The organism is Shimia aestuarii, from assembly GCF_022814865.1.
GTDB lineage: Bacteria > Pseudomonadota > Alphaproteobacteria > Rhodobacterales > Rhodobacteraceae > Shimia > Shimia aestuarii_A.
In genome coordinates, this window is sequence record NZ_JAKVRD010000024.1 from 1 (window position 1) to 54,633 (window position 54,633).

59 protein-coding genes and 1 pseudogene (1 of these 60 only partly in view) are annotated in these 54,633 nt (G+C 63.6%); 31 read left to right on the forward strand and 29 right to left on the reverse strand.

Features of this window, described 5'->3' with window-relative positions; all coding sequences use genetic code 11:
• Positions 1–41: 41 nt before the first annotated feature.
• Positions 42–155 (forward strand): hypothetical protein, encoded by a 114-nt coding sequence (locus MK745_RS17300; RefSeq protein WP_243614546.1) that lies wholly within the window; start codon positions 42–44, stop codon positions 153–155.
• Here the strand turns inward: MK745_RS17300 and MK745_RS17305 are convergent.
• Together MK745_RS17305 and MK745_RS17310 are read right to left on the reverse strand one after the other, a co-directional pair.
• Positions 122–808, reverse strand: a pseudogene (locus tag MK745_RS17305) (cell division protein FtsX); the annotation flags it as partial. The gene MK745_RS17300 and the pseudogene MK745_RS17305 sit on opposite strands and share 34 nt — an antisense overlap.
• On the reverse strand, positions 805–1,482 hold the full coding sequence (locus MK745_RS17310; protein WP_243614485.1) for a cell division ATP-binding protein FtsE: 678 nt from the start codon (positions 1,480–1,482) through the stop codon (positions 805–807). The pseudogene MK745_RS17305 and the gene MK745_RS17310, both read right to left, overlap by 4 nt.
• 143 nt (positions 1,483–1,625) lie before the next feature.
• Here MK745_RS17310 and MK745_RS17315 point away from each other — a divergent pair, with 143 nt between their 5' ends.
• From MK745_RS17315 to MK745_RS17325, 3 genes are all read left to right on the forward strand, one after another.
• On the forward strand, positions 1,626–2,741 hold the full coding sequence (locus tag MK745_RS17315; RefSeq protein ID WP_243614486.1) for a zinc-ribbon domain-containing protein: 1,116 nt from the start codon (positions 1,626–1,628) through the stop codon (positions 2,739–2,741).
• 84 nt (positions 2,742–2,825) lie between these two features.
• A complete protein-coding gene (gene lysA, locus MK745_RS17320; protein WP_243614487.1) occupies positions 2,826–4,091 on the forward strand; it encodes a diaminopimelate decarboxylase in 1,266 nt (421 codons plus the stop codon).
• Positions 4,092–4,124: 33 nt separating this feature from the next.
• Positions 4,125–6,722, forward strand: a complete 2,598-nt coding sequence (locus MK745_RS17325; RefSeq protein ID WP_243614488.1) for a TIGR02302 family protein — start codon at positions 4,125–4,127, stop codon at positions 6,720–6,722.
• Between the two features lie 111 nt (positions 6,723–6,833).
• Here MK745_RS17325 and MK745_RS17330 read toward each other — a convergent pair whose 3' ends face one another.
• Both MK745_RS17330 and argH read right to left on the reverse strand, forming a co-directional pair.
• On the reverse strand, positions 6,834–7,007 hold the full coding sequence (locus MK745_RS17330) for a hypothetical protein (protein ID WP_243614489.1): 174 nt from the start codon (positions 7,005–7,007) through the stop codon (positions 6,834–6,836).
• Between the two features lie 38 nt (positions 7,008–7,045).
• A complete protein-coding gene (gene argH, locus MK745_RS17335) occupies positions 7,046–8,434 on the reverse strand; it encodes an argininosuccinate lyase (protein ID WP_243614490.1) in 1,389 nt (462 codons plus the stop codon).
• Between the two features lie 21 nt (positions 8,435–8,455).
• On the opposite strand from argH, the gene MK745_RS17340 reads away from it, so the two are divergent.
• The 3 genes from MK745_RS17340 to MK745_RS17350 all read left to right on the forward strand — a co-directional run bounded on the left by MK745_RS17340 (position 8,456) and on the right by MK745_RS17350 (position 10,443).
• Entirely contained in the window at positions 8,456–9,058 is a 603-nt protein-coding gene (locus MK745_RS17340) for a TlpA family protein disulfide reductase (RefSeq protein ID WP_243614491.1), read from the forward strand.
• A gap of 75 nt (positions 9,059–9,133) precedes the next feature.
• Entirely contained in the window at positions 9,134–9,523 is a 390-nt protein-coding gene (locus MK745_RS17345) for a hypothetical protein (protein ID WP_243614492.1), read from the forward strand.
• On the forward strand, positions 9,520–10,443 hold the full coding sequence (locus MK745_RS17350; RefSeq protein ID WP_243614493.1) for a sterol desaturase family protein: 924 nt from the start codon (positions 9,520–9,522) through the stop codon (positions 10,441–10,443). Before MK745_RS17345 ends, MK745_RS17350 begins: the two co-directional genes overlap by 4 nt.
• Before the next feature lie 9 nt (positions 10,444–10,452).
• Here MK745_RS17350 and MK745_RS17355 read toward each other — a convergent pair whose 3' ends face one another.
• Both MK745_RS17355 and MK745_RS17360 read right to left on the reverse strand, forming a co-directional pair.
• On the reverse strand, positions 10,453–11,325 hold the full coding sequence (locus MK745_RS17355) for a glycosyltransferase family 2 protein (RefSeq protein WP_243614494.1): 873 nt from the start codon (positions 11,323–11,325) through the stop codon (positions 10,453–10,455).
• 69 nt (positions 11,326–11,394) lie between these two features.
• Entirely contained in the window at positions 11,395–11,979 is a 585-nt protein-coding gene (locus MK745_RS17360) for a DNA-3-methyladenine glycosylase I (RefSeq protein WP_243614495.1), read from the reverse strand.
• A gap of 111 nt (positions 11,980–12,090) precedes the next feature.
• On the opposite strand from MK745_RS17360, the gene MK745_RS17365 reads away from it, so the two are divergent.
• The 3 genes from MK745_RS17365 to phbB all read left to right on the forward strand — a co-directional run bounded on the left by MK745_RS17365 (position 12,091) and on the right by phbB (position 15,198).
• A complete protein-coding gene (locus tag MK745_RS17365) occupies positions 12,091–12,948 on the forward strand; it encodes an EAL domain-containing protein (protein WP_243614496.1) in 858 nt (285 codons plus the stop codon).
• A 151-nt stretch (positions 12,949–13,099) separates the two neighbouring features.
• Positions 13,100–14,275 (forward strand): acetyl-CoA C-acetyltransferase, encoded by a 1,176-nt coding sequence (locus MK745_RS17370; protein WP_243614497.1) that lies wholly within the window; start codon positions 13,100–13,102, stop codon positions 14,273–14,275.
• Positions 14,276–14,475: 200 nt separating this feature from the next.
• Complete coding sequence (gene phbB, locus MK745_RS17375; RefSeq protein WP_243614498.1) at positions 14,476–15,198, forward strand: acetoacetyl-CoA reductase; 723 nt, start codon at positions 14,476–14,478, stop codon at positions 15,196–15,198.
• A gap of 86 nt (positions 15,199–15,284) precedes the next feature.
• On the opposite strand, the gene MK745_RS17380 is transcribed toward phbB, so the two are convergent.
• Positions 15,285–15,437, reverse strand: a complete 153-nt coding sequence (locus MK745_RS17380) for a hypothetical protein (RefSeq protein ID WP_243614499.1) — start codon at positions 15,435–15,437, stop codon at positions 15,285–15,287.
• Between the two features lie 110 nt (positions 15,438–15,547).
• Here MK745_RS17380 and MK745_RS17385 point away from each other — a divergent pair, with 110 nt between their 5' ends.
• Both MK745_RS17385 and yddG read left to right on the forward strand, forming a co-directional pair.
• Positions 15,548–16,498, forward strand: a complete 951-nt coding sequence (locus tag MK745_RS17385; RefSeq protein ID WP_243614500.1) for a transcriptional regulator GcvA — start codon at positions 15,548–15,550, stop codon at positions 16,496–16,498.
• Positions 16,498–17,376: an aromatic amino acid exporter YddG gene (yddG, locus tag MK745_RS17390; protein ID WP_243614547.1), complete on the forward strand. Its 879-nt coding sequence runs from the start codon at positions 16,498–16,500 to the stop codon at positions 17,374–17,376. Before MK745_RS17385 ends, yddG begins: the two co-directional genes overlap by 1 nt.
• Positions 17,377–17,460: 84 nt before the next feature.
• On the opposite strand, the gene MK745_RS17395 is transcribed toward yddG, so the two are convergent.
• From MK745_RS17395 to greA, 3 genes are all read right to left on the reverse strand, one after another.
• The gene (locus MK745_RS17395; RefSeq protein WP_243614501.1) at positions 17,461–17,625 is read right to left on the reverse strand and encodes a YdcH family protein; all 165 of its coding nucleotides are present in this window, start codon (positions 17,623–17,625) and stop codon (positions 17,461–17,463) included.
• Positions 17,626–17,930: 305 nt separating this feature from the next.
• Positions 17,931–18,953, reverse strand: coding sequence for a hypothetical protein (locus MK745_RS17400; RefSeq protein WP_243614502.1), 1,023 nt, complete (start codon positions 18,951–18,953; stop codon positions 17,931–17,933).
• Positions 18,954–18,979: 26 nt separating this feature from the next.
• A complete protein-coding gene (gene greA, locus MK745_RS17405) occupies positions 18,980–19,450 on the reverse strand; it encodes a transcription elongation factor GreA (protein ID WP_243614503.1) in 471 nt (156 codons plus the stop codon).
• 372 nt (positions 19,451–19,822) lie between these two features.
• Between greA and MK745_RS17410 the strand changes: the two genes are divergently transcribed.
• The 4 genes from MK745_RS17410 (at position 19,823) to MK745_RS17425 (ending at position 25,496) form a co-directional block, all read left to right on the forward strand.
• Positions 19,823–21,472 (forward strand): electron transfer flavoprotein-ubiquinone oxidoreductase, encoded by a 1,650-nt coding sequence (locus MK745_RS17410; RefSeq protein ID WP_243614504.1) that lies wholly within the window; start codon positions 19,823–19,825, stop codon positions 21,470–21,472.
• Between the two features lie 140 nt (positions 21,473–21,612).
• Positions 21,613–22,827, forward strand: a complete 1,215-nt coding sequence (locus MK745_RS17415) for an MFS transporter (protein WP_243614505.1) — start codon at positions 21,613–21,615, stop codon at positions 22,825–22,827.
• Positions 22,828–22,981: 154 nt separating this feature from the next.
• Complete coding sequence (locus MK745_RS17420) at positions 22,982–24,691, forward strand: tetratricopeptide repeat protein (RefSeq protein ID WP_243614506.1); 1,710 nt, start codon at positions 22,982–22,984, stop codon at positions 24,689–24,691.
• On the forward strand, positions 24,681–25,496 hold the full coding sequence (locus MK745_RS17425) for a 4-(cytidine 5'-diphospho)-2-C-methyl-D-erythritol kinase (RefSeq protein ID WP_243614507.1): 816 nt from the start codon (positions 24,681–24,683) through the stop codon (positions 25,494–25,496). Before MK745_RS17420 ends, MK745_RS17425 begins: the two co-directional genes overlap by 11 nt.
• A gap of 86 nt (positions 25,497–25,582) precedes the next feature.
• Here MK745_RS17425 and MK745_RS17430 read toward each other — a convergent pair whose 3' ends face one another.
• Positions 25,583–26,584: a polyprenyl synthetase family protein gene (locus tag MK745_RS17430; RefSeq protein ID WP_243614508.1), complete on the reverse strand. Its 1,002-nt coding sequence runs from the start codon at positions 26,582–26,584 to the stop codon at positions 25,583–25,585.
• Between the two features lie 56 nt (positions 26,585–26,640).
• On the opposite strand from MK745_RS17430, the gene MK745_RS17435 reads away from it, so the two are divergent.
• On the forward strand, positions 26,641–26,856 hold the full coding sequence (locus tag MK745_RS17435) for a DUF2007 domain-containing protein (protein WP_243614509.1): 216 nt from the start codon (positions 26,641–26,643) through the stop codon (positions 26,854–26,856).
• Complete coding sequence (locus MK745_RS17440; protein WP_243614510.1) at positions 26,853–27,605, forward strand: tRNA1(Val) (adenine(37)-N6)-methyltransferase; 753 nt, start codon at positions 26,853–26,855, stop codon at positions 27,603–27,605. Before MK745_RS17435 ends, MK745_RS17440 begins: the two co-directional genes overlap by 4 nt.
• Before the next feature lie 3 nt (positions 27,606–27,608).
• Here the strand turns inward: MK745_RS17440 and MK745_RS17445 are convergent, their stop codons facing one another.
• Genes MK745_RS17445 through fdhD form a run of 4 tightly spaced genes read right to left on the reverse strand, consistent with a single transcriptional unit; the run spans position 27,609 to position 30,878 of the window.
• Positions 27,609–28,868 (reverse strand): molybdopterin-binding protein, encoded by a 1,260-nt coding sequence (locus MK745_RS17445; protein ID WP_243614511.1) that lies wholly within the window; start codon positions 28,866–28,868, stop codon positions 27,609–27,611.
• Positions 28,865–29,356 (reverse strand): molybdopterin-guanine dinucleotide biosynthesis protein B, encoded by a 492-nt coding sequence (gene mobB, locus MK745_RS17450; protein WP_243614512.1) that lies wholly within the window; start codon positions 29,354–29,356, stop codon positions 28,865–28,867. The genes MK745_RS17445 and mobB overlap by 4 nt, the downstream gene beginning before the upstream one ends.
• 4 nt (positions 29,357–29,360) lie before the next feature.
• Complete coding sequence (gene mobA / locus MK745_RS17455; RefSeq protein ID WP_243614513.1) at positions 29,361–29,978, reverse strand: molybdenum cofactor guanylyltransferase MobA; 618 nt, start codon at positions 29,976–29,978, stop codon at positions 29,361–29,363.
• A 6-nt stretch (positions 29,979–29,984) separates the two neighbouring features.
• Entirely contained in the window at positions 29,985–30,878 is an 894-nt protein-coding gene (fdhD, locus tag MK745_RS17460; RefSeq protein WP_243614514.1) for a formate dehydrogenase accessory sulfurtransferase FdhD, read from the reverse strand.
• Positions 30,879–30,932: 54 nt separating this feature from the next.
• Here fdhD and MK745_RS17465 point away from each other — a divergent pair, with 54 nt between their 5' ends.
• Entirely contained in the window at positions 30,933–31,646 is a 714-nt protein-coding gene (locus MK745_RS17465) for an AzlC family ABC transporter permease (RefSeq protein ID WP_243614515.1), read from the forward strand.
• Positions 31,643–31,969: an AzlD domain-containing protein gene (locus tag MK745_RS17470; protein WP_243614516.1), complete on the forward strand. Its 327-nt coding sequence runs from the start codon at positions 31,643–31,645 to the stop codon at positions 31,967–31,969. The genes MK745_RS17465 and MK745_RS17470 overlap by 4 nt, the downstream gene beginning before the upstream one ends.
• Before the next feature lie 110 nt (positions 31,970–32,079).
• On the opposite strand, the gene MK745_RS17475 is transcribed toward MK745_RS17470, so the two are convergent.
• The 5 genes from MK745_RS17475 to MK745_RS17495 all read right to left on the reverse strand — a co-directional run bounded on the left by MK745_RS17475 (position 32,080) and on the right by MK745_RS17495 (position 36,220).
• A complete protein-coding gene (locus tag MK745_RS17475) occupies positions 32,080–32,739 on the reverse strand; it encodes a hypothetical protein (protein WP_317275208.1) in 660 nt (219 codons plus the stop codon).
• Positions 32,740–32,773: 34 nt separating this feature from the next.
• A complete protein-coding gene (locus tag MK745_RS17480) occupies positions 32,774–32,908 on the reverse strand; it encodes an aa3-type cytochrome c oxidase subunit IV (RefSeq protein ID WP_243614517.1) in 135 nt (44 codons plus the stop codon).
• An 87-nt stretch (positions 32,909–32,995) separates the two neighbouring features.
• Positions 32,996–33,454, reverse strand: coding sequence for a DUF6173 family protein (locus tag MK745_RS17485; RefSeq protein ID WP_243614518.1), 459 nt, complete (start codon positions 33,452–33,454; stop codon positions 32,996–32,998).
• Between the two features lie 4 nt (positions 33,455–33,458).
• On the reverse strand, positions 33,459–34,490 hold the full coding sequence (locus MK745_RS17490) for an MBL fold metallo-hydrolase (RefSeq protein ID WP_431978985.1): 1,032 nt from the start codon (positions 34,488–34,490) through the stop codon (positions 33,459–33,461).
• 11 nt (positions 34,491–34,501) lie between these two features.
• Positions 34,502–36,220, reverse strand: coding sequence for an acyl-CoA dehydrogenase (locus MK745_RS17495; RefSeq protein WP_243614520.1), 1,719 nt, complete (start codon positions 36,218–36,220; stop codon positions 34,502–34,504).
• 133 nt (positions 36,221–36,353) lie between these two features.
• On the opposite strand from MK745_RS17495, the gene MK745_RS17500 reads away from it, so the two are divergent.
• On the forward strand, positions 36,354–37,295 hold the full coding sequence (locus MK745_RS17500; protein ID WP_243614521.1) for an L-threonylcarbamoyladenylate synthase: 942 nt from the start codon (positions 36,354–36,356) through the stop codon (positions 37,293–37,295).
• Between the two features lie 76 nt (positions 37,296–37,371).
• Here the strand turns inward: MK745_RS17500 and MK745_RS17505 are convergent, their stop codons facing one another.
• Positions 37,372–37,926, reverse strand: coding sequence for a YqgE/AlgH family protein (locus MK745_RS17505; RefSeq protein ID WP_243614549.1), 555 nt, complete (start codon positions 37,924–37,926; stop codon positions 37,372–37,374).
• Positions 37,927–38,119: 193 nt separating this feature from the next.
• On the opposite strand from MK745_RS17505, the gene MK745_RS17510 reads away from it, so the two are divergent.
• On the forward strand, positions 38,120–38,944 hold the full coding sequence (locus tag MK745_RS17510; protein WP_243614522.1) for a protein-disulfide reductase DsbD domain-containing protein: 825 nt from the start codon (positions 38,120–38,122) through the stop codon (positions 38,942–38,944).
• A 43-nt stretch (positions 38,945–38,987) separates the two neighbouring features.
• Here the strand turns inward: MK745_RS17510 and MK745_RS17515 are convergent, their stop codons facing one another.
• The 6 genes from MK745_RS17515 to MK745_RS17540 form a co-directional block, all read right to left on the reverse strand.
• The gene (locus MK745_RS17515) at positions 38,988–42,353 is read right to left on the reverse strand and encodes an efflux RND transporter permease subunit (RefSeq protein WP_243614523.1); all 3,366 of its coding nucleotides are present in this window, start codon (positions 42,351–42,353) and stop codon (positions 38,988–38,990) included.
• A gap of 6 nt (positions 42,354–42,359) precedes the next feature.
• Positions 42,360–43,829, reverse strand: coding sequence for an efflux RND transporter periplasmic adaptor subunit (locus tag MK745_RS17520; protein WP_243614524.1), 1,470 nt, complete (start codon positions 43,827–43,829; stop codon positions 42,360–42,362).
• A 104-nt stretch (positions 43,830–43,933) separates the two neighbouring features.
• Positions 43,934–44,476, reverse strand: a complete 543-nt coding sequence (gene moaB / locus MK745_RS17525; protein WP_243614525.1) for a molybdenum cofactor biosynthesis protein B — start codon at positions 44,474–44,476, stop codon at positions 43,934–43,936.
• Entirely contained in the window at positions 44,476–45,093 is a 618-nt protein-coding gene (locus MK745_RS17530; protein WP_243614526.1) for a LysE family translocator, read from the reverse strand. Before MK745_RS17530 ends, moaB begins: the two co-directional genes overlap by 1 nt.
• Complete coding sequence (locus tag MK745_RS17535) at positions 45,090–45,692, reverse strand: metallophosphoesterase family protein (protein ID WP_243614527.1); 603 nt, start codon at positions 45,690–45,692, stop codon at positions 45,090–45,092. Before MK745_RS17535 ends, MK745_RS17530 begins: the two co-directional genes overlap by 4 nt.
• The gene (locus tag MK745_RS17540) at positions 45,689–46,480 is read right to left on the reverse strand and encodes a uracil-DNA glycosylase (protein WP_243614528.1); all 792 of its coding nucleotides are present in this window, start codon (positions 46,478–46,480) and stop codon (positions 45,689–45,691) included. Before MK745_RS17540 ends, MK745_RS17535 begins: the two co-directional genes overlap by 4 nt.
• A gap of 145 nt (positions 46,481–46,625) precedes the next feature.
• Between MK745_RS17540 and MK745_RS17545 the strand changes: the two genes are divergently transcribed.
• The 8 genes from MK745_RS17545 (at position 46,626) to MK745_RS17580 (ending at position 52,703) form a co-directional block, all read left to right on the forward strand.
• A complete protein-coding gene (locus tag MK745_RS17545) occupies positions 46,626–47,582 on the forward strand; it encodes an aspartate carbamoyltransferase catalytic subunit (RefSeq protein WP_243614529.1) in 957 nt (318 codons plus the stop codon).
• 99 nt (positions 47,583–47,681) lie between these two features.
• Entirely contained in the window at positions 47,682–48,257 is a 576-nt protein-coding gene (locus tag MK745_RS17550; protein ID WP_243614530.1) for a hypothetical protein, read from the forward strand.
• A 9-nt stretch (positions 48,258–48,266) separates the two neighbouring features.
• Positions 48,267–48,710 carry a hypothetical protein gene (locus MK745_RS17555; protein WP_243614531.1) on the forward strand — a complete coding sequence of 148 codons (444 nt, stop codon included), beginning with the start codon at positions 48,267–48,269 and terminating at the stop codon, positions 48,708–48,710.
• Positions 48,707–49,255, forward strand: a complete 549-nt coding sequence (locus tag MK745_RS17560; RefSeq protein ID WP_243614532.1) for an aspartate carbamoyltransferase catalytic subunit — start codon at positions 48,707–48,709, stop codon at positions 49,253–49,255. Before MK745_RS17555 ends, MK745_RS17560 begins: the two co-directional genes overlap by 4 nt.
• A gap of 3 nt (positions 49,256–49,258) precedes the next feature.
• Positions 49,259–50,539, forward strand: coding sequence for a dihydroorotase (gene pyrC, locus MK745_RS17565; RefSeq protein WP_243614533.1), 1,281 nt, complete (start codon positions 49,259–49,261; stop codon positions 50,537–50,539).
• On the forward strand, positions 50,539–51,147 hold the full coding sequence (plsY, locus tag MK745_RS17570; protein WP_243614534.1) for a glycerol-3-phosphate 1-O-acyltransferase PlsY: 609 nt from the start codon (positions 50,539–50,541) through the stop codon (positions 51,145–51,147). Before pyrC ends, plsY begins: the two co-directional genes overlap by 1 nt.
• Before the next feature lie 3 nt (positions 51,148–51,150).
• The gene (locus MK745_RS17575; RefSeq protein WP_243614535.1) at positions 51,151–52,026 is read left to right on the forward strand and encodes a DUF6625 family protein; all 876 of its coding nucleotides are present in this window, start codon (positions 51,151–51,153) and stop codon (positions 52,024–52,026) included.
• A 110-nt stretch (positions 52,027–52,136) separates the two neighbouring features.
• Entirely contained in the window at positions 52,137–52,703 is a 567-nt protein-coding gene (locus MK745_RS17580) for a DUF805 domain-containing protein (RefSeq protein WP_243614536.1), read from the forward strand.
• Between the two features lie 6 nt (positions 52,704–52,709).
• Here the strand turns inward: MK745_RS17580 and MK745_RS17585 are convergent, their stop codons facing one another.
• Entirely contained in the window at positions 52,710–53,267 is a 558-nt protein-coding gene (locus MK745_RS17585) for a hypothetical protein (RefSeq protein WP_243614537.1), read from the reverse strand.
• Positions 53,268–53,436: 169 nt separating this feature from the next.
• Here MK745_RS17585 and MK745_RS17590 point away from each other — a divergent pair, with 169 nt between their 5' ends.
• A complete protein-coding gene (locus MK745_RS17590) occupies positions 53,437–53,574 on the forward strand; it encodes a DUF805 domain-containing protein (protein ID WP_279391851.1) in 138 nt (45 codons plus the stop codon).
• A 37-nt stretch (positions 53,575–53,611) separates the two neighbouring features.
• Here MK745_RS17590 and MK745_RS17595 read toward each other — a convergent pair whose 3' ends face one another.
• Positions 53,612–54,633, reverse strand: the 3' portion of a protein-coding gene (locus MK745_RS17595; RefSeq protein ID WP_243614539.1) for a glutamate--cysteine ligase. The gene runs 349 nt beyond the window's last position; only the last 1,022 of its 1,371 coding nucleotides appear in the window; the start codon falls outside the window, past its right edge; the stop codon is at positions 53,612–53,614.

Genomic DNA, 54,633 nt, shown 5'->3' on the forward strand with positions numbered 1-54,633 from the left:
ATCAGACGCTTGCCCTACCGGATTGGCGCGGCAACAACCGTATGGACACGCTGCGCAATATCGTTGCCGATGGGCGCATTTCGCTTCTTTTCATGGTGCCGGGGTCAAACACCGTTGTGCGCGTGAACCGGCGCACGAAGGCCTGCGCGATATAGCCATCCCGCGCCCCGACAAGACGCAAGACTGCAATCACCTGCGCGTTGGCCGCAAGCGCCGCCTGCGCCGCCAGCGTGATCATCGCCGCCGTGGTCGCCGCGATAAGCACCACCGACAACAAGCCCAACATCCGAAGCCGCCCCGCCGCCTGTTCCAGCGGCTTGCGCCAACGCGTGTGATCATCAAGCACCGCCCCCGGCACCTCCGCCTGAAGCCGCAGGCGCAGCCCGGCGGCGTCATAGCCCTCGTCACTCTCGAGGATCTCGATCAGTTGCGGAATGGGCAAGCTATCGACAGGCAGGTCCGGCCCGAACCACGGCGCGAGCAAAAGCCGCTGTTCCTCTTCCGATAGGGCACGCGCCGAGGCGATACCCGGCGTGGTCTCGAGCACCCGAAGCGCCGCCGTCGTCTGTTGCGCCATCTGCTCCTCGGGCGCGGAAATCCTCAGTGTCGAACTGCGCGCCAGCTCGTCGCCCCAGCGCGCCGCAAGCCGCCCCGACGCCAGTGACAAGGCCAATGCAAAGACCGCAAGAAATGCCATCGCCGCCGCGGCAAAGGCCGTGAGCCGCGCAGTGATCCCGGACGGCGGCACAACCCGGTCGCGCTGTACGTCGCCCGCCACGAAGGCGATGATCTTGGTCACCGCGCTCACAGGTCCGCCCCCGCGAGCTGAAGTTTGCGCCCCGCGATCCGAAGAACCCGCGCCTGCACCTTCGACTTGGCGGCGCGGATCAGGTTGAGGTCATGGGTGGCGATCATGATCGTCTTGCCCATGCGGTTGAGTTCGATCAACAACTGCAAAAGCCGCTGCGACATTTCCCAATCGACATTGCCCGTCGGTTCGTCGGCAAGAACCACATCCGGCGACATGATAACCGCACGGGCCAGCGCCGCACGCTGCCGTTCCCCGCCTGACAATTCCGGCGGCAAGGCGCTTGCCCGATTGCCAAGCCCGACCCAATGCATGAGCTCCTTGAGGTTCGACACGTTCTCAAGTTCGTCGCGCCCCGACACCATGAGCGGCAGCGCCACATTATCGGCAACCGGCAGGTGATCGAGAAACTGACAATCCTGGTGCACGACCCCGACACGCCGCCGCGCCAGCGCGTGATCGTCACGATCCATCTCGCGCACGTCCTGATCAAAAATCCGCACCTGTCCCGCCGTTGGGACAAGCGCGCCATAGCATAGCTTAAGGAAGGTGGTCTTGCCTGAACCGGACGGGCCGGTCAGGAAATGGAACGAGCCCGGCGACAGCTTGAGAGAGATATCGCTCAGCAATTCTCCCCCGCCATAGCTATAGGCGATATTCTCCAACTCGATCAAATTCCGTCCCTCGCTTCTTTCAACCTGTTGTGCCGCAGCATCGCCATAGTTGCAATCTTTCGCGACGCGGCTTTGCCCTTTCGCTGCGCGGCGTTCCGCCATATGCTGCAGGGAATGTTGGTTGGGGACACCAGAGAGACAAGATGCGGCTGAGTTGCCCGAATTGCGGCGCACAATATGAGGTGCCTGTCGAGGTCATTCCCGAAAACGGGCGGGATGTACAATGTTCGAACTGCGGACACACGTGGTTTCAGGTCCATCCTGACCATGATGCCGAGATGTCCGCCGATCTTGGTGCGTTGGCCCCGGACGAAGGCTGGACCCCCGACTCGCTGACCGGGCCTGCCACGGAGGACGCAGCACAAGATCCCGAAGACGGCATCGACGAAACCGAGGTCCAGCCGCCCGAAATGGCCTTCGACGACAGTGCCGAAGACGACATCACAAGCGCCGTGCATAATGTGGTCGGAGGGCAAGGCGACGCCTTTGCGCCTCCTACCGACGAGTCCGCGCCGGACGATCTGTCAGAGGACGCAGAACCGGTGCTGGAAGACCGGCTCGAACCTGCGCCCCGCGAACGCTACGCGCCGCCCGCTGGCGAGGGTGACGAAGACGGGCGATTCCCGGTTTCACCATCGCCGCGCCCGCGCCGCCAGATCGATCCCGAAGTGGTCGACGTGCTGCGCGAAGAAGCCGCGCACGAAGCCCGCCTACGCGCCAACGACACGGAAAGCGCCCTCGAAACGCAGCCCGATCTCGGTCTGGATTCCGCTGCGGCCACCCCCAAGTCAGACCCGCGCGCCGACGAGGCCCGCGCCCGCATGCGCCGGATGCGTGGCCAGCCGGACGTGGACGAGAACGACGAGGCCGACTCCGACACCGAAAGCGATCAACACGGCACGCGCCGCGATCTGCTGCCGGATATCGACGAAATCAACTCGACCCTGCGCTCGACCGACGAGCCGAGCCGCGTAGACAACCCGGTCGTCGCCATGAACACGCGCCGCCGCCGCCGTGTCGGTTTTCGCCTTGGGTTTGGCTTTACCATGTTGTTCGCGTCATTCGTTCTGTTGGCCTATGTCTACAATAACGAAATCATCGCAGCATGGCCCGCGGGCGAGCCTTTTGTGACAGCGTTCGTCGACAAGATGAACACGGTCCGCCTTTGGCTCGACGCGCAGATGACCGATGCCATGCTCTGGCTGGATGACAAGGCGGCCGCTGCCGGCGGCAATCTTGGCGACGATATCAGCCAGTAATCCCTCCTGCCCCGCGCATTGTGATTGATTGCCTGTGGCGCTGGCTCTATGAGTGGCGCGGCTTTCGCGGAAAAGGGCGGCGACATGGATCATTTTCTCTATCGTGACGGACGGCTCTTTGCCGAAGACGTAGCCGTCGAAGACATCGCGGCCGAGGTCGGCACGCCCTTCTATTGCTATTCGACCGCAACACTCGAACGGCACTTCCGCCTTTTTGACGAGGCCTTGGACGGGATGGACCATCTCGTGTGCTACGCCATGAAAGCGGCCTCCAATCAGGCCATCCTCAAGACCCTCGCTGCGCTCGGCGCGGGCATGGATGTGGTCTCGGGCGGCGAATATGCCCGCGCGATCGCCGCAGGCGTGTCGGGCGACAAGATCGTCTTCTCCGGCGTTGGTAAGACCGACGAGGAAATCCGCGCCGCGCTCACCGGTGGCATTCGACAGTTCAACGTCGAATCCGAGCCGGAAATGGAGGTTATCAGCCGCGTTGCGACCGAGCTTGCGACCACCGCGCCGATCACCATCCGCATCAACCCGGACGTCGACGCCAAGACCCACGCCAAGATCGCCACGGGCAAGTCCGAAAACAAATTCGGCATCCCGATTTCCCGCGCCCGCGAGGTCTATGCCCGCGCCGCCGAACTGCCGGGTCTGAAGGTGATCGGGATCGACGTGCATATCGGCTCGCAACTGACCGAGCTGGAGCCCTTCCGTCTCGCCTACGAGAAAGTCGCCGCGCTCACCGAAACGCTGCGCGCCGATGGGCATGAGATTTCGCGCCTCGATCTCGGGGGTGGGCTGGGGATTCCCTATACCCGCTCCAACGACGCGCCCCCCTTGCCGATCGAATATGGCGCCCTCATCAAGGAAACGCTCGGCCATCTCGGTTGCGAGATCGAGATCGAACCGGGCCGCCTCATCGCGGGCAATGCCGGGATCATGGTGTCGCGCGTCATTTACGTCAAAGAGGGCGAAGACCGCGCCTTCATGATCGTCGATGGTGCGATGAACGATTTGATCCGCCCCGCCATGTACGAGGCGCATCACGATATCGTCCCCGTGATCGAAGGCGCGCCCGGACTCGAGAAGGCCCGCTACGACATCGTCGGCCCCGTCTGTGAAACTGGCGATACGTTCGCCAAGGCCCGCGACATGGAGCCCGTGGCAGCCGGCGACCTGATCGCCTTTCGCAGTGCCGGCGCCTATGGCGCAGTGATGGCGAGCGAGTATAATTCCCGCCCGCTGATCCCCGAAGTCCTTGTGCATGGCGATCAATTCGCGGTTATCCGCCGACGCCCAACCTTGGACGAAATGATAAACCGAGATACCATTCCTGAATGGCTGTGAGGCAATAGACCTCGCAGTTCGTCGAGGTAGCCCATGGCCGATCAACGCTCGAATATGCCACAGACCACCGCGCGCCGCGTCGCGCGGGCGCTCTTTGTGACGCGCGCCGGTCTTCTTGCCGAAACGCTTCTGCGTGGGTTCTGGCCGCTTTGGTCGCTCTTGATCCTCCTGCTCGCAGCCGCCCTGATGGGCCTACACGAACAGCTGTCTCTCGAACTGATCTGGTCGCTTGGCCTGATCTCTGCAACCGCCGCAATTTGGCTCTTCTGGCATGGGCTACGCCGCTTCCGTTGGCCCCGCCGTGACGACGCGATTCGTCGCCTTGATGCGACACTGCCCGCCCGTCCGCTGGCCGCACTGGCCGATACGCCCGCCATTGGCTCTGGCGATACCGGGTCCGAGGCCGTCTGGGCCGCGCACCGCGCACGCATGACCGCAACCCTCTCAAGCGTCTCCGCTCCCGACCCAGACCTGCGCCTTGCGCGGTTCGATCCCTTCGGTCTGCGCCACATTGCGCTTCTGGCGCTGGCGGTGGCGCTTCTGTTCGGCTCGCTCTCGCGTCTCGGCACCGTCGGTGCAGCGGTTGCAGGCCAAGCCCCCGGCAGCACCGCAACGCTCTCCGGCCCCTCATGGGAAGGTTGGGTCGAGCCGCCGCTCCATACCGGCAAACCGGCGCTCTACCTGCCCGACCTCGAAGCCGGCAGCCTCGAGATCGTCGAGGGAAGCGAGGTCATTATCCGCCTCTATGGCGAGGTCGGCGCGCTGACGCTCACGGAAACCGTCTCGGCCCGCACCGATGATGTACCAAGCGCCGCCGCCCCGGAACAAAGCTTCACCATCGCCCGCTCCGGCGCGATCACGATTGATGGCCCCGGCGGGCGCCACTGGGATGTCGCGCTCATTCCCGATACCGCGCCGCGCGTCACGGTCAACGGCGAGGCCACGGTCTCGGCGCGCGGTGAGATGAGCCTGCCCTTTGCCGCCTCGGACGATTTCGCCGTCACCGGCGGCACCGCCCGCATCGCGCTTGATCTCGCCTCGGTGGATCGACGCTATGGCCTACGCCTCGCACCGGAACCGCGCGATGCGATCGAGATTGCCCTGCCGCTCCCGATCTCCGGCAGCCGGGCCGACTTCGAAGAAGTCCTGATCGAGGACTTTTCCGAGCACCCCTGGGCGCATCTTCCGGTGACCATCTCCCTCACAGTCGAGGACGCCACCAGCCAGACCGGCGCGGCCGAACCTCTTTCGATCCCGCTCCCGGCACGGCGTTTCTTTGATCCGCTCGCCGCAGCCGTGATCGAACTGCGCCGCGACCTGCTCTGGTCGCGGGAAAACGCCCCCCGTATCGCGCAACTCCTGCGCGCCATTTCGCACCGCCCCGGCGAAAGCGTCTTCCAATCCGAGACGACCTACCTGCGCATGCGCACCATTCTGCGCCGCCTCGAGAACAGCCTCCCCTACGGTCTCACCGACGCACAGCAGACGGAATATGCCAAGGCACTCTGGGATCTCGCCATCCTGCTCGAAGAAGGCAATCTCGACGACGCGCTCGCCAAGATGCAGCGCGCCCGCGACCGCCTTGCCGAAGCGATGAAGAACGGCGCCTCCGATTCGGAAATCGCCCGCCTGATGCAGGAGTTGCGCGAGGCGACACAAGACTACCTGCGCGAACTGGCCCGTCAGCAGAACCAAGAGCGCGAAAACGGAGACGAGACCGAGCGGCAATTCTCCGAGAACAGCACCACGCTCAACAATGACGACCTGCAGCGCATGATGGACCGTATTCAGGAACTCATGGAGCAGGGCCGCATGGCCGAAGCCATGCAGGCGCTCCAGGAGTTCCAAGAGATGATGGAGAACATGCGCGTCACGCAGGGCGGCGAGGGCAATGGCGAACAGAACCCCGGCGACCGCGCCATGCGCGATCTTGCCGATACGCTGCGCAATCAGCAGGGGCTCTCGGACGAGGCCTTCCGCCAGTTGCAAGAGCGCTTCAACCCAGATGCAAATCGTGGCCAATCCGGCGAAAACACCGGCCGCAACGGCGGCGAAGGCCGTGGGCAGGCGCATGATGGCACGGGCGATGGCGGTGAGGGTCAACAAGGCCAGGGCCAAAACCCTGGAGAAGGCGCGGAGGAACGCAGCCTCGCCGAACGTCAGCAACAATTGCGCGAACAACTTGATGCCCTGCGCCGCAACATGCCGGGGCAGAACACCGAGGAAGGTCAGGCCGCAGGCGACGCGCTCGACCGGGCGGGCGACGCGATGGACGGGGCCGAACAGGCCCTGCGCGGTGACGATCTTGCCGAAGCTATCGACCGACAGGCCGAGGCCATGGATCAGATGCGCGAAGGCATGCGCAACCTTGGCGAGGCGATGGCCCGCAACCAGCAACAGGGGCAAGGCCAGCAAGGCCAAGACATGCGTGGCGCCGCCCAAGGCACCGATCCGCTTGGCCGTCCGGGCAATGGCGGGCGCCAATCCGGCCCCGGCGAAGACATGTTGCAGGGCGAAGACGTCTACCGGCAGGCCCGCGATCTTCTCGACGAGATCCGCCGCCGCGCTGGCGAGACAGAGCGCAGCGAGGAAGAACGCAACTACCTGCGCCGCCTGCTCGACCGTTTCTAATCAAAAAGAGCGCCCCAAGGGGCGCCCATGTTCTCTCGTCGTTGCGCCTGCGGCGCGCCGCCTCGGGTGGCCTCCGGCGGGAGTATTTCTACAAAGGGGAAGACAGGCGGGTCAGAGCCCTGTACCAAGCGTGATGGTAAACGGTCCCTTGGTCACATGGGTGGCACCAAAGACGCCGCCCGTGCCAACACCGATCGTCGTGTGCATGGTCGGGGTTTCCGGCGCGCCATCCACACCACAGCCAGCCAACAAGGCGGCACCGAGAAGGACAACAGCGATACGCATGGGATCTCTCCGTTCAGGTTGCCGCCAAGGATAGCGGCTCAGAGCGCGTCTTTCCAGCGTGCGATCTGTTCACGCACCCGCACTGGCGAAGTGCCGCCATAGGACATGCGCGAGGCGACCGAGTTATGCACGCCAAGCACGCAGAACACATCCTCAGTGATGGCACCATGTACCGATTGCATATCATCCAGCGACAGGTCCGGCAGATCACAGCCGCGCGCCTCGGCCATGGCGACCAGCGTGCCCGTCACGTGATGCGCATCGCGGAACGGCATGCCCAGCGCCCGCACAAGCCAATCGGCAAGGTCGGTGGCGGTCGAAAAGCCAGAGCCAGCGGCGGCTTCGAGGCTCTCGCGGTTGGCGCTCATGTCCTTGACCATGCCTTCCATCGCAGCAAGCGCCAGCATCAGGTTGTCGGCGGCATCAAAGACCTGTTCTTTATCTTCCTGCATGTCCTTGGAATAGGCCAGCGGCAGCCCCTTCATCACCGTCATCAGTGCCACGTTCGCCCCGAAAATCCGTCCGATCTTGGCACGGATCAATTCCGCTGCGTCCGGGTTCTTCTTTTGCGGCATGATCGACGAGCCGGTCGAGAACCGGTCCGAGAGGGTCACGAACCGGAACTGCGCCGAGGACCAGATCACAAGCTCTTCGGCAAAGCGCGACAGGTGCATGGCACAGATCGAGGCCGCGGCGAGGAATTCCAGCGCGAAATCGCGATCCGACACCGCATCGAGCGAGTTGGCCGCGGGCCGGTCAAAGCCAAGCGCCTCGGCTGTCATGTGACGGTCGATGGGGAATGAGGTGCCTGCGAGCGCCGCCGCGCCGAGGGGCGATTCGTTCATCCGGCGGCGCGCATCTTCAAAGCGGGACTTGTCGCGCCCGAACATCTCGACATAAGCCATCATGTGATGGCCCCATGTCACAGGTTGCGCGGTTTGCAGGTGGGTAAAGCCCGGCATAACCCACTCCGCGCCCGCCTCGGCCTGCGCCAGAAGCGCACGCATGAGCGCCTCGAGCCCCGAAATCGCGGCGTCGATCTGATCGCGCACCCAGAGTTTGAAATCGGTCGCAACCTGATCGTTGCGGCTCCGGCCCGTGTGCAGGCGGCCCGCCGGTTCGCCGATGATGTCTTTGAGACGCGCTTCCACGTTCATGTGGATATCCTCGAGCGCGGTGGAAAAGGCGAAAGTGCCGCCGTCGATCTCTGACAAGACCGTGAGTAGCCCTTCCCGAATGGCGGACACATCGCTATCTGTCAGGATGCCCGTTGCGCCGAGCATCGCCGCATGGGCCCGCGAGCCGGCAATGTCCTGCGCCGCCATCCGCTGATCGAACCCGATCGAGGCATTGATTGCCTCCATGATCGCGTCCGGCCCGGCGGCAAAGCGGCCGCCCCACATCTGGTTCGAGGAATCTTTGGTCATGGGTTTCCCTTCGGAGGGGTTATGAAAATATCGAAGTCCGCGCTGGTTTACATGGCCCTCGCGCTTGGCGCAATTGCAGCAATCGCCTTTGTCACCCTACGCAACCCGGCCACGGTCGGTTCAAGCGCAGACATGAGCGCCGCCGCCGCCCTGCGAACCGGCGATATGAAGAAATTGAACTTCCACCCCGCGCCGCGCGCGGTCTCGGAAAAGCCTTTCGTGACCCCCGGCGGCGGCGAGATGACGCTCGCCGACTTTGAGGGCAAGGTGGTGCTCCTGAATTTCTGGGCCACGTGGTGCCCGCCCTGCCGCAAGGAAATGCCAATGCTCGAGGAAATCGCCCGAGACCTTGGTGGCGATGAGTTTGCCGTGGTGACGCTGGCGACCGGGCGCAATGCACCGCCCGCCATCGAGGCCTTCTTTGAGGAAATCGGGGTCGAGGCGCTGCCGCAATACCGCGACCCGCAACAGGATATCGCCCGCGATATGGTCGTGCTTGGCCTTCCGATCACTGTGTTGATCGACCGCGAAGGGCGCGAAATTGCCCGCCTGACCGGCGAGGCGGACTGGTCCGCCGAGTCGGCCCGCGCCGTCCTCGCCGAGGTGATTGCCGCCACACGCTAGCCGCCGACCGCTTACGTAAGGGCTGCTTTGACAGCTACGCCTGCCTTTGGCTTAATCGCCGCGAGGGAGGACATCATGCCGCTGAGCGTGCTTATACCGGTCGTCGTGATCGGGATCGCGGGAATCGCCGTGATCCTGCACTTGCTTGGCCTGACCGCACCGCGCCGCCTTGCCGACAGGGCTGAGGCCCTCGCTGCATGGGCGCGCGAATTCCCCGAGCTCCCCGCCACCGACGCCCAATTGAGCGCCGATCAACGCGCCGCCCTGATCCTCATGGACACTGGCGATGCCGGGCTCGTCTGGTGCTTTGGCGCCGATACTGTCGCCCGCCCCCTCGCCGGGTCCAACCTGCGTGAGACCAAGACCGGATTTGACATCCGCCTACACGATGTGGGTGCCCCCCGCGTGACCGTGACCCTTACCCCCGAAGACCGCCCCCGCTGGAAGGAGGCCCTCCGCGCATGACCGATATTTCCTACCCCGACGTGGTGAACTACGCCGTTCCCTTCTTCATCGCTGCCATCCTGATCGAACTCCTGTGGATCAACATCAAGGGCCGTGGCGGGCGCTACGAGACCCGCGATGCGGTGACCTCGCTCATTATGGGAGCGGGCAATGTCGCTTCGGGCGTGGCGCTTGGATTCATCGCATGGGGCTTCTTCATGATGCTCTGGGAGGTGACACCACTTGACCTTGGCACCTCTTGGTGGGTGGTGGCGCTCTGCTTCGTGCTTGATGACCTGCGCTATTACTGGGTGCATCGCTTTGGCCACCGCGTGCGGTGGGTCTGGGCAAGCCATGTCAATCACCACTCTTCGCAGCATTACAACCTGACCACCGCCCTGCGCCAGACATGGACCTATACCTTCACCTTCATGATGGTGGTCCGCGCGCCGCTTGTCCTCTTGGGCTTTCACCCGGCGATGATCTTCTTCGTCGGTGGCCTGAACCTGATCTACCAGTTCTGGATTCATACCGAAGCGATCGGCAAGATGCCCCGCTGGTTCGAGGCTGTGATGAACACGCCCTCTCATCACCGCGTCCATCATGGCCGCAACCCGCGCTACCTCGATTGCAACTATGCCGGGGTGTTCATTATCTGGGACAAGATGTTCGGCACCTTCGTACCTGAACAGGAGGAGGAAAAGGTTGATTTCGGCCTCGTGCATAACCTCGGCACGTTCAACCCGCTGCGCGTCGCCTTCCATGAATGGATCGCCATCTTCCGCGACATGACCCAGCGCGGCCTGACGCTGCGCCAACGGCTCATGTATGCCGTCGCCCCTCCGGGCTGGAGCCATGACGGCAGCCGCATGACCTCGGACGAGATCAAGGCGCATCACCTCTCCAAACGCCCCGAGGATCGCGACTCGCCCGGCTTCTGATCTTTGCGACTAGCCGAGTTCCGCAAACCGATCCGGGAGCTTCGTGCGATGGGTCGGCTTGAACTTCTGCGCGCGCACCACTGAGGACCGTGCCACCCGCGCAGGATCCACGGACAGACGCGCATAGGCCTTTGCCTCGGCCTTCTCCCACGGGCGCTTGAAATAGCTGTGGAACTGCTCCAGAAATTCCATCGCCTCGTCATCCGCCTCTGCCCAGGCGCGGCCCGGCTTGCCGGAATGGGCCGCCGCGACAACCTCACGGCGCACCACATTGGCTTGCGAAAGGGCCTCAAGGTTGGCGTATTTCAGATGCGCCAGATAGAATCCGCGGGGCATGTGGTAGGGAAAGGTCTCCAGCGCCTCAGGGGCAACCTCGACCCCGTGCAGGCGGAACTTCTGAAACCCGCGCGCGGCGACGGCCTTGGAATAATGCCCCGTAAAAAGGACATTGCGCCTTTGCCTGCAAACCGGGCCACGTGCCATCGGTGCGTTGCGGGGCATCTCCACAAGGTCAAATCCAAGCGCCGTCAGAACCGGCGCGCTTTCCTTGGCAAAGAGCGCCACAAGGCTCTCGTGCTGGTCGGGGTCATAGAGCAGGAGTTCATCCGCATCCGTGCGGATCACCCAATCGTATTCCCGCGCCAATTCGGCGTGAAACTGGTCGATAATCTCGCTGCGGGCCCGGTCAAAGTTCGACAGGTCGACGCGCTCGATCGGAAGTATCTGCGCCCCCGGACAGATCTCGGCGATCTTCGGGTCGTCGCCGTGGTTGATGACAAAAAGGTTCTGCGCTCCAAGCTCCGCCCCATGGTGCGCGTACCAACGCGATAGCGCCCAGTAATCCCTGTAGACCATCGTCAAGGCACAGATCTTCAATGCCATGTCGCGGGGTTCCTTCTGCTCGTCCTTCTTTGGCCCGACCCTAGAACGGGCCCGTCCCCACACCAAGCCTCAAAACGGCGTCGTGCGACCTTCCTGCGCACAAGGCGCATGGGCCGGACAGGTCAAGAGATGGTCGTTCACCATCCCCACTGCCTGCATGAAGGCATATACAATGGTCGGCCCACAAAAGCGAAAGCCCGCTTTCTTCAAATCCTTTGAAATTTGTTGCGACAATTCGGTCTGTGCGGGGACGTCCGCCATGGTCTCAAACCGGTTCTGCAGCGGCGCGAAATCGACGTATTTCCACAGGAATCTGTCAAACCCCTCCCGCGCCTCGATCTCTTGCCAGGCGCGGGCGTTGCCGATGGTCGCCTCGATCTTGCCGCGATGCCGGATGATCCCCGGATTGCCGAGAAGGCGCAGCACATCCGCCTCGCCCCATTCGGCAATGATATTCGGATCAAACCCTTCAAAAGCCTCGCGGAAATTGTCCCGTTTCTTAAGGATCGTGATCCAGCTCAGCCCCGCCTGAAACCCATCAAGGATAAGCTTTTCCCAGAGCGCGCGGCTGTCATATTCGGGCCGCCCCCATTCCGTGTCATGATAGTCGAGATAGATCTCCTCCGACCCGGCCCAGCCACATCTCTCCCCCATCGCGCGCACCCCTTGTTTCGCCTTTTCCTCAAATGCCGCCTTTAGCGACATGTTTACGACTGTGGCGTCATTCTGACGGCGACTGCAATAGCAAGCCTGGGGGGCATGCCAATGGGACGGATGCGCAAACGCGATCTGGCGCGGCTCGCGCCCGGCGAAGAGTCACCGCTCGACGCCGCCGTAACCTCGCGGGATCGGCGCACGCTCGACATGGTGCGCGAGGCGGTGACCCACAAACAGGTGCTCCTCGCCTTTCAACCCGTGGTCGCGGCCGCACCGCCCAATGCGCCGGTGTTTCACGAGGCCCTGATCCGTGTCCTTGACGAAACCGGGCGCGTCATCCCGGCCAAGGATTTCATGGCCGCTGTGGAAGAGGACGAACTTGGCCGCATGCTCGATTGCCGCGCCCTCGAGAAAAGCCTCGCGAGCCTTTTTACCAACCCCGACCTGCGTCTTTCCGTGAACATGTCGGCCCGCTCCATCGGCTATGCCCCTTGGATGACGACGCTCCGGCGCGGCCTGTCGCGGCGCGCGGACATCGCCGGGCGCCTGATCCTCGAACTGTCGGAACCTTCGGTGCTTCAGGTGCCGGAACTCGTGCGCGGTTTCATGGACGAACTTCAGCCGCAAGGCATTGCCTTTGCCCTCGACGATTTCGGCGCGCGCCACGGCGCTTTGCGCAGCTTCAAGGATTTCTTCTTCGACATTCTGAAGCTTGATGGCGGCCTCATCCGTGGCGTGCAATCCGACATCGAATCGCAGGCCATCGCCGCGGGCACCGCCGCCATCGCCCGCAATCTCGGCATGGTGACTGTCGCGGGACGGGTCGAACACCCGGACGAGGCAAAGACCCTCGCCTCTGTCGGGATCGATTGTCTTCAGGGGTATCTTTTCGGCGCCCCCACCGTCTCGCCGCCCTGGGTTTCCAAATCCAAGAAAAATAACAAAAATAACCGGGACGCCGCGTAACGACGCAATATCGTTTCGCCCTGCGTCAGGATATCCGTTGCCGCAGCGCGGCAAATCCGTTAAGCAACGCCACGAAGGCGCGGGTGACTGCTTGAATTCCTGGCGACATCCGAACACCTTTGACCAAGTCATACGGTAGAGGAATAGAAACATGACCAACGTAGTGATCGCCTCCGCGGCCCGGACCGCCGTCGGCAGCTTTGGCGGCTCCTTCGCGAACACCCCCGCCCACGATCTCGGTGCCACCGTCCTGCAAGCCCTGATCGCACGCGCCGGTGTCGATGCCTCCGAGGTGTCCGAGACCATTCTCGGCCAGGTCCTTACCGGCGGCCAGGGTCAGAACCCCGCGCGCCAAGCCCACATCAACGCCGGGTTCCCCAAGGAAGCCGCCGCATGGGGCATCAACCAGGTCTGTGGCTCCGGCCTGCGCGCCGTGGCCCTCGCCGCCCAGCACATCCAACTTGGCGACGCCGCCATCGTCGCGGCGGGTGGTCAGGAAAACATGACCTTGTCGCCCCACGTCGCGCACCTGCGCGCTGGTGTCAAAATGGGTGACGTCAAATACATCGACTCGATGATCAAGGACGGCCTCTGGGACGCGTTCAACGGCTATCACATGGGCCAAACCGCCGAAAACGTCGCCGAGCAGTGGCAGATTTCCCGCGAACAGCAGGATGAATTCGCCGTCGCCTCGCAGAACAAGGCCGAAGCCGCCCAGAAGGCAGGCAAGTTCGCCGACGAGATCACGCCCTTCACCGTCAAGACCCGCAAGGGCGAGACCATCGTCGATGCCGATGAATACATCCGCCACGGCGCCACTATGGAAGCCATGCAGAAACTGCGCCCGGCCTTTACCAAGGACGGCTCCGTGACTGCGGCCAACGCCTCGGGTCTCAACGATGGGGCCGCTGGCGCCCTTCTGATGACTGCTGACGAGGCCGAGAAGCGCGGCATCGAGCCGCTCGCGCGTATCGCCTCCTACGCGACCGCCGGTCTCGATCCGTCGATCATGGGCGTTGGCCCGATCTACGCGTCACGCAAGGCGCTCGACAAGGCGGGCTGGTCCGCGTCGGATCTCGATCTGGTCGAAGCCAACGAAGCCTTCGCCGCACAGGCCTGCGCCGTGAACAAAGACATGGGCTGGGATCCTTCGATCGTGAACGTGAACGGCGGCGCCATCGCCATCGGCCACCCGATCGGCGCCTCCGGCGCGCGTATCCTCAACACCCTGCTCTTCGAAATGAAGCGCCGCGACGCCAAGAAAGGCCTCGCCACGCTCTGCATCGGCGGCGGCATGGGCGTTGCCATGTGCCTTGAGCGCCCCTGAGACGCGCCCTGATGGCTTGAACGATCCAGAGGGGCGCCCAATCCGGCGCCCCTTTTTCGTTGCCGTGACATGCAGTTTTTACACCATTCCGGCAGAAATAGCCGCGCTGCGGCAAAATTATTCACGCAACAATGTTGCACATACAGCATTTTCTGCGTAACAGAATTACCTAACGACACACGCCTAATTGGAGGAACACCATGGCAAGAGTAGCACTAGTCACCGGCGGATCGCGCGGCATCGGCGCAGCCATTTCCAAAGCCCTGCAAGCCGACGGTTGCACCGTCGCCGCAACCTACGCTGGCAATGACGAGGCCGCCGCCAAGTTCACCGAAGAAACCGGCATCAAGACCTACAAGTGGAATGTCGGCGACTATGAAAGCTCCGCCGCAGGCATCGCCAAGGTCGAGGAAGAGCTCGGGCCCATCGACATCGTCGTCGCCAACGCGGGCATCACCCGTGACGCCCCCTTCCACAAGATGACCCCGCAGCAGTGGCACGAGGTGATCGACACCAACCTCACCGGCGTGTTTAACACCATTCACCCGATCTGGCCCGGCATGCGCGAGCGCAAATTCGGCCGCATCGTCGTGATCTCCTCGATCAACGGCCAGAAAGGCCAGTTCGCCCAGGTGAACTATGCCGCGACCAAAGCGGGCGATCTCGGCATCGTCAAGTCGTTGGCTCAGGAAGGCGCCCGCGCCGGCATCACCGCCAACGCCATCTGCCCCGGCTATATCGCGACCGAAATGGTCATGGCTGTGCCGGAGAAGGTCCGCGAATCGATCATCGGCCAGATCCCGGCCGGTCGCCTTGGCGAACCCGAAGAAATCGCGCGCTGCGTGTCTTTCCTCGCCTCCGACGATGCGGGCTTCATCAACGGCTCGACCATCTCGGCCAACGGTGCACAGTTCTTCGTCTGAGCCATAGACAGCCAGACATCAAAAAGGGCCGGTCCTTGCGACCGGCCCTTTTCTTTTGGTGCCGTAAGATCCCGCGAAACGCAGGATCAGCGGCACGGCTCCGTAAGGCAGTCCTCTGCCAGCGGGGCATCTCCGGGCCGGAAAAGCCACCGCAAAACAGACTTGAACGCCTCGCCACGGGCCGCATGGGCCGCGGCAAAACCAGCGCGGGTTTGGGCGGATGTGGTCGCTTCGATCATCTTGTGGCCTCCTTGGGCAAACATTCCTGAACTGCACCCAATATGGACCACGCAAAACATGCATACAAACGAGACTTTTTCCGCCTTCACTTAAGTGATACTTAACCGATATGCCAGATCGCCTTCCCTCTCTCACTGCCCTGCGCGCCTTCGAGGCCGCCGCGCGTCACATGTCTTTTGCCAAGGCCGCGGAGGAACTCTCCGTAACCCCCGCCGCCCTGTCGTTTCAGATCAAGTCGCTTGAAGAGACTCTCGGCCAACCCCTCTTCCTGCGCCTCAATCGTGCGGTAAAACTGACCGAGGCAGGCCGCACCCTCGCCCCGGGCACAAGCGAAGGCTTTGACCGGCTCACCGCCGCATGGCGCGCCGCGCGCCGCCTGCAGGATTCGACGGCGCTCAACGTGACCGCGGGCCCCGCTTTTACCGCCAAATGGCTCGCCCCGCGCCTTTATGAATTCGCCCACGCCCACCCCGAGATCGACCTGCGCTTCTCCGCCACGCTGCGGATGCTTGATTTCGACGTGGATGAGGTCGATGTGGCGATCCGCTTCGGGTATGGCCCCGACGAGGGCCTCTGGTCGATCCCGCTCAACCCCGGCGAATGGGTCACGCCCGTCATGACGCCAGAGCTTGCCGAGCAGTATCCAACACCCGCCTCTCTGCGCGATGCACCGCTGATGTTTGATGATTCCATCGCCTTCCTGCGTCCGGCCTGTGATTGGCCCGCATGGTTCCGCGCCGTGGGTATCGACTTCACCCCAACCCACGGCCCACATTTTTCACAGGCGGACCATGCCGTCGATGCGGCCCTTTCCGGCGCCGGAATTGTCCTTGGCCGTCGCGCCATGGTGGTCAAAGATCTGCACGAAGGCCGCCTCGTCGCCCCCTACAAAATCGCCATCGAAAGCAAGGCGCATTTCCGCTTTCTATGTCGTCTCGGCACCGAAGACCGCCCACAGATCGCCGCCTTCCGCGAATGGATCCTTGCGGAAATCGACAAAACAGCGTCAGTTCACGATCAACTGACTCTGATCCCTGTCGAGGACATACCCGCCCCATGATGACTCGTCCCCGCGCAACGGCCATAGGCTTCATTGCTGTTCTGCTCTGGGCGTTGCTGGCACTGTTTACCGTCGGCACTGCCCCCGCGCCGCCGCTCCTGCTCAATGCGATCTGCTTTTCCATCGGCGGGGTGATCGGCCTTGTCTGGACCGCCCGGAGCGGTGGGCTGAAGGGGCTGCTCTATACCAACTGGCGCATCTACGTCTTCGGCACGCTCGGGCTCTTTGGCTACCACGCGCTTTACTTCACCGCCCTGCGCCTCGCGCCCGCCGCCGAGGCCGGTTTGATCGCTTATCTCTGGCCGCTGCTGATCGTGCTCTTTTCCGGCCTCTTGCCCGGCGAAAGCCTGCGCACAGGCCATCTCCTCGGTGCGCTCTGTGGCTTTGCGGGTGCGGCACTGATCGTCGGCGGCGGTGGCACTGGTTTCAACGCAGACGCCCTCCCCGGCTATCTGATCGCACTTGCCTGCGCGCTGACATGGTCGGGTTATTCCGTCCTCTCCCGCCGCCTCGGCAGCGCCCCAACCGACACGGTCGCCGTGTTCTGTATTGCCACCGCGATCCTCTCCACACTCATGCACCTCGCCTTTGAAGAGACTGTCTGGCCCGTTGGCGCACTTGGCTGGGGCTCGGCGCTGGCACTTGGCCTCGGCCCGGTCGGCCTTGCCTTCTATGTCTGGGACATCGGGGTCAAACGCGGCGACATCCAACTTCTCGGCACCGCCTCCTATGCGGCGCCGCTCTTATCGACGCTGGTACTTGTCGGGGTTGGCATCGCCGAGCCGAGCTGGATGCTCGCCATCGCGACGCTTCTCATCACCGGCGGCGCAGCCATCGCCGCCCGCGCAAGCTTTCGCAGCGCCCGCGCCTCTGCCTGATCGCAACAAAAAAACCCAAGCCGTCTGGAAACAGCTTGGGCGCGGCCCACATACGGGCCTTGTCTTGGGATTGTCGGTGCGGTCCTAGACCGTAAGTCGTTCGATCTCTTCCTTGATGCGGAGTTTCTCTTTCTTCATCTCGGCGATATCAAGATCGCTGGAACCGGGGGAACGCTGTTCCGCCTCGACTTTATCCGAGAGGGCTTCGTGTTTCCGTTTCAGTTCTTCCAGATGCGAGCTCACGCTCATGGGCAGTCCTCCTCTCAAGTGATGTTGTCAGCCCCACAAGTGCAGCACACTTTTACAATCCTGTCACGCTGCAACCGCGTGAAATTGCATTGAAACGGACCCTTTTGGCATAAACTTGCCGTCATCCCGACCGTGCCGGACACCCCGCCGAGGGCGCAAGCCATTGACTTAACAGGTTAATCTAAAAATCCCGCCGGCTCTGTGCGCACACACGACGCTGCGCGCGCTGCCAACAAAGCCGTTCCAGGGCCGTGCGGATGCGCCTCCAACATCCCATCGCACGCGCCGTCCGAACGCGCCTCGGGTTAATCGAAGATGCCCATAACCCGGCCAAGAAGCATAAAGGCCCGCGCTGTGCGTGTCTCTGAAAGGGCGGCAATTTCCGCGTCCGATGCGGTCTCTTCAAACTCCACAAAGGTCTTGTCGAAACGGCGCAGGAAGTGATGCGCTGTGTCGCGGAAAATCGGGTCTTGCTTCATGCGCCCCGCCGTCAGGGCAAGCGACGACCGGTCATGAATACCGCCAAGCTGGGCAACGATCCGCCCCCGCTCTCCAGCGGCAAAGCGACGCCAGATTTCCGGCCGCGCCAGATCGGGGCGCAAGTCATCCATATAGATCCCGTCTTGGCTCATCAGGGTGAGCACATCCTGCGCCGCCTGAATAAGCTGGGCCGCCTGCCGATCCTTGAGTGCACGGCGCAGGGCGGCAAAGCCCTCCTTGTCGTCCGCCGTCTCCGGAAAGTTCAGCGCGCGGATGAAATCGACCCGCTCAAGAGGCGGCGAAAGCGCATCCGCCGGTGTGCCTAGCGCCAGAAGCCCCTGATCTTCGCCGGTCTCGACGACCGGAACAGGATCGGGGGTTTTGCGAATACCATTGCTGCGTTCGCGGCTCGAGGTGAAGGTCGCGAGCGCGGATTCCGTCTTGCGCTGCGCGGCGGCGATCTCGTCGAGCTTGCGCTGCACCGACGGCTCCATGCCACCGGGCGCGCCCTTGCCCTGTTGCTGGGCAAGATAGCTGCGGCGCATCGCGTCAATCGCGGCCTGCAAACGTTCACTTTCTTCGCGCATGATCCGGCTCGACCGCGCCGCGGCCGCTGCAACCCAGATCATTGCCACAGGCATGAACACCGCCAAGAGCGTCATCACAAAACGAAGCGAGTCCACCTCCGCGTCGCCCGGCCCCATCACCAGAAAGAAAAGCGCCGCCGCGCCAAGCCAGACAAGGCTCAGGACCAAAGCCACGATCTCGGCCCCGGTCACGCGCGGGCGCGCTGGCCTGCGATTGATCTCGAGGCTTGTCGCGAACTGGTCCTGGGCTTCCTCGCTCATCTCGATCCTCCGCCCGTCAGATCACCTCAGACATAGGCGATCGACAGCACCTCATAGCTCTTTTCTCCGCCCGGCGTGCGCACTTCGACGCTATCGCCTTCTTCCTTGCCGATCAGGGCGCGTGCGATTGGCGATTTGATGTTGAGAAGCCCCTTCTCGACATTTGCCTCGTGCTCGCCCACGATCTGCCAGGTCTTTTCTTCGTCCGTGTCCTCATCGACAAGCGTCACTGTCGCGCCGAACTTGATCGCACCGGAAAGCTTTGTCGGGTCGATCACGTCGGCAAGGGAGATCGCCCCCTCAAGCTCTTTGATGCGCCCTTCGATAAAGCCCTGCTTCTCGCGGGCCGAATGATACTCTGCGTTTTCTTTGAGGTCGCCAAGCTCGCGCGCAGAGGCAATCGCCTCGATGACCGCGGGGCGCTCCACGCTTTTCAACTGCTTCAGTTCTGTTTCGAGCGCCGTGAACCCGGCGCGCGTCATTGGGAATTTCTCCATGAGTCTGTCGCTCTCTTTCGTCTTTTTACTGCTTCGGCGCGCATCGCCCGGAGTCATGCAGTTGAGGTATCTGACCCAATCATGCAAGCGAATACAAGCGAAACCGCCGTTTTGGACCGCCCACAGAGACCACCCAAAGCGCCCGGTTGCCAAAGAGGCACGCCCCACCCGCACGCTTTGATCCGCCGCTCCGCCCCTCCGCGCGCCCGGTCACCTCACCTGCCGGGCACCAAACCCGGCCACAAGCCCGGATTCCGCACGAAAACAGGCAGATTCGCCATATAACGCTGTGTCGCTAATTGACGCGCATTGCTGCGGCGCGGTAATCACGTTCGGAAATAATCTTGCGCGCCAATTTGTAGGGGAGCCAGCATGTCCGAGATCGAACGTGAAGCCATGGAATATGACGTTGTCATCGTCGGTGCCGGCCCAGCCGGCCTGTCGGCGGCGATCCGTCTCAAGCAGAACGACCCGGACCTCGAGGTCGTGGTCCTCGAAAAAGGCTCCGAGGTCGGCGCACATATCCTCTCGGGTGCCGTGCTCGATCCCTGCGGCCTGGACAAACTGATCCCCGACTGGAAGGAAAAGGGCGCCCCGCTCAACACGCCGGTGAAAGAAGACAACTTCTACATGCTCGGCGAAGGCGGCGAAATCCGCGTGCCGAACTGGCCCATGCCGCCGCTGATGAACAACCACGGCAACTACATCGTCTCGATGGGCAATGTCTGCCGCTGGATGGCCGAACAGGCCGAAGCCCTCGGTGTCGAGATCTTCCCCGGCATGGCCTGCTCGGAACTCGTCTATGGCGACAACGGCGAAGTCAAAGGCGTGGTTGCCGGTGTCTTCGGCCTCGAAGAAGACGGCTCCTACGGCCCCAACACCGAGCCGGGCATGGAACTGCACGGCAAATATGTCTTCCTCTCCGAAGGCGTGCGCGGCTCGCTCGCCAAGGAAGTCATCGCCAAATACGACCTCCAGAAAGGCCACCAGCCGCAGAAATTCGGCATCGGCATGAAGGAAATCTGGGAGATCGATCCGGCCAAGCACAAGGAAGGCACCGTGACCCACACGATGGGTTGGCCCCTTGGCTCCAAGGCGGGCGGCGGCTCCTTCGTCTACCACCTCGAAAACAATCAGGTCTATGTCGGCTTCGTGGTGCACCTGAACTACAAGAACCCGCACCTCTATCCCTACATGGAATTCCAGCGCTTCAAGCATCACCCGATGATTGCCGAGCTGCTCAAGGGCGGCAAACGCGTCGCCTATGGCGCCCGTGCGATCTCCGAGGGCGGCTTCCAATCCATGCCCAAGATGGTCGCGCCGGGCGTGGCTCTGCTCGGCTGTTCGGTCGGCATGGTCAACGTGCCCCGCATCAAGGGCAACCATAACGCCATGCTCTCGGGCATCGCCGCCGCAGACGCCGCCACCGCCGCGCTCAAGGATGGCCGCGCCGCAGACGAGCTTTCGGCCTATGAGGAAGAAGTCCGCAAAGGCGCGATCGGCAAAGACCTCAAGAAGGTGCGCAACGTCAAACCGATGTGGTCGAAATGGGGTCTCCTGCCCTCGCTCGCCCTCGGTGGTCTCGACATGTGGACCAACACGCTCGGCTTCTCGCTCTTCGGCACGCTCGGCCACGGCAAGACCGACGCAGAAGCGACCGAACCGGCGGACAAGCACAAGCCGATCGACTACCCGAAACCCGACGGCAAACTGTCCTTCGACCGCCTGACCAACGTCTCCTTCGCGATGACCAATCACGAAGAGAGCCAGCCCTGCCACCTGCGCCTCAAGGACGCCAGCGTGCCGGTCTCGGTCAACCTGCCGAAATACGACGAACCCGCGCAGCGCTATTGCCCGGCGGGTGTCTATGAAGTTGTGCAGGAAGAAGGCAGCGAGCCGCGCTTTGTCATCAACTTCCAGAACTGCGTCCACTGCAAGACCTGCGACATCAAAGACCCGTCCCAGAACATCAACTGGGTCACTCCGCAGGGTGGCGACGGCCCGAACTATCCCAACATGTGATCCACCCCGGATCGCCTTTGACGGGTCGCCCTCGGGCGGCCCGTTTTCTTTTGAAGAAAACGCCCCGGAAACTTCAGAAAGTTCCGCCACCGCCCACATTCCGCTTGCCCTTCCTCCGCCCTGCGGCAACCCTCGCGGCCATGATCCGGCCCCGCTTTTTCTTTGACAATGCCCCCTTCCTTGCCGTCGGCGTCCTGCTGACCTTCCTGTCGAGCTTTGGCCAGACCTTCTTTATCTCGATCTTTGCGGGCGAAATCCGGGCCACCTTCAACCTGAGCCATGGCGCTTGGGGCGGGCTCTACATGATCGGCACTTCGGCCTCTGCCCTCGTGATGATCTGGGCCGGGAGCCTGACCGACCATTTCCGCGTCCGCAGCCTCGGCCCGGTGATCCTCTTCGGCCTTGCCTGCGCCTGTGTCGCCATGGCGCTGAACCCCTATGCTGCGCTCTTGCCCGTGGTGATCTTCGCCCTGCGTTTTTTCGGCCAAGGCATGACAAGCCACATCGCCGTTGTCGCCATGGCGCGCTGGTTCATCGCCCGCCGGGGCCGCGCGCTGGCCATCGCCGCGCTCGGCTTTTCCGTGGGCGAGGCGCTGCTGCCGCTCCTCTTCGTCTCGCTGATGACGGTGATCGACTGGCACCTCCTCTGGATTGTCGGGGCCGGGGCCTGCTTGCTCGGCGGTCCGATCCTGTTCTGGCTCTTGGGCAAGGAACGCACCCCCCAGGCCCTCGCCGCGAGCGAAAGCAACACCGGCATGGACGCGCGCCATTGGCGTCGCCCCGAGGCGCTGCGCCATCCGCTGTTCTGGTGCATGGTGCCCGCGATCCTTGGCCCTTCGGCCTTCATCACCGCCTTCTTCTTCCATCAGGTCCATCTCGCCGGGATCAAGGGCTGGAGCCATGTGGAATTCGTCGCCTTCTTCCCGCTCTACACCGTGACCTCTATTGCCGCGATGGTGGCGGCGGGCTGGGCGCTTGATCGGCTCGGCACGGCGCGGCTTATGCCGTTCTATCAACTGCCGCTCGCCGCCGGGTTCCTGACCCTCGCCCTCTCGACAACACCGCTTGGCCTCGCCCTCGGTATTCTCCTCCTCGGCCTCGCCACCGGGGCCAACGCGACGCTCCCCAATGCCTTCTGGGCCGAATTCTACGGCACCGCTCATATCGGCGCGATCAAGGCGCTGGCGGCGGCGGTGATGGTGCTTGGCTCAGCCATCGGGCCGGGACTGACCGGATTGTTGATCGACCTTGGAGTTGGATTGGAGACCCAGTTCTTCGGCGTCGCCGCCTTTTTTGTTGCGACCTCCCTGCTGATGGGCTGGGGCGTGCGCCGCGCCGCGCAGAGCCTCGCCTAATCGCGCACCACCGCGATACAGACGCAATACCGACGTGATACCGACACGCGTTTTTCGCTGATTTTCGCCACCCGCGCTCAATTCTCCGTGCGCCCATTGCCCTTCTATCACGGACCCCTTACGCTCCTCGGGACGTCCAATTCAGGAGCCGCCCGTGGCAAGATTCTTCCTTCGTTCTCTGACCCTGTCCGCCCTTCTCGCCGCGGCCTCCCTCCCCGCATTTGCACAAGGGAATTCCGGCGCCTATCTCGCCGCACGACAGGCCAGTTTCGAGAGTGATTACGCCGCCGCGGCCCAGTACTATACCCGCGCGATCGCCCGCGATCCCTCGAACCCGAAACTGCTTGAGAACGCGGTGCTGTCCTATCTCTCGCTCGGACGGCTCGACACGGCGCTCCCCATCGCGCGCAAGATGCTCTCCGACGAAATCCCAAGTCAGCTTGCCAATCTCGTGATCGCCGCGGGCAATGCGCGCGAAGGGAATTTCGACAATATTCTCAACGACCTGGATGAGTTGCGCGGAATCGGCCCTCTGGTGGATGGGCTGCTGCGCGCCTGGGCACATCTCGGAGCGGGCGACATGAGCGCTGCGCTCGCCGCCTTCGACAAGGTCGCCGAAGAACCGGGCCTCGCGGGCTTTGCCGCCTACCACAAGGCACTCGCGCTGGCCTCTGTTGGCGACTATGAGGGCGCCGAAGAAATCTACTCCGACAAGTCCAACGGCGCGATCCAGATGACCCGCCGGGGCGTCCTGACGCTGGTGGAAATCCTAAGCCAGCTTGGCCGCAACGAAGATGCGGTAAAACTCCTGTCCGACATGTTCGGCACTGGCCTCGACCCCGACCTCGAGAATATGCGCGCCGCACTCGCCGCTGGCGAGAAACTGCCGTTCACCCATGTGCGCAATACCACCGACGGTATCGCCGAAGTGTTCTACTCGCTCGCCTCCGCCCTGCGCAACGAAGCCACCCCCGACTACACCCTCCTCTATGCCCGCGCCGCGCAATACCTGCGCCCCGATCATTTTGAATCCCTGCTTCTGACGGCGGAACTCCTTGAAACCCTTGGACGATTCACCCTCGCCTCCGAGGTCTACAAACAGGTGCCCGCCGATCATCCCTCCTATCACGCAGCAGAGCTCGGACGCGCCGAAGCCCTGCGCCTCGAGGGCAAAACCGAAGCCGCTATCGAAGTGCTCGAGCAATTGACCCGGAGCCACGGCGACCTCTCCGTCGTCTATTCCTCGCTCGGAGATTTGCTGCGACAGGAGATGGAGTTCGCCGAGGCCGCCAAGGCCTATGACCGCGCGCTCGAATTGTCCGGCCCGGAAGATCGCACCCGCTGGTTCCTCCTTTACACCCGCGGCATCTGTTTCGAACGCCTCGGCGACTGGCGCACTGCCGAAAAGGATTTCCGCGCCGCACTCGAACTGCGCCCGGAACAACCGCAGGTGCTGAACTACCTCGGCTATACCCTTGTCGAGAAAGAGCAAAACCTCGACGAGGCGCTCGACATGATTGAACGCGCCGTCGCCGCGCGCCCCGATTCTGGCTACATCATGGATAGCCTCGGCTGGGTGCTCTATCGCCTGGGGCGCTATGAAGAAGCCGTTGGCCACATGGAGCGCGCCGCCGAACTCGAGCCGATCGACCCGGTGGTGAACGACCACCTCGGCGATGTCTATTGGGCCGTGGGCCGCTTTATCGAGGCCGAGTTCCAATGGAAGCGCGCCCTCTCCTTCGTCGACGAAGATAGCGCCGCCGAGGCCAAACCCGACCGCATCCGCCGCAAGCTCGAGGTCGGCCTCGATACCGTGCTCGAGGAAGAAGGGGCCGCGCCGCTGAAGGTTGCCAATGAAGACTGAGGTCTTCGCCCCGGCCAAGATCAACCTGACCCTGCATGTCACCGGCCAACGCGCTGATGGCTATCACCTGCTCGACTCGCTCGTGGTCTTTGCCGATATCGGGGACCGGATCGTCGCAGAACGCGCCGCTGGCCCCTCTCTCGCGATCACAGGGCCGCTCTCGGAGGGGGTGCCGGCCGGGCCCGAGAACCTCGTCCTGCGCGCAGCGGCCCTGATGGATGTGTCGGCTGCGCTTCTCATCGACAAACACCTGCCCGCCGCGGCCGGGATCGGCGGAGGCTCTTCCGACGCCGCCGCGACACTGCGGGCGCTTTCCGCCCTTTCCGGCAAACCGCTACCCGCCGACCTTGGGCTTTCTCTTGGTGCCGATGTGCCTGTCTGCACCCTCGCGCGTGCCGCCACGATGCGCGGCATCGGTGAAGAGATCGCACCCGTCGAGGGGCTGCCGCCGCTTCCTGCGGTGCTTGTGAACCCGCGCGTCGATGTCCCGACGCCTGCGGTTTTTCGCGCGCTCACCTCAAAGACCAACCCGCCGATGCGTGCCATCCCCCAAGGCACGGATATCCGGACGTTCTGCGACTGGCTCGCGACTGAACGCAACGATCTCGAACCGCCCGCCCGCACCCTTGCGCCGGCCGTCGACAGCACGCTCACCGCCCTATCCGATGCGCTCATCACCCGCATGTCCGGCTCCGGCGCGACCTGCTTCGGCCTTTACCCGGACCCATCCGCCGCAGAGGCCGCCGCCGCCCGCATCCGTGCGGCACAGCCTGGCTGGTGGGTCGCCGCAACAACCCTCTCCTGATCTTCTTCTCTGTGACAAATACTCCGGGGTGAATGCCCGCCTTGGCGGGCAGAGGGGCTGGCCCCTCCCCCACAAGGCGTGACGCTTTAGTTCACCCGTGCGACCACGTAGTCGGCAAGGTCGATGAGCATCTGGCGAATGGCATGCTCCGGCAGGGTCGCAATCGCCGCCTTGGCCTTCTCGGCCCAGGCCAGCGCGTCCTTGCGCGTCTCGACAAGCGCCGCGTGTTTCTCCAAAAGCGCCAGCGCATGATCAAGGTCGCCCTCGCCCTGCTTGCCCTTCTCGATGGTGCGCACCCAAAAGGCGCGCTCGTCTTCATCGGCCTTGGCCAACGCCTTGATCACCGGCAGGGTCAGCTTGCGTTCGCGGAAATCATCGCCCACGTTCTTGCCGGTCGCCTTGCTGTCGCCCTGATAATCCAGAAGATCATCAACGATCTGGAACGCGATCCCAAGCGCATCGCCATAATCGAAAAGCGCCTGCACATGGGCCGGATCGGCCCCGGCAATCACCCCGCCAACTTCCGTCGCCGCCGAGAAGAGCGCCGCCGTCTTGCCGCGCACGACCTGCAGGTAAACGCTCTCATCGGTGCGCAAATCCTGCGCCGCGGTGAGCTGAAGCACCTCGCCCTCGGCAATCGTCGCCGAGGCGTTCGACAGGATGCGCAGCACCTCGAGATTGCCCGTCTCCGTCATAAGCTGGAACGAGCGTGAAAAAAGATAGTCGCCGACGAGAACCGAAGATTTGTTGTCCCAAAGAAGGTTCGCCGTCGGACGCCCCCGGCGCTGTGCGCTCTCGTCCACCACGTCATCATGCAAGAGCGTCGCCGTGTGGATGAACTCCACCGTTGCCGCGAGATGGACGTGATAGGGGCCTTCATAGCCACAGAGCTGCGCCGCCGCGAGGGTGAGCATCGGGCGCAGGCGTTTGCCTCCCGCCCCAACAAGATGCGCCGTGACTTCCGGGATGCGCGGCGCGTGTTCGCTCGCCATGCGCTCCGTGATAAGCGTATTCACGGCCTCCATATCCTCGGCCAGAACCGAGGCCAGCGCCTCGTGAGGTTTGGTAGCGGCTTGATCCAGACCCATCACTTCCCCGTCGCAGGTCTCGACATTGCCGTGCACCTGCCTTTACATCCCCAATCATGAAAGAGCTTCTGCGCAGCAACGACCCTACAATCATCGCCTTTGCCTCGGCCCTTCTCCGAGGCGAGGGTATAGCCTGCTTTGAAATGGACGTAAATATGAGCGTTCTCGAGGGCTCCATCGGCATAATGCCGCGCCGCCTCATGGTGCGCGAGGGCGACCTCGACGAGGCCGAAACCGTGATGCGCGACAACGAGGTGCCTCTGGGCCGATGAGTGGGATTAGCGAGAATGCCTATCTTGGCGGTCGCCTGACGATCCGCCAACCGGCGCAGGGCTATCGCGCCGGGGTCGATCCGGTGCTTCTGGCCGCCGCGACCGAAGCGCAGGCCGGGGATCGTGTGCTCGAACTGGGGTGTGGCGTCGGCACAGCCGCGCTCTGCCTTGCCGCGCGGGTGCCGGGCCTCGCGGTCACAGGGGTCGAGCTTCAGGCAGACTACGCCGCGCTGGCGCGCGAGAACGCCGCCGCCAATGGCCTGCCGCTTGAGGTGATCGACGCCGATATCGCCGCCCTGCCCGAAACCCTGCGCCAGCAGCAGTTCAGCCAAGTGATCGCCAACCCGCCCTATTTCGACCGCAACGCCGGTAGCCGCGCAGCGGATGCGGGCCGCGAAACAGCCATGGGAGAGGCCCTGCCGCTCGAGACATGGGTCGACATCGCCGCGCGCCGCCTTGCCCCCAAGGGCATCGCGACCTTCATCCACCGCGCCGAACGCCTGCCCGATCTGCTTTGTGCGATGCGCGGGCGCCTCGGCTCTCTCGAGTGCATCCCGCTGCAACCGCGCGCCCGCCGCGAGGCCAAGCTGATCCTCCTGCGCGGACGCAAGAATGGCCGCGCCGCTTTTCGCATCCATGCGCCCGTGGTGATGCACGAGGGCACCACGCATGAGAAAGACGGCGACGACTACACCCCAGAGATCAGCGCCGTGTTGCGCGACGGGGCCGCGCTGCCATTTCCGAAATAGCGCCTAAAGGCCGAACCCGGCATAGGGAATAAAGGCAACAGGCGTGTCGATCTCGACCTCCATCGCCCCATCCGGCAACTCGACCAACCCCTCGGCCCAGCTTAGCCCGCTGATCCGCCCGGAGCCTTCCGAGGCAAAGACCTCGGCCCGCCCGTCGCGCAGGCGGGCGCGGAGGTATTCCCGCCGACCCGGCTTTTTCGAGTTGCTGAACCCCGCCGGAAGCATGATCCGCATTGGCTCGTGCCAACCTTGCCCCGCCAAGAGGCCCATCGCGGGCCGCGCAAAGACCAAGGTGCAGACCATCGCCGCGACCGGGTTCCCCGGCAGGCCAAAGACCGGCACGCCCTGCCATAGACCAAGCGCCAGCGGGCGGCCCGGCTTCACCGCGATCCGCCAGAGGCTCATCGCGCCCGCCTCCTGCAAGAGGGCCGACATGTGGTCTTCGTCTCCCGCCGAGGCACCACCGGAGGTCAGGATCACATCAGCCCGCGCCGCCGCCTCGTCGAGCCTCTTGCGCAGCGCCGCGCGATCATCGGGCGCGCGGCCCATATCGACCGGCTCAAAGCCAAACCGCGTAATCATGGCAAGGAGCATGGGCCGGTTCGCGTCATAGACCTGATCCGCCCGCGCATCGGAGCCCGCCTCGGCAAGCTCGTCCCCTGTTGAGAGCACCGCAACCCGAAGCCGCGCCCGCACGGGCACCGCGTCCTGCCCCGTCGCTGCCAGTAGCGCGAGGTCCGCAGGCCCGAGGCGACGCCCCGCCGCAAAGAGCAAATCGCCCTTTTCCACGTCTTCGCCCGCGCGCCGCGTATTGGCGCCTTTCTTGAGAGGCCCATGAAAGGCGATGCCCTTCCCGTCCGTCGTCACGTCTTCCTGAAGGATCACGGTGTCGACACCCTCGGGAAGCGCAGCCCCCGTCAAGACGCGCACCGCATGGCCCGCGGGCAATACGTCACCGTATGGCGCACCCGCCGCCGCGCGCCCCTCCACAAGCGGCAAGACCTGCGGCCCCTCGACCACATCCGCGTGACGCAGCCCATACCCATCCACCGCCGTGTTCGCGACAGGCGGGTTCGCCCGAAGCGCCTGCACATCCTCGGCCAACACCCGGTCCAGCGCCTCGGCGAGCGGCACCGTCTCCGCCCCGGTCACTGGCCCCAGCCTCTCGCGCAGCAAGCCAAGCGCCTCATCCACCGGCGTCCAATGCGTCCCAGCAGGCAGCGCAAAGCAATCGTCGCGCAAGGGGGGCGGTGTCAGCGTCAAAGCCCCACCTCCCGCAGAATGAAATCTGCAATCGCGCAAGTGTCGTTGAGATCAAACACCGGACGGTCAACCTCGACCGCGCTATCGGCCGCCACAGCGCGGATCGTGTCATCCTCCGGCGCGATGAGCGGGTTGCCCGTCTCCGCGCGGAACGCCTCGACCTTGGGATGGCGGTCTCGCTTGTAGCCCTCGACCAACACGAGATCGACAGGTGCGAGCTGCGTCAGAAGCGCCTCAAGCGTCGGCTCTTCCTCGTCGCGCAACTCATGCATCAAGGCCCAGCGATTGCCCGACGCCAAAAGAACCTCCGACGCCCCGGCAACGCGATGGCGGTGGCTATCCTTGCCCGGTTGATCCACATCGAACGTATGATGCGCATGCTTGACCGTGGACACGGAGACCCCCCGCCCCGTGATCTCGGCGACAAGCCGCTCCATAAGGCCCGTCTTGCCCGCGTTCTTCCATCCCGTAACGCCGTAAATCCGCATGAGCCTACCTTTGCACGAGACGCCGCGCCGTGGCGAGGTCTTCGGGTGTGTTGATATTGAAAAACGGGTCCTGTTCTGCGCTCTCAAAAATCGCTTCGCGCCCGCCATGCTGATCCGTCCAAAGAACCACCTTGCGCAAGCCCCCTTCGAGTGCCGCGCGCAGATCGTCGCGCAACGCCACGGGCCAGAGGCCAAAGGTCGGTTGCCGCCAGATCTTGCCCGTCTCCGCATCCCGGCTTGCCGCAAGGACCAGTGGCGCCTTCATGCCCACGGCCTCCGTCTCAAGCCGCGCAACAAGGTCGGTCGGGAAGAACGGTGTATCGGCGGCGGCGGTCACGATCCGATCCGCCCCCTGCTCCGCCGCCCAGTCCAACCCCGCCAGCACACCCGCCAACGGCCCCGGATGATCCGGCAACGTGTCGGGCAGGACCGGCAGCCCCGTATCGGCAAACCGCGCCGCGTCGCCATTGGCGTTGAGCGCCAAGCCCGCGACCTGCGCCCCAAGGCGGTCAATCACCCGATCCAAAAGGCTCTGCCCTCCGACCTCAAGCCGCCCCTTGTCGCCGCCGCCCATCCGCGTCGCCTTGCCCCCGGCAAGGATGATTCCCAATGGTTTCTGCATCCCGGCCTAGTCCTTGCCCGCCGATTTGCGACGATGTTTCTTATCCTCCTGCGGAACATCCGCCGGGTCCGCATCGCGGATCAGCCGGTGATCGCCGCTAAGACAGGTGAAGCGATGCCCTCGGAGCCGCCCGATCAGCGTCAGCCCAACCTGCTCGGCAATCTCCACGCCCCAGGCGGTAAAACCCGAGCGCGAAGCGAGGATCGGGATCCCCATATGCGCCGTCTTGATGACCATCTCCGAGGTGAGCCGCCCCGTTGTATAAAGAACCTTGTCCGCCGCCTCCGTGCCCGTGTCGAGCATCCAGCCCGCCACCTTGTCGACCGCGTTATGGCGGCCCACGTCCTCCATATAGACAAGCGGCCTGTCGCCCTGGCACAGCACCGTGCCATGGATAGCCCCCGCCTCGAGATAGAGCGACGGGGTGCGGTTGATCTTCTGCGCCAGTGTATAAAGCTCCGAGGTGCGTAGGCTGGCCTCCGGCAGCACCAGCCCCTCAAGCCCCTCCATCATGTCGCCGAACACTGTCCCCACGGCACAGCCCGAAGTCCGTGTCTTCTTGGCAAGTTTTTCCTCGTGGTCGGTTTCCTGCGCAGTGCGCACGACCACCGTCTCAAGCTCTTCGTCGAAATCAACCCTGGTGACTCTATCCGTCGGCGATAGCATCCCCTGGTTGCGAAGGAACCCAAGCGCGAGATATTCCGGATAGTCGCCAATCGTCATGGCCGTCACGATCTCGCGGGCGTTGAGGAAAATCGTCAGCGGGCGTTCTTCCACGACCTGCACCTCGACCGGCGCACCTGCCTGATCGCGCCCCGAAACCACCCGTTGCAACCGCGCGGCCGTCGGGTCAGGGGCGATAAGATAGTCGTCAATGTCGCGTGACGTCGCCAATTGCATCTCCTTCACAAGCGGGATAGTCGGTTGTGGTATACATCAATCTAGGGGCAAGTCATGGCCGCCTCCACCACCAATTCCGCCTATTGGAAAGGCTTTCGCGACGGGATTCCCTTTATCCTCGTGGTGACGCCTTTTGCCCTGCTCTTCGGCGTCGTGGCGACCGAATCCGGCCTCAATCTCCTTGAAACAATGGGGTTTTCCATTGTCGTCATCGCTGGCGCGTCGCAGTTCACGGCGTTGCAGCTGATGAATGACAACGCGCCGACCCTGATCGTGATCCTCTCGGCGCTGGCGGTCAACCTGCGGATGGCGATGTATTCCGCCTCCCTAACGCCCTATGTCGGCAAGGCGCCGATCTGGAAGCGTGCCTTCATCGCCTATTTCATGGTCGATCAGGCCTATGCCATGTCCATCGTCACCTACGAGACCCGCCCCGAGATGAGCGTTGCGGCGCGCGTGTCGTATTACTTCGGCGTCGTTACCCCCATCGTGCCGCTCTGGTATCTCTTTACCCTCGTCGGCGCGATGGTCGGCCAGTCGATCCCGCCGGAAATGGCGCTCGATTTCGCCGTGCCGATCACCTTTATCGCGATGATCGGGCCAATGCTGCGCACGCCTGCACACGTGGCCGCCGCCGTGGTTTCGGTCGCTCTGGCGATAGGCTTTGCCTGGGTGCCTTACAATCTTGGCCTGATCATCGCGGCCCTCGGCGCCATGGTGACCGGAGCCCAGGCGGAACTCTGGTTCGCACGAAAGGCCGGGTCATGACCGATACAGCCACCACTTGGTTTATCATCTTCGCGCTCGGCATCGGGACATTCGTGCTGCGGTTCTTTTTCATCGGCATCATTGGCGATCGCGAACTGCCAGCTTGGGTCTTGCGCCACCTGCGCTATACCGCCGTCGCGGTGCTGCCGGGCCTCGTCGCGCCCTTGGTCCTTTGGCCCGCCGCCACAGATGGCCAGCCCGACCCGGCCCGCCTTGCCGCCGCGCTTGTGACGCTGACGGTCGGCTACCTGACGAAAAACGTGATCTACGCAATTCTCGGCGGCGCCGCGACGCTCTATCTCGGGCTCTACCTCGTCGGCTAGAGACCGGCGCCGCTCTTCCTCTTGCCGGAAATATCCCGGGGTGAATTGCCTGCCTTGGCAGGCAAGAGGGGCTGGCCCCTCACCCGTGGTCGTTGCAAGAAAACGACGCCTTACTCGTCTGCGGCTTCTGCCTCGGCCCGGCGACGCGCACGGGTCTCTGCCACGCGCTCGGCATTGAAGGCAGCAAGCACCTTGGATTTGTCGTCGCCGTCATATTCGAACAATTCGCGCGTGCGCGGCCCTTTCTTGGCAAAGGCTTCCATGAGCTTGTTCGGATAGTAGGTCGCGGGCATGTCCTCGAACCCCGGCACGCCTTGCAACAGACGCCCGGTGCTGAGCGCGCATTGCGATTGCGGCACGGCCCCATAGGCTTGCGCCCGGCGTAGGGCAATCTCGGCCACCTCTGGCGACACGTCGAGTTCCTGGATGATGACGTGATAGGTCTCGCGGGCATGGAAGCGCGTGTAGACATCCACCATCTTCGGCGTCATGCCGTAGACAACATCGCCGCGCGCGACGATGCTTTCGGCACGGAAACTCCCCGCCGGATCCCAGGCCACGCGCTGCGAACCATTGATGAGAAGCGAGGTATGCGCGCCTGCACCGGTATCGTTGCTGACCATCGTGTAGAGGGTCAGCCGCGGCGGGCCGTCATGGCTATAGGCAACCTGCCGGATCTGCTCGTCCGAGGCATTCTCTTCGTTGACCGCGCATCCCGCGATAAGAACAGCCGCACAAAGCGCCACACAAAGGCGAAACACACGCATCATCGGGATATCCCCCGGACAAGAGAAAAGAAAAGGCTTAGCTGTTCACCAGCGCCATGAAGATCAGGATACCGATCGCCGTGCAGGCGACATAGATCGCTGCCTTGATGAAACCGGCAAAGGTCTTTTCCTGAACCGAGGTATCCATAGTTCCGTGCTTGTGATCAGCCATGAGAGCGTTTCCTTCCGTAAATCCTGATCCTTGATTAGCGGATTCGAAATCGCCTGTCACCACGTCAATACGCCGCTCGGGCCGGGTTTACTCGCCCGCTTTCTCAAGATCGGCAGCAAGCCGAAAGCCAATCCGCGTCGGCGCCTCTTCATTGGCCATTTTCGGCAGCGCCCGAAGCATCACCGAAAGCTGGCTCACATGCTGCACGAGCTGCGTCTTGATACCGCTCGAATCGCTTCCGTAGAAAGTGATCATGTCGGGATCGAAGAACCCCATGCCCTCGATCCGAAGCACGCCCGCATCGCCGCCGGTAAAGCCCATGGCGACCTCGTGCTCGTTGTCGAGCTGTTCCTCGAAGTTCTGGATATAGAGGATGAGCCGCTCATAGGCCCATTCCGCCGGGCTTTTCTGCGCCACGGGCTTGGCATTGATCGCTTGCGGCTTGTCTTCGCCACCCGCAGCATCCGGATCGGCATGGGCGTCGTGTCGTCGTGGCAGGATGGCCGCTTCTGCAAGTTCCACCGAAGTCTCGATCCCGTCACCCATTCCACTACTCCACGCGTTGCCAGAGCCACGCCCCGTCATCGCGCAGGGTGCGGCGTACTTTGCCAACATGGTAGAGATGGTTGAGATGAGCAAGCGCCTCGACAAGCGCCAGCCCATAGGCCGGCCCGCCGATCTGACGCTTGAAGATCGGCAGGAAACACTCCCCTGCCGTCTGTGGCCTGTCGAGATGTTCCATAAGGCGATCCAACGCGCCGTGATGGTTCTCGATCAACTGCTTCATCCGAAGCGGCATGCCTGTGAACGGCAACTTGTGCCCGCCAAGAACAAGGTGATCCTCGCGCGCATACTGCGAAAGCCGCGCGCAGGATTCCATCCAATCGCCCACCGGGTCCGCTTCCGGCTCGGTCGCATAGACACCGATATTGGAGCTGATGGACGGCAGGATCTGATCCCCCGACAGCACGAGATTGTCATCCCGGCTCCAGAACGTCGCGTGTTCGGGCGCGTGGCCATTGCCGATATGCACATCCCAATCGCGCCCACCGATCCGCACCACGTCGTCCTGTTTGACCCGCTTGAAGCCCACGGGCATCGGCGCCACCACATCGGAGAAATTGAAGGGCCGTTCACTCGCACGCTGCTGGAACACCTCTTCGTCCATCCCCGCACGACGATAGAAATCGAGCGATTCCTGCGTCGGCACCGCCTGTTCATCAAGCTGCAGCATCCGCGCAAAGAGCCATGCTGTCCGTGTCGTCCAAAGCGCCGCGCCGTGATCCGCCTGGAACCAACCGGCAAGGCCCACGTGGTCCGGGTGATGGTGGGTCACGATCACGCGCGTGACCGGCTTGCCCTTGAGAGGCCCCGCGAGGATCTTTTCCCAGATCTCCCGCGATGTCTTGGAATCTAAGCCGGTGTCGACAATGGTCCAGCCATCGCCATCATCCAGCGCATAGATGTTCACATGATCGAGCGTCATCGGTAGCGGCAGGCGCATCCAAAGAACACCTTCGGCCACTTCGATCGCCTCGCCATGTTCTGGCGCTGCGTCCCACGGATATCGGATACCTGACACGCCCCCGTCCATCACTCGGCCAGATCGTCGACGGTGATCGCATAGAGATCCTCCGCCCCACGCATTGCATGGGCAAGAAGCCCGGCATGTTCCGGCAACAGCCGGGTGATATAGAACCGCGCGAGTTTCGTGCGCGCGCCCGCGCCGCCTTCGCCCATCGCCGCGCGCAGGTGATAATGCGCGCCAAGCACGCGGGCAAAGCCCTTGAGGAACGGCACACAGCCTGCGAATCGGTCGTTCATGTCGCCCTGCGCCACAAGCCACTCGGTGGTCTCACGCAGGGTTTCCGTCGCCTCCCACACCGGCTCGGCCAACTCTGGGAATGTGCCACGCGCGGCTTCGGCATTGGCTTCAATCTCGTCGAGAAGCCGATAGGCCGCCTCGCCCCCATCCATGAGCTTGCGTCCCACGAGGTCCATCGCCTGAATGCCGTTCGTGCCCTCGTAGATCGCGGTCACCCGGACATCGCGCGAGTACTGCGCCGCACCGGTTTCCTCGATAAAGCCCATGCCGCCATGCACCTGCACGCCCATTTCCGAGACGGCGATGCCGGTGTCTGTGCCAAAGGCCTTGGCAATCGGGGTCAGGAACGCGGCCCGCGCTTTCCACTCCGGGTCTTTCGTCGCGGTGGTCATGTCGATCGCCACCGCACAGGCAAGCTCGATCGCGCGCGCTGCAAAAACATCCGCCTTCATCGTCGCCAGCATCCGGCGCACATCGGCGTGGTCAATGATCGTGCCGCTGCCGCCCTCGACCGGGGTGCGGCCCTGCTTGCGCTCAAGCGCATAGGCCAGCGCATGCTGATACGCCCCTTCGGCCACGCCGACGCCCTGACCACCCACACCAAGACGCGCATTGTTCATCATGGTGAACATGGCGCGCATCCCGTCATGCGGCTCTCCGATGAGCCAACCGGTTGCCCCGTCATACTGCATCACGGCCGTCGGAGACCCATGCAGGCCCATCTTGTGCTCGAGGCTCACGACCTTGAGGCTGTTGGCCACGCCGGGATTGCCGTTTTCGTCCGGGATGAGCTTCGGCACGATGAAAAGACTGATCCCCTTGGTCCCCGGCACGCCATCAGGCAGACGCGCAAGCACGAGGTGACAGACATTTTCGGTAATATCGTTGTCGCCCCAGGAGATATAGATTTTCTGCCCGCTGATCGCATAGGAGCCATCCCCGTTCGGCTCGGCCTTGGAGCGCAGCGCGCCGACGTCCGACCCGGCCTGCGGCTCGGTCAGGTTCATCGTCCCGGCCCATTCGCCAGAGATCAGCTTCGGCAGGTAGGTCGCCTTGATCTCGTCGCTGGCATGATGCTCAAGCGCCTCGATCTGGCCCTGCGTCATCAACGGGTTGAGTTGCAGCGACAGGCAGGACGCGCTCATCATCTCGTTCACCACGGTGGTGACAGAGTGCGGAAGCCCCATGCCGCCATATTCCGGGTCCGCGCTGGTCGAAATCCAGCCGCCCTCGGCGATCTGGCGATAGGCGTCTGCGAAACCGGGCGAAGTGCGCACCTTGCCGTTCTCAAGAACCGCGCCCTCGAGATCGCCATTGCGCTGCACCGGGTACATGACCTCTTCGCACATGCGCCCCGCTTCGGTCAGGATCGCATCGACCACGTCTTGATCCGCCTCTGCAAATCGCTCGGTCTGGGTCACCTGTCCAAGGTCGACGACATGGTCGAACATGAACTTGTACTCGGGGACGGGGGCGCGAAAGGGCATGGCACTCTCCTGATCTTGCGACTTGGCTTTGCGGTTCGGCGCTTGTATGCAGCTTTTCGCTCTAGGGTATAGAGCGTGTATCATCCTATCAAACAAGAACGCTGCGTCACTGAAACCCTTGCCGGACACTGCTGTGAAGACCGAAATCTTACCCTCTGATCCCGACGGCCTCGCCCGCGCCGCCACGCTCCTCTCCGAAGGTGCGCTCGTCGCCTTTCCGACTGAAACGGTCTATGGGCTTGGCGGCGATGCACGCAACGATCGCGCCGTGGCGGGGATTTTCGACGCCAAGGGCCGCCCCCAGTTCAACCCCCTGATCGTGCATGTGGATTGCGTCGAGGCAGCCAAACGCTACGTCACATGGAACGACACCGCTGACCGCCTCGCGTCGGCCTTCTGGCCCGGCCCGCTGACGCTGGTCCTGCCGCTGCGCCCCGATGCCGGCCTTTCGCCGCTGGTGACTGCCGAGCTTCCAACGCTGGCGATCCGCGTGCCCGCGCATCCCGTCGCCCGCTCGCTTCTGGCGCAATTCGACGGCCCGGTTGCCGCGCCTTCCGCGAATCCCTCCGGCCGCATCAGCCCGACCTCCGCCGCCCATGTCTCCGCCGGCCTCTCGGGCCGTATTGCGGCGGTGGTCGATGGCGGTGCCTGTGAGGTGGGTCTTGAATCGACAATCGTCGGCCTTGCCGATGCGCCAACCCTTTTGCGTCCCGGTGGCCTGCCACAAGAGGCGCTCGAGGCTGCGCTCGGTGCGCCGCTGGCCCTGCATGCCTCCGGCGATCCGCTCTCCGCACCCGGTCAAATGACGTCGCACTACGCCCCAGGCGCGCCCGTGCGCCTCAACGCCACCGATCTGCGCCCGGGCGAGAAACTCCTCGGGTTCGGCAAGGTCGACGCAGAGTTGAACCTTTCTCCCGCGGGCGACCTGACCGAGGCCGCCGCCAACCTGTTTCATCACCTGCACGCCATGGACGCCCTCGGGGCCGAGACGATCGCCGTCTCCCCCATCCCCGATCACGGGCTCGGCCGCGCCATCAATGACAGACTGCGCCGCGCCGCCGCACCGCGCCCCTGATCTTCTTCTCTGTCAAAATACTCCGGGGGAGTCGTCGCCTCTGGCGACGGCGGGGGCAGCGCCCCCAACTGCGGCCCTAGGCATGGCCTGCCGTGGCCGAGAGCGTCAGCGGGTCAACCCCAAGCGCCTTCAGTGCCCGCGCCCAGATATCCTCGGGTGCGGTCTCAAAAACAAGTGACTCGCTCGCATCCCCGATAAGCCAGCCGTTCTCCGCGATCTCCGCCTCAAGTTGCCCCGGTCCCCAGCCACTATAGCCAAGCGCCACAAGAGCGGCGCGCGGGCCACGGTCCGCCGCAATATCCTCGAGAATGTCCTGCGTTGCCGTCATCGAAAACCCCGCACCAATGCGGAGCGATGAGAGGCCGGAATGATATTCGTCCGTGTGCAGCACGAACCCCCGCCCGGTCTCGACAGGTCCGCCAAAGAAAAGCGGCGCACGGTTCGCGTCACCGTCCTGCGTGATCTCGAGCTGCTCAAAAAGATCGCGCATCGACATCTCGTGTACCGGCTTGTTGACGATAAGGCCCATCGCCCCGTCGTTCGAATAGGCACAGAGAATCACCACCGACCCGACGAACCGCGGATCCCCCATGCCCGGCATAGCAATCAACACCTTGCCCGTGAGGTCCATCTCGGAATCGTCCTGTCCTGCCTTGGCCTCGTCCACGGTCTCTCTCCCGTTGCTGTTCTCTCCAAGATGTGCCGCTGCCGAAGACACCGCAAGCCCCATGCGCTTAAATCCGCGCGACGATGTTACAAAAGCCGCGCTTTTTCTCGCCCGAAAGTGAGTTGGCTTTCACCGCGCAATCGCCCATCTACAAACTATGCAGCTTAAGAAATACGTCCTGTCCTCTCTCGTCGCGCTGGGTCTGGCGCTTACCGTGCCTCTTTCGGCCCGTGCCGATGCCACGTCTGGGGCCATTGCCGAAGCCGATATCCTGCCCGGCTGGCGCGCGCCGGACGGCACGCATATTGCGGCCCTGCGCATCCGGCTGCAGGACGGCTGGAAAACCTATTGGCGGGCGCCGGGCGATGCGGGCATCCCGCCGCGGCTCGACTGGGGTTATTCCGGCAACCTTGCCGGGGCGCGGATCACCTGGCCGACACCTGTGGTCTTTGACCAGAACGGCATGCGCTCCATCGGTTACAAGAACGAGGTCATCTTACCGCTCGCCGTCACGCCCAAACGGGACGGACGGGCGGTGAAACTGCGCGGCGCGCTGGATATCGGCGTTTGCAAGGACATCTGCGTGCCACAACATCTCAAGGTCCGCGCGACCTTGCCCGCCGACGTGACGACCCGCGATGCGCGCATCGCCGCCGCGCTTGCCGAACGCCCCTTCTCGGCCGGAGAGGCCGGGGTGCAGACCATGCGCTGCCGTATTGCGCCAACACCCAAGGGCCTGTCTCTCTCGCTCGAGATCGACATGCCAAGCTCCGGCGCCCCCGAGGTTGCCGTGGTCGAGACCGGCCTGTCCGGTGTCTGGGTGGCCGAGGCCAAGACCCGCCGCTCTGGTGGGACACTCTTCGCCGAAACCCGGATGCAGCATGTTGCAGGCGAACCGTTCATGCTTGATCGCTCCGCCTTGCGGGTGACGGTGATTGGCCGCAAACACGCTGTCGATATCCGTGGCTGTAGCGCCCGCTAAAGCGCATCGCCCGAAACAGAGCCGCTGGTTTTCTCAGAACGCTTTAAGCGCCGCCTTGGTCATCGGCCAACGCGCCCTCGCCCTGCCGCAGAAGAAGGTAGGCCCCGATCCCATAGGCCAGAAGACAGATCGCCCCCGCGCCAAGGATAAAGACGCCAAGCGCCCCGAACGATCCCATGCCGCCCTCGCTCCACGCCATGCGCAGGCAAATCACGCCCCAAAGCCCGACCCCGGCGATGCTTGGCACCACGACCCGCGCCAGCTTCGGGAACCGGCGCGCATAGCGCAGCGCCTTGATCTGGCGGCTCACGTCGCTCTGGATCGCCATCAGCGCCGGCACCACCAACAGCACAAGCACAAGCCCGAACCCAAGCCCAAAGGTCAGCGTGACCACCGTCGGCTTGAGGAACTGCGCTTGCTGGCTCTTTTCGCTGAGGAGCGGCGTCAGACCAAGCACCGTCGTCGCCGTCGTCAGGAACACCGGTCGCAAACGATCCGCCGCCCCGTCGATAATCGACGGCAGGACTCCCCGCTCCTTGGCGTATTCATCGACGGTCGAAACAAGAACGATGGAATCGTTGATGATGATCCCCGACATGCCAAGCAAACCGACCACCGAGAAGATCGAAAGCGGTATGTCGAATAGGTAGTGGCCATAGATCGCCCCAACGAGGCCAAAGGGAATGACCGACATCACCACCACAGGCCGCGTCCAGCTCGCAAAGACCCAGACCAGCACGACATAAATCCCGCCAAGACAGAGGATCAGCCCAACGCGCAAGTCCTTGAAGAACGCCTCTTCCTGCTCTTTCAGACCCGCAAGCTCCCAGCTCACCTGAAGCCGCGAGGCAATGTCCGGCAGGATCGACTCGACAAGCGTGTCGGTGATTTCCTGTGCCCGCACCGGGTCATCCTCCGAGATATCCCCCGTGACGTTGATAAGCCGCACGCCGTTCTCGCGCCGCACGGTCGAGAACCCGGTGCTGCGCGAGACGGTGACAATATCGGCGAGCGGCACATAGGTGCCCTCCGGCGTGCGCATCATACTGCCGTCGATGAAATCCGCGCTCTGCTCGCTTTTCGGAAGCTGGACCCGGATTTCCGCGCTACGTGGGCCAACCGGGTAGGTCGCCGCCTCAAGCCCGTTCAAACGGTGACGCAGGACACGGCCAAGCGTGTCGATGGAAAACCCGAGCGCCCGGCCCTGCGCCGTCAACTCGAGGACAAGCTCTTCCTTGTCATAGGCAAGGTTATCCTCGATGGCCGACACTTCCGGATAAGCCGAAAGCGCGGATTTAAGCGCCTCGGACGCCTGTTTGAGCGTCGCCGCCTCCGCGCCATAGAACCGCACGTCAAGCGCATCGCCCCCCGGCCCCGACCGCCAGCCACGGAAACTGATCGTATCGGCGAGCGGATGGCGCCCAACCTTTTCCTGCAACTCGCCCACAAACTGAAAGCTCGCATAGGGCCGCAGGTCCGGGTCGATCAACTCAATCGCGATCCCGCCAAGGAGGTCCGGATCAAGCCTTTCGGCCCCCGGAAGCGCGCGGCCCGAATTGCCCCCCACCTCGGCCATGACGAAATCAAGCGGGTTGCGGCCATAACGCTCTTCATACTCTTTGCCGAGCTCTTCCGTCGCGCGTTGCATCTCGCGCATCATCGCCAGCGCATCCTCCCGCGTTGCCGAGGGCAGCATCGAGAAGTTTCCCGTCACCGAGGGACGCTCCGGCGCGTTGAAGAACCGCCATGTCACATCCCCCTTGATGACAAGCGCCACTTGCGACGCAAGCACCAGCACCGCCAGAGCCATCACAAGGTAACGCAACCGAAGCACCCCCGCCATGAAGGGCCGAAAGAGCGTTTCCCGAAACCAGCGGAACCCCTTGTTCACCGTCCGGCTCGGCCAGTCATACCAATGCTCCTTGGCCGTGTGGGCAAGTGCGTGGGACATATGGTTGGGCAGGATGAGGAAACATTCGACCAGCGACGCCAACAGGACGACAATAACGGTAATTGGCAGATCAGAGATCAGATCGCCAAACCGTCCTCCCACGGCAGTGATCCCAAAGAACGCGATAACTGTGGTGAGCGTTGACGAGAAAACCGGCATCGCCATACGCCGCGCCGCGTTCTCTGCGGCGATCACTGGCGGCTCGCCAAGCCGTCTCGCCCGCGCATCGGCATGTTCGCCGACCACGATGGCATCATCGACGACGATCCCCAAGGTGATGATGAGCGCGAAAAGCGAGATCATGTTGAGCGTCAACCCAATGGCAAACATGATCGCGATGGTCGCCAGCATGGCGACCGGAATACCCGCGGCAACCCAAAGCGCCGTGCGCGCGTTGAGAAACAGGAACAAAAGCACCACAACGAGGACAAGCCCCACCGCGCCATTGTCGAGAAGGATATTGAGACGATCCGAAATCATCTCGGCCCGCGTGCGGATCAACTGAATCTCGACACCCTGCGGAAGGGTCGCCTCCATCGCCGCCGCAACCTCTTCGACGGTGCGCTGAATGGCGATCGCATCGCCCTTGTCGCTGCGGTCCACGCGCAGGGAAATGGCCGGTTCCTCACCGACGAAATAGCTCCGGTCGCGGGTGACACCCTCGATGCGGATCGTCGCCACGTCGCCCACGGTCAATTCCGACCCATCCGGGTTCGACCGAAGCACGATCCCCGCGATCTGGTCCGGGGCGCGTTTTTCAACGCCCGTGCGCACCCGTGCGTTCGCCCCCTCCACATCGCCCGCCGGGTCGGCATCGACCTCCTGCGCAATCGCCTCAGCGATCTCGGCAATGCTCACGTCATGCGACATGAGGTCGACCGAAGCGACCTCGACAACGGTTTCCGGCGCTGCCAGCCCCCGGATCGTCGCCCGCGTCACGCCTTCTGCAAATAGGCGCACCACGAATTCATCAACATATTGCCCAAGCTGTTCGGGATCGACCGGCCCCGTCACGACCACATCCGTCACACGGTCCCGCCACGCTCCGCGCCGCACGCTCGGCTCTTCCGCCTCTTCCGGCAAGGTGGTGATCGCATCGACGGCCGTCTGCACATCGTCGGCGGCGCGTCCCATGTCCCAACCCGGCTCGAACTCGAGCGAAATGCTGGCGAACCCCTCGGTGGATCGTGCCTCGGTGCTTTCGACGCCTTCGACGCTCAGTAGCGCAGGCTCAAGCACCTGCACGATCGCATCATCGACATCCGTCGGACCTGCGCCCTCCCAGACGACCGAGACCGTGACATTGTCCACGATCACATCGGGGAAAAACTGCGCCCGCATATTGGGAAAAGCGAGGCTGCCAAGGGTGATAAGCACCACAAGCAGCAGGTTCGCCGCCGTGCCATGGCGCGTGAAATAGGAAAGCAGTCCGCCAACTGGCCCGGTGATGCCCCGCATGGTGCCCTAGCCCCCCATCCGGCTTTCGATCCGCTGCACAAGACCGGCCGGAACCCTCGGCTCCGCGAGCGCCGCCAAAAGCCGCTCTTTCATCTGCTTGGGCATCTTCGCATTGCCTTCGACAAAGGCGACAAGGCGTGCACGATCCGCATCGCTGAGATCGATCAGCTCTTGTGTTTCCGGTGCCGCAGCCTCGGTCTGCACGGCATCAAGGCTAAGCGGCTTGACCCGAATACCGGGGCCAAGCAACGGCGTCAGGCGCGCCACGACCTGCCGCCCGGCAAGGCCCTCTCCGGTGACAAGGATACGATCCCCCTGCCGCCGCAAGAGCGTCACCGGAAGCGCCTCGAGCCGTTCGCCCTCACCTACGACAAGAACCCGCCCCGTCGCATCAAGCGCGCTGGCCGACAATTCGACTGCACCCTCAAGCGGCGCTTCCTCGACACGCACGGTTACAAAGTCGCCGGGTCGCAAGCCGCCCGGCGCATTGAGCCGCGCAAAGATCTGACGCCCGGTCTGGCCGTCGCCCACAACCGCCCCCTCGCGCGAGATGACGCCATCGGCGACAAGATCGCCGCCCATCACATCAAGCCGCACGCTGACTTCCGCCGGTCGCAACACCCCCGCGTCGTCGATCAGGCGCGCATATTGCGGTGTCGAGACCCGGAACGCCACTTCGAGCGCATCCGCATCAATCAACGTCGCAAGCATCTCATTGGCGGACACAAGCCCGCCTTCCACCACATTCACATCCGCAAGCATCCCGGCAAAGTCGGCGCGGATTTCCGTATCCGCGAGGGTCCGCTCTGCCTCGGCCAAGGCAATCCGCGCGCGTTCGATCTGCGTCGTCGCCTGATCAATCCGCGCCTCGGCGCTGGCAATCGCCTGGCGCCGTGTGACAACGGCCTGCCGCGCCGAAGACAAGGCCAGTTCCGCCGTCTCGACAGCCGCCGCAGTACCGACATCGCGGTCCTGAAGATCGGTCTGACGTGCCAAGGCCTTCTGGCGCAGCGCTGCCTGATCTTCCGCCGCGGCCAATTCGTCTCGCGCAAGGGCCAAGGCCCGCTCCGCGTCGCGCTGTTCGGCCTCGGCATCAAGAAGGTCATTGCGCACCCGGTCGAGCGCATATTGCGGGCGAGTCGGGTCGACCTGCACAAGGAATTCGCCCTCCTCGACCGCACCGCCTTCGACAAAACTCTCCGAAAGGTCGACGATGATCCCGCCGGTGCGCGCGCGCAATTCAAGGCTCCGGCGGCTCTGCACCTCACCGAACGCGATGAGATGCGGCGTGATCTGGCGCGGCACGGCTTCCTGAACCTGCACCGTCAGGATTCGCTCCCGCCCCTGCGGCGCGCGGCTATCCTTGGCCATGCTCTCGGAAATCGCGCCGACAAGGATCTGCACGGCAAAGATCAGAACCCCGGCGATCACGGCCGCAAGGAACACCCCGGTCAGGCTCTGTCTCAAAAATCGCATCGCTCGCCTTTCCTAAGCTGGCTTGATCGCACCTATGTCGTCACATCACCGCAGCATGGCCTACCCCTTTATATAGGGCATCCCGCATAATACGGCGCAGACAATCATTTCCGTCGCAAATGTTCATCAAGACGCGGGAAAATCTCGACAAAGTTACAAGGCAGGTGCCGGTAATCGAGTTGATACTGCAAAATCTCGTCCCAAGCATCCTTGCAGGCCCCGGTCGATCCGGGCAAGGCAAAGAGATAGGTGCCATTCGCAACGCCGCCCGTCGCCCGGCTCTGAACCGCGCTGGTGCCGATCTTCTGCATCGACACCATTGTAAAGACCGTGCCAAAGGCCTCGATCTCCTTTTCATAGACATCGCGATGCGCCTCGACCGTGACATCGCGCCCCGTGAGCCCCGTGCCCCCTGTCGAGATGATAACGTCGATCTCCTTGTTGGCACACCAGTTGCGCAGCTGCGTCGCGATCTCGTCGCGCTCGTCGCGGATGATCTTGCGATCGGCAAGGACATGCCCCGCCGCCTCGATCCGGCCCACCAACGTATCGCCGGACCGATCCTCGTCCAACCCGCGCGTATCGCTAACGGTCAGAACGGCAATGCGCACAGGGATGAAGTCTTTGCTCTCGTCGAAACGCGGCATCATGTTTTCTCCAATAGGGCCAGTCTTAGGGCCAGACTCGTGAAAATTCCGGCAGAAATCCAGCCGAGGACGCGCCTTGGCCCCTCTGCCGCGACAAAACGCCGTCCGATCCCACCCGCAAAGACCCCCGCCGCGCCGTTGACGACAAGCCCACCGAGGGCAAGCACAAGACCGAAGACAAGGAACTGCGGCAGAACTGGACGCGCGGGATCAACGAATTGCGGCACAAAGGCAAGCACGAAGAGGATCACCTTGGGATTGGTCAGGTTGACGATGAACCCCGCCCGAAGCGCGCGCCGCGCACTGGCCGGGCGAATCTCGATCGGCATAGCCCCGCCGCGCACCGATTGCACCGCAAGCCAAAGAAGATAGGCAACACCGACCCAGCGGATCAGGTGAAACAGGCCCGGATGCGCCGCAACCAACGCCCCAAGGCCAAGCCCCGCCAGCGTCACATGCACGAATGCGCCCAGCGCGATGCCGATATCCGCCGCGAGTGCTGCCCGTGGCCCGGCCCGCAATCCCTGCCCGACGCAGAACATCATATCCGCCCCCGGCGTGAGATTCAGCGCCAGCGCCGCCGGCACAAAGGCAAGCAGAACCGGCCAGTCGATCATTGCCGCGAAACCTCGAACCAAAGCCCTGCGGGGCCAAGGTTGACTGCGCGTGTCGCGCCGACCCTGCCCTCCTTGCCCTGCCCCTCATGCACATGCCCAAAGACGGCAAGCTGCGGCTGAAGCCGTTCAATCGCGGCAAGGATCGCGGTAGACCCAACCGATAACCCCCGGCTGGTGCGATCTGCGATGCCCTTGGGCGGCGAATGGGTCACGAGCAGGTCTACATCCTCACAGGCGGCAAGCATCTCTTCTGCCTGCGCCTCGCTCAGATCACAGGACCACGCCCCGAAAGGCGTCACCGGCACGCCATAGCCGAGCCCGAAAATCCGCACTCCGTCGATCTCGATCCCCTGCCCGTGCAACACGTGCCAGCTCTCTGGCGCGGCCGCGCGCAACTCGTCAACGCTCTCGCCATTGCCCGGCACCGCGACAACCGGCGCGGCGATCCCCTCAAGAAGCGCCATCGCCGCCGCAAGCCCCGTGCGCGCATGGGCGAAATCCCCGGCGGCAATGACAAGATCGGCCTCCCGGCTCTTCTCGACGATGCGGGCGGCATAGGCACGGGCAAGATGCAGGTCCGAAAAGGCCAAGACCTTCATGCGAGATCTCGTAGCTTGGCCTGAAGGCTTAGAAGATCGGCCCAAGCCTCACGCTTGGCCGAGGGCTGACGCAAGAGATAGGCCGGGTGGAACATCGGCAGCACAGGCTTGCCGAACGCCTCCTGCCAATTGCCGCGCAGCCGGGTGATCCCCTTGCGCCCAAGCACTGCCTGACAGGCGATATTGCCCATGAGCACGATGACCTCTGGCGCGACGATCTCCACATGCCGCTCAAGAAACGGCTTGAGCATGGCGATTTCCTCGGCCTCCGGGTCGCGGTTCTGTGGCGGGCGCCACGGCAGGACATTGGTGATATAGATCGACTGCGCCGAAAGCGGCACTGTGCGGCCCATCTCGATCGCGCCGAACATCTTGTCGAGAAGATGCCCCGCACGGCCCACAAAGGGCTTGCCCTCGCGGTCTTCGTCCCGCCCCGGCGCTTCGCCGATGAGCATGACGCGCGCCGCCGGATTGCCGTCGGAAAAGACAAGATTCCGCGCGCCCTTCTTGAGGTTGCAATGATCGAACCGCCCCATCGCCGCGCGCAGATCGTCGAGCGTCTTGGCCCCGCCCGCCGCCTCGCGTGCGATGGCAACAGGATCGACCTTGGGGCGCGTGACAGGGGCCGGGGCCTCGGCCTGCACCTTCGGTTTCGGCGCGGCCTTCGGTGTCTCGTATCGGTTCACCGGCGCATCGAGACACGCCTCCGTCGCCCCAAGCTCGACCTGCCATTCAAGCAGGGCGCGGGCGGTGTGAAAGTCGAGAGAGTCAAGCGCGTGCGATTCCATGTTGTTACCCTACCCTGTCGCGTGAACCGGGGGAAGTTGCCCCATGCCGCCCGCTGATTTGTCACAGCCGCACCCCCCAGCCGGGATTGCCCCGACCCGGCGCTCTACCTATAAGCAGGACACGCGGCGTCAAAAGGAGCGGGCCATGAGCTTCCGGCAAAAACACCTTCTGGGGATCGAGCCACTTCACCCCGAGGAAATCACCGCCATCCTTGATCTTGCCGATCAATATGTCGATCTGAACCGGCGCGACATGAAACATGCCGACGCCCTCACCGGCCTGACGCAGATCAACATGTTCTTCGAGAACTCCACCCGCACACAGGCGAGCTTTGAGCTCGCAGGCAAACGCCTCGGCGCGGACGTGATGAACATGGCGATGCAGGCCTCCTCGATCAAAAAGGGCGAGACCCTGATCGACACGGCGATGACCCTCAACGCCATGCACCCCGATCTCCTCGTGGTGCGCCATCCCCATTCCGGCGCGGTCGATCTCCTGTCGCAAAAGGTCAACTGCGCGGTGCTGAACGCGGGCGACGGTCGCCACGAGCACCCGACACAGGCGCTTCTCGATGCGCTGACAATCCGCCGCGCCAAGGGCCGGTTGCATCGCCTCAATATCGCGATCTGCGGCGACGTTGCCCATTCCCGCGTCGCGCGCTCGAACCTGATCCTGCTGGGCAAGATGGAAAACCGCATCCGCCTCGTCGGCCCACCGACCCTCGTGCCGCCGCATCTCGCCGAGTTCGGGGCCGAGGTCTACGAAGACATGCGCGAGGGCCTGCGCGATGTGGACGTGGTGATGATGCTCCGGCTTCAGAAAGAGCGCATGGATGGTGGCTTTATCCCCTCGGAGCGCGAGTATTATCACCGCTACGGCCTCGATGCCGAGAAACTCTCCTACGCCAAGCCCGACGCCATCGTCATGCACCCCGGCCCGATGAACCGCGGCGTCGAGATCGACGGAGAGATCGCCGACGACATCAACCGCTCGGTCATTCAGGAACAGGTCGAAATGGGCGTCGCCGTGCGCATGGCCGCCATGGACCTCCTCGCCCGCAACCTGCGCGCCGAGGCGGCAAACGCCCCTGTGGAGGCCTGATATGGAAGACCCCAAAGACCCCAAGATGAGCGGACGGGCGGCGATGCTGGCCCTGATCGTGATGTTCGCGATGGTCGGCCTGATCGTGTGGATCGGGGGATGACGCGGATGGAGGTGAAATCCGGGGAACACGGCCTGATCCGGCTGTTCTCGGTCGATCTTCCGCCCGAGCAACTCGCGGCCTTCAACAGCCGTAGTCTTGACGAAGACAACGACAAGAGCGGCTGGCCCCTTCGGGACGCGCTCGGCGCGGGCTATCTCGACGAGGATTTCATCGAATATTTCGACGTCGCCGACCTCGAGGAAATCGGCCTCACCGGTTACATGACCGAAGGCCTTGGCATTGCCGAAGCCGATGTCGCCGCCGATGCCGCGCGCCTGTCCAAGATCGAAGGCCACGTTCTCATCGTCCATTCCAACGCCTTCGACGGCATCGCCCAGACCCTGACGCCCGCCGCGCCCCTGCGCTGGATCGGCACTTGGTCCGAGGACAAACCCCCGGTGCAGTACAAACCCCTGCCCAACCCCGACCCAGAAGCCCATCTGGAGCCGCGCGGCGAAACCCGCCCCGAGATGACGCCGCATACCCGCGTGCTCTTTGCGATCTTCGCCCTGCCGATCCTGCTTCTCGGGCTCGGCGGCACGCTCTATGCGCTTTTCATCTACCTGAACTAGGACCGTCCCATGTCTGAACACCGCATGACCCCCAACAGCCCGCTCGCCGACGGCGAAGAGGTGCTGACCTCGTTCAGCGCCGACCGCGCAACCTACATCCGCACCAACACATGGATGGCCGCCATCGCCATGATCGCGGGCATGGCCGTGCTCTGGTTCATGGGCAACGCCCATATCTGGACGGGGGCCGTGGGCGGGCTTCTCGCCGTCTCGGTGCGCGCGCTCTACCTGATGAGCGAAGAACTCTCCGTGCGCTGGGATCTTACCAACCAGCGCCTTCTTGGCCCGATGGACCGCGCCATCCGCCTTGGCGAGATCAAAGAGCTGAACAAGCTCGGCTCGGTGGTGCAGGTGGTGACAAGCAGCGGCAACAAGTATCTCGTGAAATACCAAGGCGATCCTCAGGAGACGATCCGCAAGATCAACGCCGCCAAACTCGGGGGCGCCGTATGAGCCACGACCCCTGGGCAGGTATCCTCGACGATGGCGAGACGATCCTCTGGCAAGGCCGCCCCGATGGCGCGCTGACCCTGAGCGTCGCCAGCGTGATGACCTCGCTCTTTGGTCTTGCCTTTGCCGGCTTCGCCCTGTTCTGGATGGTCATGGCCTCGCAGGCGGGGGGCTTCTTCTGGATGTTCGGCCTCTTGCATTTCTCGGTCGGTGTCGGCCTCGCTGCCGGGCCGCTCTTCTGGGACGCCTACCGCCGCCGCCACACGTGGTATACCCTCACGAACCAACGCGCTTTTATCGCCACCGACCTGCCGCTCAAGGGCAGATCCCTCGACAGTTACCCGATCACCAACGACACACCGCTGAGCCTTGTCGACGGTCCACCGACGACGATTTATTTCGCCGCTGGACTGCGCCGGGGCTCCAATGGCAAGAAGCGCCATACCAAGATCGGTTTTGAACGCATCGCCGAGGGCCGCGAGGTCTTTCGCATGATGCGCCAAATCCAATCCGACGACACGCCGCGCGGCAACCGCAAAGGACACTGACCCATGACTTCCCTGCTCCTGACCAACGCCCGCCTGATTGATCCCGAACGCGATAGCGACACGCTCGGAAGCCTGCTGATCGTGGATGGCAAGATCGCCGCCCACGGTGCCGAGGTCGAGGTGCCCGAAGGGGCCGAGGTGATCGATTGCGGCGGGCATTGCCTCGCGCCGGGCATCGTCGATATCGGCGTGAAAGTGTGCGAGCCGGGCGAGCGCCACAAGGAAAGCTACAAAACCGCAGGCCTTGCCGCCGCCGCCGGGGGCGTCACAACCATGGTGACCCGCCCCGACACTCTCCCCGCCATCGACACGCCCGAGGCGCTCGAATTCGTGGAACGCCGCGCAAACGAGGCCACGCCGGTCAATGTCCTGCCCATGGCTGCGCTGACCAAAGGCCGCGAAGGGCGCGAGATGACCGAGATCGGCTTTCTTCTGGATGCTGGCGCCGTCGCCTTTACCGACTGCGACCACGTGGTGACCGATACCAAGGTGCTGTCGCGCGCCATGACCTATGCCCGCGCCCTCGGTGCGCTGGTGATCTCGCACCCGCAGGAACCCGGCCTCTCTGCGGGCGCCGCCGCCACCTCGAGCAAGGTCGCAACGCTGCGCGGCCTGCCCGCCGTGTCGCCGATGGCCGAACGCATGGGGCTCGACCGCGACATCGCCCTCGTCGAGATGACCGGCGTCAAATACCACGCCGACCAGATCACCGCCGCACGCGCCCTGCCCGCGCTCGAACGGGCCAAGAAGAACGGCCTCGACGTCACCGCAGGCACCTCGATCCATCACCTGACGCTCAACGATCTCGACGTGGCGGACTACCGCACTTTCTTCAAGATCAAGCCCCCACTGCGCAGCGAGGACGACCGCCTCGCCATCATCGGCGCGGTAAAATCCGGCCTGATCGACATCATTTCCTCCATGCACACACCGCAGGACGAAGAAAGCAAACGCCTCCCCTTTGAAGAGGCTGCTTCCGGCGCGGTGGCGCTCGAAACCCTGCTCCCTGCCGCGATGCAGCTCTACCACAACGGCTTTCTGACCCTGCCCGACCTGTTCCGCGCCATGGCCCTCAACCCGGCCAACCGCCTCGGCCTGCCTTCGGGCCGCCTTGATGCGGGCGCGCCCGCCGACCTCGTGCTCTTTGACCCGGATGCGCCATTCGTCCTCGACCGTTTCGCCCTGCGCTCGAAATCCAAGAACACCCCGTTTGACGGCGCGCGCATGCAAGGTAAGGTGCTCGCGACCTACGTGGCCGGCGCGGCCGTATACCGGAGAGACTGATGCCCGAGATCGCCCATACCCTTCCCGCCCTGCTCGCATGGGCGCTGTTCGGCTATCTCCTCGGCGCGGTGCCGTTCGGCATGCTCATCACCAAGGTTTTCGGCCTCGGCAACCTGCGCGAGATCGGCTCGGGCAATATCGGGGCGACCAATGTCCTGCGCACCGGGTCCAAACCGGCGGCCGTGGCAACGCTTCTGCTCGATGGTGGCAAGGGGGCGGTCGCCGTCCTGATCGCGCGCCATTTCGCAGGCGAAGACGCGGCCCAGATCGCCGGCCTTCTCGCCTTTGTCGGCCATTGCTATCCCGTCTGGCTCCGTTTTCGGGGCGGCAAGGGCGTGGCGACCTTCCTCGGCCTGCTGCTGGCGCTGGCATGGCCTGTTGGGATTGCCGCCTGCCTGACTTGGCTCGTCATCGGCGTCATCACCCGCATCTCCTCCTTTGCCGCGCTCGTCGCCGCTGCGGCCTCGTCCTTCTGGGTGCTGCTGCTCGGCCACCCGTCGATCTTCTTCCTTTCGGTCGCCACGACGTTGCTCGTGTTCTGGCGCCACCGCGACAACATCAGCCGCCTGCGCGCCGGGACCGAGCCCAAGTTCGGCACCAAATCCTGATCCATGCCTGACCCGCGCCTGGCCCTCGTTGCTCCGTGGTTCGGCCCTTGGCCCGTCTGGATCAACCTCTACCTCGAAAGCTGCCGCTGGAACCCCGAGATCACCTGGCTCATCCCCACGGACCAAGATCCGCCTGCCTGCCAGCCGCCCAATGTCACCTTCCTGTCCATGACGCTGGCCGAGTTCACCGCCCGCGCCGCCGCCGTGACCGGCCTGCCTCTTGTCCCAAGTGACCCCTACAAGATTTGCGACTACAAACCGCTGACCGGTGAGATATTTGCCGATGAACTCCGCGCCTTCACGCATTTTGGCTATACCGACAATGACATCATCTACGGTCGGCTCGCCTGCGAACTCACCCCAGAACGCCTCGCCACCTACGAGATCATCTCGAGCCACGCCAACCTACAGGCCGGTCACCTGACCGTGATGCAGAACACGCGCCGCGTCTGCCGCGCATGGCGGCACACGCCGAAATGGCGTCGTCATCTCCAAAGACCGGACCATACCGGCTTTGACGAACGCGCCTTTGGCCGCCGCATTGATCCGAACCGCTGGCATCCTCCGTGGCGCCGCTTTTCCGTGCTCTGGCACGAGATGTTCTCCATGCCCGACCGGGCCGGCACATGGCCCGATGGCGGCAAAAGCCCGCAGCACTATCACTGGCACAAGGGCCGCCTGACCGACGCGCGCGGTGCCAAGGAAGAATACGCCTACCTGCATTTCATGTTCTGGCGCTCCGGACGCTACCGCTCCGAGGCCATGGGCCCTGCGCCTTGGGACTCGCTCGACACACTCATGCATGTGGCATGGCCCACAGCGGCCGAAACCGGCTTTGACATCACACGCCAAGGTTTCTTGCCGCACAATTCCGTCTAAACGCCCCGCAGCGGTCCCCGCTTCGCCCCATTTGTGCCGCCTTCCCCCGCAATTCTGGCCGGGTCATTTACCCTGCGCCTGCCCGCGCATGCCCCAAGGAGTTGCCGCCCATGATGGGTCCGATCGCCGCCGCCGAATCCGTTGTCTTCAAATCCTTTCAGACCCGTGGCCGCGCGACGCGCGCCGAATACTGGTGGTGGGGTCTTGTACAGTTCTGCGCCCTGACCGCCTGCGTCTGGCTCGACTTCACACGCCATTTCGCGACCCAAACGCCGCCGCTGAACCCGATCGAATACGCCTCTTTCGTTTTCGCCATGGTGACGCTTCCCGCCAACTTCTGCGTCACCATCCGCCGCCTGCACGATAGCGGCCGCTCGGGCTTTTGGTATCTCATCACCCTCGTGCCCCTGATCGGCGGCATCTGGTTCCTGATCCTGATGCTCCTGCCGTCCGAACGCGACGACAACATCTACGGCCCCGCCCCCTATCTGCGCCATGCCCCGGCCTTCTCGGACGAAGACGGCACGACCATGCCCCAAATCGCCCGCAAGCGCCGCGATCCGATGCAGGCCTACGCGATCCTCGACCGTCTGCATGACGAACCCGACGAGGCCGCCATCGCCGCCCGCAAAGAGGAAATCCGCGACTACTATCGCAGCCGGGTGCTACAATCCTGATCCGGCTTAGTCCTGCTTGGCCTTCGGCGCGATGAGGCCCCGCGCCTCAAGCGCACTGAACGGCATGCCCTTGCATTCGCGCATCCCGTGCTTGCTCGTCGGCATCGGCAAGAGAGTCACCCCCGGACAGCCCCGAAGGTTCTCGGCCTGATAGGAATCCTTCGGACTCTCCGCCGGGTAGTGCAGCACGATCTGGCCCTCAAAGGCCTGTTCCGCGATATGCCATTTGAGGTTCTGCGTCTCCGGGTCCGGCAGCCATTTGTCGAACCACCGGTGCAACCGCTTGCCGCGCCCGTCGATTTCACGCGCCGCTGTGTCGAGCGTCGTAAAGGCCGAATAGCCCGCGATGGTCTCGATCCCTGCCGCCATCGACAGGGCAATCCCGCCGAACCCGCCGCCAGAAGAACAAAGCGTCAGCGCCTCGGCATACTTGGCCCGTTCCTCGCGCAGGAACTCTGCAAGCGCCTCTGCCGACAGGAAATCATCCCCGCCCGTGATGAAAAGATCCTTACAGGTGTTGGTCAGGAAATGAATGTCATACCCCCGCGCCCGTAGGTTTCGCATGATCTTCTCTTTCGGATACCCGACCAGCTTTCCGCTAAAGCCGGAAAATATGAACACGACCCTGTCGCCCATAAATTGTCCCTCGCATTCAATCCCTTGCCCCATGCGCAGCGACTGCGCCGCACGAGCGTAGTGCGGCATAGACCCAAGGTCCAGAACGTCAAAGGCTCTGCACGATCTCGACAAATCGGGATGGTGGTTGCTGATCGGCCTGATCCCGATCCTCGGCGCGCTTGTGCTAATCTACTGGTTCATCCAGCCCGGCACCGCCGGCTCCAACCGCTTCGGCCCCGCACCGCAGGCCTGAAAAGACCAAGGGCGGGGACATCCCCGCCCGTTGTCGCTCAGTAGCTATACTCTTTGTAAATCCGGCTGAGATCTCCATCCCAGTCACCATAGTAATGGTCAAGAAGCTCGTCCGCCGGGACCTTGCCGCTCTCGACGCTTTCCTTGAGCGCATCGAGGAAATGCGTCTCGTCCGGCACGAGGCCCCCGGCCCCGACCCGGCCGCGCGCCTTGAGGCCCGCCTCGGCAATGCCAAGCACCTCCTGCGCAAGCTCCTGCATCCGCACCTTGCCCGCCTGCGCCTGAAGCCCGTCAACGCTCGCTGAGACGCGTAGCATCTCGCGCGTCTCCGCGTCCCAGCCCTTGACGAGATCCCATGCCGCATCAAGCGAGGACTGGTCATACATGAGACCGACCCAAAACGCTGGCAGCGCACAGAGACGCCGCCATGGGCCGCCATCGGCTCCGCGCATCTCCATGTATTTCTTGATCCGTGCCTCGGGGAAGGCCGTCGTCAGATGGTCCGCCCAGTCGCTGAGGGTCGGTGTCTCGCCCGGCAACGCAGGCAATTCGCCCTTGAGGAAATCGCGGAAGGACTGGCCCAGCGCGTCGATATACTCGCCGTCGCGATAGACAAAATACATCGGCACATCGAGCGCGTAGTCTACCCAGGCCTCGAACCCGAACCCCTCGTCAAACACAAAGGGCAACATGCCCGTGCGCGCCGGATCAAGATCGCGCCAGATCCGCGAGCGCCAGCTCTTATGCCCGTTGACCTTGCCGTCAAAGAACGGCGAGTTGGCGAAAAGCGCGGTCGCGACGGGCTGAAGCGCAAGCGCCACGCGCAGCTTCTGCACCATGTCCGCCTCGCTGGCAAAATCAAGGTTCACCTGCACGGTGCAGGTCCGGTACATCATGGATTTGCCCATGGTCCCGACCTTGTCCATGTAATCCGTCATCAGCCGGTAGCGCCCTTTGGGCATCTGCGGCATCTGCTCATGGCTCCAGATCGGCGCGGCACCAAGACCGATGAACCCGACGCCGATCTTATCGGAAATGTCTTTCACATCGGCAAGGTGGC

Coding starts and splice junctions, on each gene's coding strand:
- MK745_RS17415 (WP_243614505.1), top strand. CDS start 21,613: ATGATCCGGCCCCGCTTTTTCTTTGACAATGCCCCCTTCCTTGCCGTC.
- MK745_RS17430 (WP_243614508.1), bottom strand. CDS start 26,584: ATGGGTCTGGATCAAGCCGCTACCAAACCTCACGAGGCGCTGGCCTCG.
- greA (WP_243614503.1), bottom strand. CDS start 19,450: ATGGAGAAATTCCCAATGACGCGCGCCGGGTTCACGGCGCTCGAAACA.
- fdhD (WP_243614514.1), bottom strand. CDS start 30,878: ATGCAATTGGCGACGTCACGCGACATTGACGACTATCTTATCGCCCCT.
- MK745_RS17315 (WP_243614486.1), top strand. CDS start 1,626: ATGCGGCTGAGTTGCCCGAATTGCGGCGCACAATATGAGGTGCCTGTC.
- MK745_RS17395 (WP_243614501.1), bottom strand. CDS start 17,625: ATGAGCGTGAGCTCGCATCTGGAAGAACTGAAACGGAAACACGAAGCC.
- MK745_RS17425 (WP_243614507.1), top strand. CDS start 24,681: ATGAAGACTGAGGTCTTCGCCCCGGCCAAGATCAACCTGACCCTGCAT.
- MK745_RS17495 (WP_243614520.1), bottom strand. CDS start 36,220: ATGCCCTTTCGCGCCCCCGTCCCCGAGTACAAGTTCATGTTCGACCAT.
- MK745_RS17330 (WP_243614489.1), bottom strand. CDS start 7,007: ATGCGTATCGCTGTTGTCCTTCTCGGTGCCGCCTTGTTGGCTGGCTGT.
- MK745_RS17535 (WP_243614527.1), bottom strand. CDS start 45,692: ATGAAGGTCTTGGCCTTTTCGGACCTGCATCTTGCCCGTGCCTATGCC.
- MK745_RS17340 (WP_243614491.1), top strand. CDS start 8,456: ATGAAAATATCGAAGTCCGCGCTGGTTTACATGGCCCTCGCGCTTGGC.
- MK745_RS17485 (WP_243614518.1), bottom strand. CDS start 33,454: ATGGGTGACGGGATCGAGACTTCGGTGGAACTTGCAGAAGCGGCCATC.
- MK745_RS17355 (WP_243614494.1), bottom strand. CDS start 11,325: ATGGCATTGAAGATCTGTGCCTTGACGATGGTCTACAGGGATTACTGG.
- pyrC (WP_243614533.1), top strand. CDS start 49,259: ATGACTTCCCTGCTCCTGACCAACGCCCGCCTGATTGATCCCGAACGC.
- MK745_RS17365 (WP_243614496.1), top strand. CDS start 12,091: ATGGGACGGATGCGCAAACGCGATCTGGCGCGGCTCGCGCCCGGCGAA.
- MK745_RS17515 (WP_243614523.1), bottom strand. CDS start 42,353: ATGCGGGGCATCACCGGGCCAGTTGGCGGACTGCTTTCCTATTTCACG.
- MK745_RS17440 (WP_243614510.1), top strand. CDS start 26,853: ATGAGTGGGATTAGCGAGAATGCCTATCTTGGCGGTCGCCTGACGATC.
- MK745_RS17520 (WP_243614524.1), bottom strand. CDS start 43,829: ATGCGATTTTTGAGACAGAGCCTGACCGGGGTGTTCCTTGCGGCCGTG.
- MK745_RS17360 (WP_243614495.1), bottom strand. CDS start 11,979: ATGGGGGAGAGATGTGGCTGGGCCGGGTCGGAGGAGATCTATCTCGAC.
- MK745_RS17580 (WP_243614536.1), top strand. CDS start 52,137: ATGATGGGTCCGATCGCCGCCGCCGAATCCGTTGTCTTCAAATCCTTT.
- MK745_RS17380 (WP_243614499.1), bottom strand. CDS start 15,437: ATGATCGAAGCGACCACATCCGCCCAAACCCGCGCTGGTTTTGCCGCG.
- MK745_RS17475 (WP_317275208.1), bottom strand. CDS start 32,739: ATGATGCGTGTGTTTCGCCTTTGTGTGGCGCTTTGTGCGGCTGTTCTT.
- mobA (WP_243614513.1), bottom strand. CDS start 29,978: ATGCAGAAACCATTGGGAATCATCCTTGCCGGGGGCAAGGCGACGCGG.
- lysA (WP_243614487.1), top strand. CDS start 2,826: ATGGATCATTTTCTCTATCGTGACGGACGGCTCTTTGCCGAAGACGTA.
- MK745_RS17435 (WP_243614509.1), top strand. CDS start 26,641: ATGAAAGAGCTTCTGCGCAGCAACGACCCTACAATCATCGCCTTTGCC.
- MK745_RS17385 (WP_243614500.1), top strand. CDS start 15,548: ATGCCAGATCGCCTTCCCTCTCTCACTGCCCTGCGCGCCTTCGAGGCC.
- MK745_RS17575 (WP_243614535.1), top strand. CDS start 51,151: ATGCCTGACCCGCGCCTGGCCCTCGTTGCTCCGTGGTTCGGCCCTTGG.
- MK745_RS17400 (WP_243614502.1), bottom strand. CDS start 18,953: ATGAGCGAGGAAGCCCAGGACCAGTTCGCGACAAGCCTCGAGATCAAT.
- MK745_RS17480 (WP_243614517.1), bottom strand. CDS start 32,908: ATGGCTGATCACAAGCACGGAACTATGGATACCTCGGTTCAGGAAAAG.
- MK745_RS17550 (WP_243614530.1), top strand. CDS start 47,682: ATGACGCGGATGGAGGTGAAATCCGGGGAACACGGCCTGATCCGGCTG.
- MK745_RS17300 (WP_243614546.1), top strand. CDS start 42: ATGGACACGCTGCGCAATATCGTTGCCGATGGGCGCATTTCGCTTCTT.
- MK745_RS17325 (WP_243614488.1), top strand. CDS start 4,125: ATGGCCGATCAACGCTCGAATATGCCACAGACCACCGCGCGCCGCGTC.
- MK745_RS17555 (WP_243614531.1), top strand. CDS start 48,267: ATGTCTGAACACCGCATGACCCCCAACAGCCCGCTCGCCGACGGCGAA.
- MK745_RS17530 (WP_243614526.1), bottom strand. CDS start 45,093: ATGATCGACTGGCCGGTTCTGCTTGCCTTTGTGCCGGCGGCGCTGGCG.
- plsY (WP_243614534.1), top strand. CDS start 50,539: ATGCCCGAGATCGCCCATACCCTTCCCGCCCTGCTCGCATGGGCGCTG.
- MK745_RS17410 (WP_243614504.1), top strand. CDS start 19,823: ATGTCCGAGATCGAACGTGAAGCCATGGAATATGACGTTGTCATCGTC.
- MK745_RS17465 (WP_243614515.1), top strand. CDS start 30,933: ATGGCCGCCTCCACCACCAATTCCGCCTATTGGAAAGGCTTTCGCGAC.
- MK745_RS17545 (WP_243614529.1), top strand. CDS start 46,626: ATGAGCTTCCGGCAAAAACACCTTCTGGGGATCGAGCCACTTCACCCC.
- mobB (WP_243614512.1), bottom strand. CDS start 29,356: ATGCGGATTTACGGCGTTACGGGATGGAAGAACGCGGGCAAGACGGGC.
- moaB (WP_243614525.1), bottom strand. CDS start 44,476: ATGCCGCGTTTCGACGAGAGCAAAGACTTCATCCCTGTGCGCATTGCC.
- MK745_RS17350 (WP_243614493.1), top strand. CDS start 9,520: ATGACCGATATTTCCTACCCCGACGTGGTGAACTACGCCGTTCCCTTC.
- MK745_RS17560 (WP_243614532.1), top strand. CDS start 48,707: ATGAGCCACGACCCCTGGGCAGGTATCCTCGACGATGGCGAGACGATC.
- argH (WP_243614490.1), bottom strand. CDS start 8,434: ATGACCAAAGATTCCTCGAACCAGATGTGGGGCGGCCGCTTTGCCGCC.
- MK745_RS17585 (WP_243614537.1), bottom strand. CDS start 53,267: ATGCGAAACCTACGGGCGCGGGGGTATGACATTCATTTCCTGACCAAC.
- MK745_RS17470 (WP_243614516.1), top strand. CDS start 31,643: ATGACCGATACAGCCACCACTTGGTTTATCATCTTCGCGCTCGGCATC.
- MK745_RS17510 (WP_243614522.1), top strand. CDS start 38,120: ATGCAGCTTAAGAAATACGTCCTGTCCTCTCTCGTCGCGCTGGGTCTG.
- phbB (WP_243614498.1), top strand. CDS start 14,476: ATGGCAAGAGTAGCACTAGTCACCGGCGGATCGCGCGGCATCGGCGCA.
- MK745_RS17505 (WP_243614549.1), bottom strand. CDS start 37,926: ATGGACCTCACGGGCAAGGTGTTGATTGCTATGCCGGGCATGGGGGAT.
- MK745_RS17370 (WP_243614497.1), top strand. CDS start 13,100: ATGACCAACGTAGTGATCGCCTCCGCGGCCCGGACCGCCGTCGGCAGC.
- MK745_RS17540 (WP_243614528.1), bottom strand. CDS start 46,480: ATGGAATCGCACGCGCTTGACTCTCTCGACTTTCACACCGCCCGCGCC.
- yddG (WP_243614547.1), top strand. CDS start 16,498: ATGACTCGTCCCCGCGCAACGGCCATAGGCTTCATTGCTGTTCTGCTC.
- MK745_RS17345 (WP_243614492.1), top strand. CDS start 9,134: ATGCCGCTGAGCGTGCTTATACCGGTCGTCGTGATCGGGATCGCGGGA.